Origin of the sequence: Bilophila sp. 4_1_30 (assembly GCF_000224655.1) — a bacterium.
Classification (GTDB): Bacteria; Desulfobacterota; Desulfovibrionia; order Desulfovibrionales; family Desulfovibrionaceae; genus Bilophila; species Bilophila wadsworthia.
The window spans coordinates 798,292-838,669 of record NZ_JH114231.1 but is presented as its reverse complement, the minus strand read 5'-3'; the positions used below and the strand labels follow the sequence as shown (position 1 = coordinate 838,669).

General features: G+C 60.5%; 35 protein-coding genes. 13 read left to right on the top strand and 22 right to left on the bottom strand.

Annotated elements, in window-relative coordinates; all coding sequences use genetic code 11:
- The 3 genes from HMPREF0178_RS03860 to HMPREF0178_RS03850 form a co-directional block, all read left to right on the top strand.
- The coding region (locus HMPREF0178_RS03860; protein ID WP_009379214.1) for a thiamine pyrophosphate-dependent enzyme at positions 1–1,582 on the top strand (1,582 nt) is incomplete at its 5' end.
- A gap of 13 nt (positions 1,583–1,595) precedes the next feature.
- Positions 1,596–2,198: an indolepyruvate oxidoreductase subunit beta gene (locus tag HMPREF0178_RS03855; RefSeq protein WP_009379211.1), complete on the top strand. Its 603-nt coding sequence runs from the start codon at positions 1,596–1,598 to the stop codon at positions 2,196–2,198.
- 284 nt (positions 2,199–2,482) lie between these two features.
- A complete protein-coding gene (locus HMPREF0178_RS03850) occupies positions 2,483–3,109 on the top strand; it encodes a LysE family translocator (RefSeq protein WP_009379208.1) in 627 nt (208 codons plus the stop codon).
- Between the two features lie 281 nt (positions 3,110–3,390).
- Here HMPREF0178_RS03850 and HMPREF0178_RS03845 read toward each other — a convergent pair whose 3' ends face one another.
- The 6 genes from HMPREF0178_RS03845 to HMPREF0178_RS03820 all read right to left on the bottom strand — a co-directional run bounded on the left by HMPREF0178_RS03845 (position 3,391) and on the right by HMPREF0178_RS03820 (position 8,715).
- Complete coding sequence (locus HMPREF0178_RS03845; RefSeq protein ID WP_009379206.1) at positions 3,391–5,013, bottom strand: RNA repair transcriptional activator RtcR family protein; 1,623 nt, start codon at positions 5,011–5,013, stop codon at positions 3,391–3,393.
- Between the two features lie 245 nt (positions 5,014–5,258).
- Positions 5,259–5,618 (bottom strand): hypothetical protein, encoded by a 360-nt coding sequence (locus HMPREF0178_RS03840; protein WP_009379204.1) that lies wholly within the window; start codon positions 5,616–5,618, stop codon positions 5,259–5,261.
- Positions 5,619–5,821: 203 nt separating this feature from the next.
- Positions 5,822–6,202, bottom strand: coding sequence for a NifB/NifX family molybdenum-iron cluster-binding protein (locus HMPREF0178_RS03835; RefSeq protein WP_009379202.1), 381 nt, complete (start codon positions 6,200–6,202; stop codon positions 5,822–5,824).
- 54 nt (positions 6,203–6,256) lie between these two features.
- On the bottom strand, positions 6,257–7,141 hold the full coding sequence (locus HMPREF0178_RS03830; protein ID WP_009379200.1) for an ATP-binding protein: 885 nt from the start codon (positions 7,139–7,141) through the stop codon (positions 6,257–6,259).
- Entirely contained in the window at positions 7,134–8,021 is an 888-nt protein-coding gene (locus HMPREF0178_RS03825; RefSeq protein ID WP_009379188.1) for a 4Fe-4S binding protein, read from the bottom strand. The genes HMPREF0178_RS03830 and HMPREF0178_RS03825 overlap by 8 nt, the downstream gene beginning before the upstream one ends.
- 7 nt (positions 8,022–8,028) lie before the next feature.
- The gene (locus HMPREF0178_RS03820; protein WP_009379186.1) at positions 8,029–8,715 is read right to left on the bottom strand and encodes a DUF134 domain-containing protein; all 687 of its coding nucleotides are present in this window, start codon (positions 8,713–8,715) and stop codon (positions 8,029–8,031) included.
- 246 nt (positions 8,716–8,961) lie between these two features.
- On the opposite strand from HMPREF0178_RS03820, the gene HMPREF0178_RS03815 reads away from it, so the two are divergent.
- On the top strand, positions 8,962–9,462 hold the full coding sequence (locus tag HMPREF0178_RS03815; RefSeq protein WP_009379184.1) for a hypothetical protein: 501 nt from the start codon (positions 8,962–8,964) through the stop codon (positions 9,460–9,462).
- Positions 9,463–9,827: 365 nt separating this feature from the next.
- Here HMPREF0178_RS03815 and HMPREF0178_RS03810 read toward each other — a convergent pair whose 3' ends face one another.
- Positions 9,828–10,346 (bottom strand): rhodanese family protein, encoded by a 519-nt coding sequence (locus HMPREF0178_RS03810; RefSeq protein WP_009379182.1) that lies wholly within the window; start codon positions 10,344–10,346, stop codon positions 9,828–9,830.
- Between the two features lie 268 nt (positions 10,347–10,614).
- Between HMPREF0178_RS03810 and HMPREF0178_RS03805 the strand changes: the two genes are divergently transcribed.
- The 3 genes from HMPREF0178_RS03805 (at position 10,615) to HMPREF0178_RS03795 (ending at position 13,449) form a co-directional block, all read left to right on the top strand.
- Positions 10,615–11,967 carry a sodium-dependent transporter gene (locus HMPREF0178_RS03805; protein WP_005026201.1) on the top strand — a complete coding sequence of 451 codons (1,353 nt, stop codon included), beginning with the start codon at positions 10,615–10,617 and terminating at the stop codon, positions 11,965–11,967.
- 308 nt (positions 11,968–12,275) lie between these two features.
- Positions 12,276–12,803: a macro domain-containing protein gene (locus HMPREF0178_RS03800; protein ID WP_009379180.1), complete on the top strand. Its 528-nt coding sequence runs from the start codon at positions 12,276–12,278 to the stop codon at positions 12,801–12,803.
- 82 nt (positions 12,804–12,885) lie between these two features.
- Positions 12,886–13,449 (top strand): flavodoxin family protein, encoded by a 564-nt coding sequence (locus HMPREF0178_RS03795; RefSeq protein ID WP_009379178.1) that lies wholly within the window; start codon positions 12,886–12,888, stop codon positions 13,447–13,449.
- 171 nt (positions 13,450–13,620) lie between these two features.
- On the opposite strand, the gene HMPREF0178_RS03790 is transcribed toward HMPREF0178_RS03795, so the two are convergent.
- The gene (locus HMPREF0178_RS03790) at positions 13,621–18,000 is read right to left on the bottom strand and encodes a PAS domain-containing protein (protein WP_009379176.1); all 4,380 of its coding nucleotides are present in this window, start codon (positions 17,998–18,000) and stop codon (positions 13,621–13,623) included.
- A gap of 344 nt (positions 18,001–18,344) precedes the next feature.
- Between HMPREF0178_RS03790 and HMPREF0178_RS22905 the strand changes: the two genes are divergently transcribed.
- The 3 genes from HMPREF0178_RS22905 to HMPREF0178_RS03770 all read left to right on the top strand — a co-directional run bounded on the left by HMPREF0178_RS22905 (position 18,345) and on the right by HMPREF0178_RS03770 (position 22,552).
- A complete protein-coding gene (locus tag HMPREF0178_RS22905) occupies positions 18,345–18,827 on the top strand; it encodes a type IV pilin protein (protein ID WP_009379174.1) in 483 nt (160 codons plus the stop codon).
- Positions 18,828–19,116: 289 nt separating this feature from the next.
- Positions 19,117–21,210, top strand: a complete 2,094-nt coding sequence (locus tag HMPREF0178_RS03780; protein WP_009379173.1) for a diguanylate cyclase domain-containing protein — start codon at positions 19,117–19,119, stop codon at positions 21,208–21,210.
- 277 nt (positions 21,211–21,487) lie between these two features.
- Entirely contained in the window at positions 21,488–22,552 is a 1,065-nt protein-coding gene (locus HMPREF0178_RS03770; protein ID WP_009379172.1) for a nucleoside hydrolase, read from the top strand.
- 297 nt (positions 22,553–22,849) lie between these two features.
- Here HMPREF0178_RS03770 and HMPREF0178_RS03765 read toward each other — a convergent pair whose 3' ends face one another.
- From HMPREF0178_RS03765 to tmcD, 12 genes are all read right to left on the bottom strand, one after another.
- Positions 22,850–23,260, bottom strand: a complete 411-nt coding sequence (locus HMPREF0178_RS03765; protein ID WP_009379171.1) for a cytochrome c3 family protein — start codon at positions 23,258–23,260, stop codon at positions 22,850–22,852.
- Positions 23,261–23,323: 63 nt separating this feature from the next.
- Positions 23,324–25,237, bottom strand: coding sequence for a response regulator (locus HMPREF0178_RS03760; protein WP_009379170.1), 1,914 nt, complete (start codon positions 25,235–25,237; stop codon positions 23,324–23,326).
- The gene (locus HMPREF0178_RS03755; protein ID WP_009379169.1) at positions 25,234–26,415 is read right to left on the bottom strand and encodes a hybrid sensor histidine kinase/response regulator; all 1,182 of its coding nucleotides are present in this window, start codon (positions 26,413–26,415) and stop codon (positions 25,234–25,236) included. Before HMPREF0178_RS03755 ends, HMPREF0178_RS03760 begins: the two co-directional genes overlap by 4 nt.
- Positions 26,416–26,429: 14 nt before the next feature.
- Positions 26,430–28,292 (bottom strand): ATP-binding protein, encoded by a 1,863-nt coding sequence (locus HMPREF0178_RS03750; RefSeq protein ID WP_232281182.1) that lies wholly within the window; start codon positions 28,290–28,292, stop codon positions 26,430–26,432.
- Positions 28,293–28,344: 52 nt separating this feature from the next.
- Positions 28,345–28,734 (bottom strand): DVU0259 family response regulator domain-containing protein, encoded by a 390-nt coding sequence (gene divK, locus HMPREF0178_RS03745; protein WP_005026224.1) that lies wholly within the window; start codon positions 28,732–28,734, stop codon positions 28,345–28,347.
- A gap of 22 nt (positions 28,735–28,756) precedes the next feature.
- Positions 28,757–29,164 (bottom strand): response regulator, encoded by a 408-nt coding sequence (locus tag HMPREF0178_RS03740; protein WP_005026226.1) that lies wholly within the window; start codon positions 29,162–29,164, stop codon positions 28,757–28,759.
- Between the two features lies 1 nt (position 29,165).
- Positions 29,166–30,083, bottom strand: coding sequence for a universal stress protein (locus tag HMPREF0178_RS03735; RefSeq protein WP_009379163.1), 918 nt, complete (start codon positions 30,081–30,083; stop codon positions 29,166–29,168).
- A gap of 4 nt (positions 30,084–30,087) precedes the next feature.
- Positions 30,088–30,606, bottom strand: coding sequence for a hypothetical protein (locus HMPREF0178_RS03730; RefSeq protein ID WP_009379161.1), 519 nt, complete (start codon positions 30,604–30,606; stop codon positions 30,088–30,090).
- A gap of 9 nt (positions 30,607–30,615) precedes the next feature.
- Entirely contained in the window at positions 30,616–30,984 is a 369-nt protein-coding gene (gene tmcA, locus HMPREF0178_RS03725) for an acidic tetraheme cytochrome c3 TmcA (protein ID WP_009379158.1), read from the bottom strand.
- A 108-nt stretch (positions 30,985–31,092) separates the two neighbouring features.
- Entirely contained in the window at positions 31,093–32,409 is a 1,317-nt protein-coding gene (gene tmcB / locus HMPREF0178_RS03720; RefSeq protein ID WP_009379157.1) for an electron transfer complex ferredoxin TmcB, read from the bottom strand.
- Positions 32,410–32,424: 15 nt separating this feature from the next.
- Positions 32,425–33,084, bottom strand: coding sequence for a TmcC family electron transfer complex membrane anchor subunit (gene tmcC / locus HMPREF0178_RS03715; protein ID WP_005026235.1), 660 nt, complete (start codon positions 33,082–33,084; stop codon positions 32,425–32,427).
- A gap of 27 nt (positions 33,085–33,111) precedes the next feature.
- A complete protein-coding gene (gene tmcD / locus HMPREF0178_RS03710) occupies positions 33,112–34,356 on the bottom strand; it encodes an electron transfer complex subunit TmcD (RefSeq protein WP_009379154.1) in 1,245 nt (414 codons plus the stop codon).
- A gap of 1,048 nt (positions 34,357–35,404) precedes the next feature.
- On the opposite strand from tmcD, the gene HMPREF0178_RS03705 reads away from it, so the two are divergent.
- The 3 genes from HMPREF0178_RS03705 to HMPREF0178_RS03695 all read left to right on the top strand — a co-directional run bounded on the left by HMPREF0178_RS03705 (position 35,405) and on the right by HMPREF0178_RS03695 (position 38,504).
- Positions 35,405–36,379 carry a substrate-binding domain-containing protein gene (locus tag HMPREF0178_RS03705; RefSeq protein WP_009379153.1) on the top strand — a complete coding sequence of 325 codons (975 nt, stop codon included), beginning with the start codon at positions 35,405–35,407 and terminating at the stop codon, positions 36,377–36,379.
- Between the two features lie 359 nt (positions 36,380–36,738).
- A complete protein-coding gene (locus tag HMPREF0178_RS03700) occupies positions 36,739–37,497 on the top strand; it encodes an ATP-binding cassette domain-containing protein (RefSeq protein ID WP_009379151.1) in 759 nt (252 codons plus the stop codon).
- Entirely contained in the window at positions 37,497–38,504 is a 1,008-nt protein-coding gene (locus tag HMPREF0178_RS03695; protein WP_009379149.1) for an ABC transporter permease, read from the top strand. Before HMPREF0178_RS03700 ends, HMPREF0178_RS03695 begins: the two co-directional genes overlap by 1 nt.
- 163 nt (positions 38,505–38,667) lie before the next feature.
- On the opposite strand, the gene ispG is transcribed toward HMPREF0178_RS03695, so the two are convergent.
- On the bottom strand, positions 38,668–39,747 hold the full coding sequence (gene ispG, locus HMPREF0178_RS03690) for a flavodoxin-dependent (E)-4-hydroxy-3-methylbut-2-enyl-diphosphate synthase (protein ID WP_009379147.1): 1,080 nt from the start codon (positions 39,745–39,747) through the stop codon (positions 38,668–38,670).
- 373 nt (positions 39,748–40,120) lie between these two features.
- On the bottom strand, positions 40,121–40,378 hold a 258-nt coding region (locus HMPREF0178_RS21905; protein ID WP_009379145.1), incomplete at its 5' end, for a hypothetical protein.

The following is a 40,378-nucleotide window of genomic DNA, read 5'->3' as shown; positions in this document are numbered from 1 at the left end:
TCCGCTCGGTACGCTGACGTATCTCGGCGTCCGCGGGAGCCTCGTGGTGTACAGCGCCGACGACCCGAGCATGTTCTCCAGCCAGAACGAGCAGGACAACCGGCAGTATGCCCGCCTGTTCGGGCTTCCCTGCTTTGAACCCGCCACCGCGCAGGAAATGAAGGATATGACCGTGGCGGCGTTCGCACTTTCGGCGCAAATGGGGATGCCTGTGATGGTTCGGGCGACCACCCGCGTGGCGCACAGCCGCGGCGTGGTGGAGCTCGGCGACATCCGCCCCAAGGCCGGGCCGCGCCGCTATGAAAAGGATTACGCGTTCGTGCCGCTGCCGGGCAATGCCGTGCGCCATCACAAGCGTCTGGTCGAGCGTATGCGCAGCCTGGTTCCGGTGAGCGACGCCAGCCCGTTCAACCGTGTGGAAGGCCCGGCGGATGCGCGCTTCGGCGTGGTCGCCAGCAGTGCCGCGGTCAACTATGTGCTTGATGCCGTGAAGGAATGCGGCCTTTCGGATACCGTGGGCGTGTTCCGCCTCGGCATGACGTGGCCTCTGCCTGAAAACGCCCTGCTGAAATTCCTGCGCGGCAAGGATACGGTGCTTGTGCTTGAGGAGCTGGAGCCGCTGGTTGAGGAAGCCCTCCGCGCGATGGCGCAGAAGAACGGCCTTACCCTGACCATCCTCGGCAAGGGAACCGCCGACCTTTCCACGCTGTACGAATATACCCCGGCCCGTGTGAGCGCCGCCGTAGCCGAAGCCTTCGGCGTCGCTGACGTGACCCCCGCGCCGCTGGATCTCACGGATGCCCCGCAGCTGGTCAACCGTCCTCCGTCCCTGTGCGCGGGCTGCCCGCACCGCATGTCCTACTATGGCGTGAAACTCGGCTGCGAAGGCCGCGACGTCATCTTCGCCACGGACATCGGATGCTACTCCCTCGGATTCATGCCGCCTCTGCGCATGGCCGACATCGGCGTGTGCATGGGCGCGGCGGCCTCCATGCCCGCCGGTCTGGAACTGGCGGTCGGGCCGGAACAGCGCATCGTCGGCTTCATCGGCGACAGCACGCTGTTCCACTCCGGTTTGACCGGGATCGCCAACGCCGTCTACAACCACCACCGTTTCGTGCTGGTCGTCCTCGACAACATGGTTACGGCCATGACCGGACATCAGCCTTCACCGGGCCGTGACGCGTCCCTGCCGCAGGCTCCGGGTACGCCTCCGCTGACCAGCATCGACATGGAAGCCGTCATCAGGGCGCTCGGCGTGGAGCACATCCAGACCGTCCGGCCCACCAACCTTAAGAAGGTGGCGGAAGCGACCCGCGCCGCGCTGGATCACGACGGCGTTTCCGTGATCATCTGCCGCGAACCCTGCCCGCTGCACATGCGCCGCCTGTCCAAGGCCAAGAAACCCGTGTTCGGCATCAACGAGGAACGCTGCGTCAACTGCCATACCTGTGTGGACACGTTCGGCTGTCCGGCCTTCCAGCTTCGGGACGGCAAGGTGTCCATCGATCCCGTCCAGTGCATCGGCTGCGCCGTATGTGCCCAAGTTTGCCCGAACAATGCGATCCGTCCCCAAAAATAAGTAAGGAGCCGTCATGAATACCTTGAGAATCTATATTGCGGGCGTGGGAGGGCAAGGCAACGTGCTGGCCTCCAAAATGATTGGCGAGGCCGCTCTGAGCATGGGCGTGCCCGTCCTCATGAGCGAAACCCACGGCATGGCCCAGCGCGGCGGCGTGGTGGAATCCACGGTCGTGCTCGGCGGCGCGCAGAGCCCCACCATTTCCGACAACTGCGCGGACATCCTGCTGGCCTTCGAGCCGATGGAAGCCGTGCGCGCCCTGAGCAAGGCCAATGCCGACACCATCGTGATCACCAACACCGCGCCTGTGGTGCCGTTCATTCCCGGCGGTTCGGCGGCATATCCCCCCGTCGATGACCTGCTTGCCTGCCTGCGTGCCAAAGTGGGCCGCGTGATTGCGTTCGACGCCCGCAAGGAATCGCTGGAAGCGGGCAACCCGCTCGGCCTGAACATGGTCATGCTCGGTGCGCTGTACGGGGCCGCGGACATGCCGCTTACGAAGGAGAGCCAGATGGAGGCGATCCGCAAGAACGGCAAGCCCGCCTTTGTGGAAAGCAACCTGAACTGTTTCGAGCGCGGGTTCAAGGCCGCTTCCGAGGAAACGGCGAAGGGCTGATCCGCTCTGTAAAATCAGCCGGGGGGAGGCTCTCCTCCCGGCCTTCACGAGATGTGTTGCGGGTGTTCTTTGATCGTCCAGCTGCATTTTCCGCCTGAAGGTTCGTTATCCGGCATTACACGGGGCGATCGGCACAAACTGGGAAACTTTCGGCTTTATGGGGCGGCATCCTTGATGCGGATATTGGGCGGTCGGCATGGGCCGGAAAACCCCAGTCCCCGCAACACCTCGTCTGAAGAGAAGAGGGCGGAACTTTTCCCGCCTGAGCAAGTAAAGGAAACATTATGTTGCCCGTTGAAACGCTAGGGGCTTTTTTTGCCGCATCGGTGGTCATGGGGCTTGCCCCCGGCCCGGACATCCTTTTTGTGCTGACGCAATCGGCTCTGTACGGTGCGCGTGCGGGGTTCGCCACGACCTGCGGGCTGATCACCGGCCTGTTTGTACATATCACCGCCGTATCGCTCGGGGTCGCGGCGCTGTTCCAGAGTTCGGAAACGGCGTTCAATGTGCTGAAATTCGCGGGGGCCGCCTATCTGCTGTATCTGGCGTGGCTCTCCTTCCACAGCGGAACCTCAAAGGCTTCGCTCCAGAAGGCGCAATTCCCCGGATACGGCACACTATACAGGAGAGGGGTGATTATGAACATCACCAACCCCAAGGTGACGCTGTTCTTCCTTGCTTTCCTGCCTCAGTTCGCCGATCCCGCGCAGGGCTGCCTTACGGCGCAGATCGTCGTCCTTGGCGCGCTGTTCCAGCTTGCCACGCTGCTGGTCTTCGGTTGCGTGTCGCTGCTTGCGGGACGGGTCGCCGGGCGTTTCAACAGTTCCGTCAAGGGGCAGTTGTTCCTGAACCGCGCCGCAGGTTGCGTTTTTACCGGGCTGGCGGTCATGCTGCTTGTCTCTTCCCGTTGATCGCTCCCCCGATACTTCCCCCCTATACCCCGACGGCCTTCCGTAAAGAAAGATACCCCTTCCGCTACAAAGAGCCCTTTCACGGAGGGCCGCCGGGCAGCCCCCCGTTCCAGCCAAAAGGCGGGAAGCAACCTCCTGTAGAGGAGATTGCTTCCCGTCCTTTTCCCCTGAGTGCCTTGCTGCTCGTGTCATGGAAGTATCCCCGCATCACGGAAGCGGTTCCCGCTCCTTGCCGCAACTTTTTTAGGCGTCGGGAACAATGCCCGTGCAGGCCGTCCGCGTTAGCGGTACCGCAGCGACTGGATCTGCTCCCATGTGACGCCTTGCGATTTGAGATACTTGTTGAGCCGTGTCGTATCGTCGGCGTGTTTTTTCCGGCCACGCGAAACGCCGAACAGTTTACGCCCTGCCTCCGTGCGCGTGGAGCAGTCGCAGCATACCCTGATGACGTTTTCCAGCTGTATCTTGTCGAACAGATCCATCTGATCAAGCTGGGAGGGGGTGAACAGCCTTGACAGCAGCGGGGCCCCCTGTTTCGGGGCGGGAAGCTCGGCGAGGGCCGGGCTATGCCATATCGCACGCAGCCGGACAATCTCCTCCTCCACAAGCTCCTCGTTGATGATGCCGCCGAGGGCGTAGCTCTGCATCCGTTCGATGGACGAGGACAAGTCGCGGAAGTTCCCCGGCCAGATGGCTTCGGGCGACATGGCGAAGTTCAGATAGCGTTCCCGCGCTTCGGGCAGGAAGTCCGCCTTGAAGCCTTTCAGCCGCGTGTGGCGGTCAAGTTCGTAGTTGATGTTCGGCTCGATGTCCTCCAAGCGTTCCCTGAGTGGGGGAAGCCGGAAATGCCACATGTTGATGCGTGACAACAAGTCGAGGCGGAAGCGCCCCTGCCGGACTTCTTCGGCAAGATCCCGGTTCGTGCCGCAGATAAGCTGAAAGTCGCTGTGTACCGGCGTATCCGATCCGAAGGGGTAGAATTTTTTCTCTTCGATGGCCTTGAGGAGGATCACCTGTATCTGGAGCGGAATCTCCGCGATTTCGTCAAGGAAGAGGATGCCTTCATGCGCTGTCTTGAGCAGCCCCTGACGCACCGCCGTCGCGCCGGTAAAGGAGCCGCGCACATGGCCGAACAGGTTGGAAAGCACGCTTTCGCCCTGTAGGGTCGCGCAGTTCACTTCGACGAAGGAACCTGGGACTAGTCCTTTATTGTAGCGGAGTTCGTAAATTTTTCTGGCAAGATGGGATTTCCCGGAACCGGTGGGGCCGGAAAGCAGGACGGGCGCGGTGGAGTGGGTGGCCACATGCTCCATCTCTTCGATCAGCTTGTTGAATACGGGGTTTCGGGTTTCGATGCACGACTTGAGGAATGTCTGGGCCGCGACATTGCGTTTTTCCGAATCCGCGATGCTGGCGATCCACTTGCGGATATCCCCCTCGTAGATCTCCATGATGATGTCGCCCGGCTTTTCCGGGTTGGGGGCCAGACGGAGCATCTGGAAGGGCAGGCGCTTGAAGTGGAACAGCATGATCAGCATGAGCGCATGTTGGAACAGGTTGCCCGGCCCCAGATGAAAAAAATACCGTTCGTTGCTCAGATCGAAGCGGTATTGTTCAAAGTAGGCGCTGAATACCTTGTAGGCCGGGGCGATGTCCTCGTAGGTGAGCACGCCGTTGAGGTTGGTGATCACGGGGACAATCTCGGTTTCCGGGCAGACGTTGTTCATGTCCTTGACCAGCGTGGGGACGATGTGCCGGTACAGGTGGCTGATGAAGAAATACAGCCTGTCCACCTTGAAGTCGTGAATGCGCAACAGCTCCAGCAGAGGGCGCCAGCGGTCTTTCCGGTCTTCGCCGGTGTACATATCTAGATGGGAAACCGTGCTGAATACGATGGAACGCATGTGCCCTCCCGCCCGGATACGGAGTTTCCCCTTTGGTTACCAGCACGCGGGCGTGCTGTCCATCCCTTTGGTATTCAAGGCGGATATGAATCGGGTTCAAAGATGTCCCGTCTGGTCGGAGCGGAGACGGCAATGCGCTGACGTCCGTCCGTTCCCCAAACGGAGAAGCGCCCTCCGCCCCAACGGGACCGAAGGCGCATGTTCCTCATAAGGCGTTTCGCCGTAGGCTGCGCGGTGCGGCAATCCTACATGACCCCGGCAAGGGCCTTGAGGAGGCGTTCGGTATCGTCGGCCTTGGGGGAAGTGGGCAGGGGCATGAGGATGCCGAGCCCTTCCGTGGCTTCGTGGAATTCGTCGGGGTCCATGTCGCTGACGACGGCGGTATGGACGCTGGCGTTGATCATCATGATGTCGATGACGGCCTGACGGAGAGCCTTTCCTTCAATCCCCAGATCGAGGATGGCGAGAACGGGCGGCGTGTCGCGGATGATCGGCGCGGCGTCTTCCAGTGATGCGGCCTGTTGGAGCGTGTTGCCCCCGCGCTGAAACACCGGCAGGCATTCATTCCAGGCTTCGGGGCGAGGCGTGACGAGCAGCAGTTCCATAATGGTTCCTCATGCAATGCAATAAAATGGTAAAGGGGGCCTTTCCTTCTTCGATTCTCAAGAAAACTGCAAACAGGGATTCGATAAGCGCGAAAGTCTTTGGAGAGGGTGGAGGAGGAGCGAGCCGCTCTGGCAGTTTGGAGGGGGGCGGGAGAATCTTTCCCCAGAAAGGTTCTCCCGCCCCCCCTCCAATTCCCAATGCCTTAGTGATGCCCACCGCCGCAGGTGAATTCGGTGGAGAAGGCGGGGAGCTTGCCTTCGAGGAACGCCTGCACCGCCAAGCCGACGGTGGGATAATTGCCCGCATAGTAGACGGAAACGCCAGCCTGCTGGAAGCCCATGAGCGGACGCATGCCCATGCCGCCGGCGAGGAGCGCGGTTACGCCGTGGGAGGCGAGATGCTGCACGGGGGCGAGGCAGCCGCCCTGCTGGTGGGGCACGTTGGGCAGGGTGCCCACGGATTTGATCGCGCCGTCTTCGATCTGCACGATGGTATAGATGTCGCAGTGGCCGAAATGCATACCCATACCGGCTTCAAGGCCACCGGGAAGTGCGGAAGGGATAGCGAGAGTAGACGTGCTCATTGGATTGACTCCTGTTGGTTAAAGTATTGGCAAACGCCGCTGCCGCAGGGCGGATCAGCCGCGCTTTCGAGGTGCGTAAGCCAGTTCGCGGATACGGCCCCAGATGGCGGAGAGCGTGGACGCGAGCGGCGAATCCGTCTCGGTCAGCGCCTTGCGCCGGATCATGGCTCCCGTTACCGCCGGATCAAAGGGCAGGGCCCCCACGACGGTGTAGCCCCTGTCGTCGGCAAGCCGGGTGATGGCCTGCACTTCCTCATGGTTGAGATCCGCTTTGTTGATGAGGACCGCGACCGGGATGCGGAAGTGGTCGCACAGGGCCGCGATGCGCTCGAAGTCGTGACGGCCCGAAGGCGTGGGCTCCACCACAGCCACGGCGAGGTTCGCCCCGGAGAGCGAGCTGATGACCGGGCATCCCACGCCCGGCGAGCCGTCGCAAATGACGAGATCAAGCCCTTGCCGTTTGGCGAGCTCACGGGCCTGCTGTTTGAGCAGGGTCACGAGCCGCCCGGAATTTTCCTGCCCTGGGTAGAGCTGCGCGTGGACGAACGGGCCGAAGCGCGTGTCGCTGAGATACCACTCGCCGCACTCCTTTTCGGGGAAGGCGATGGCCTTGGCCGGGCACAGCGCCACACACACGCCGCACCCCTCACAGCGCAGGGGATCGATGCCGTAGACATCGCCGTCCTTTTTCACCGCATCAAAACGGCAGTGCTCGAAACAGATCCCGCAACGGCGGCAGGCATCCCTGTCGATGACGGCTTCGTTGCCGGAGATGAACGCTTCGCGGGTGTGGACCTGCGGATCAAGCAGGATGTGCATGTCGGGAGCGTCCACGTCGAGATCGCAGACGACCTTGTTTTGGGACAGATGGGCAAGGCTTGCGCAGACGGACGTTTTGCCCGTGCCGCCCTTGCCGCTGATGACGACGATCTCACGCATGACAGGCTCCTTCGGCGAACGTCAGCACGGCATCGCGCAGGGATTCGAACCGCGCCCGCCATTCCGGAGAGGCTGCCGCGATGAGGCGTCCCTTTGCGTATGTTTCGGCGGCGGCGCGATCAAAGGGCAGCTCGCCGAGCAAGGGAAGGCCCTGTTCCGCGCAATACGCGCGCAGTGCGCCGTCTCCCTCGGCATTGCCCGGCATGGCGGCCCGGTTCATGATCACGGCCACAGGCTTTCCGATCTGCCGGAAAGCCTGATGCGCCAGCCGAAAATCGTGGAATCCGAACGGCGTCGGCTCGGCCACCAGCAGGACGGCGTCGGCGTCGAGCCCAACAGTCATGGTGGGACAGCTTATGCCGGGGGGCGAATCGATGAGCGCGTCGGCGGGGATCGCCGTGAGCATCAGATCCAGTTTTTTGCGCAGGGCGCGCAGGAGCGGCGGGGTCATGGCTTCCCCGATGCGGGAGCGCCCCATGAGGAAGCGGCCCCGGCCTTCCAGCACGGTCCCCTGATCCAGCACGCCGAGTTCGCGGCTGCCGGGCGTAAGGGCCTGGGAGGGGCAAACGGCGAAACAGCCGCCGCAGCCGTGGCACATGTCCGTAAAGATCGTGAGGCGCGAAGCGAACTGGGCGATGGCCTTGTAGCGGCAGATGGCGCGGCAGGCTCCGCACAGGGTGCAGCGCTCGGGATCGAGGATGGGGACTTCCAGTCCAACGGTTTCCGAGGCTTCCACGGCGGGGGGCAGGAACAGGTGCAGGTTCGGGGCCTCCACGTCCGTGTCGACGGCGATGAAGGGGCGGTCCCAGACCGACGCGAGCGACACCGTAACCGTGGTCTTGCCCGCGCCGCCCTTGCCGCTGGCGATGGCGATACGCATGATGGGCCTACTTGTTGGGCGCGTCGGCGAAGGGCGCGTCCCCGTTTTTGTATTTTTCCACGGCCTCACGGACGGTCATGCCGTCCAGATCCTGACAGACCTTGATCCCGGCGGCCTTGAGCGCCTCAAACGCCTTGGGGCCGACGTAGCCGCTGAGGACCACGGTCACGCCCGCGGCGGACATGCGCTCGGCGGTTTCAATGCCCGCGCCCTGCGCCATGGTCTGGGAGGCCCCGTTGTCGAGGTAAGAGGTTTCCATCGTTTCGGGATTCACGATGACGAAACCGCCCGCCCGCCCGAAGCGCGGGTCCACCACATCGTCGAGCGAAGGGCCTTCGCTGGAAACGGCAACTTTCTGCATGTGAAACTCCTTGTGAGGCTTGTCCGCCTCGGGTTGGGGCGGCAGGACGGCGTACGTCCCGCCTTCGATGCACAGTGCCCGCCCGTTGACGAGCGCATCGGCCACGGCTCGCCGGGCTTCGGCCAGCGTACGGCCGAAGGTGTGGCGCGAAACGCGCATCCGTTCGGCGCCTTCCCCTGTGGTGAGCCCTTCCAAATCGGCAAGGCGCAAGGCTTCCAGACCTTCCACGGTCAACAGCGTTTCCGTGAGTTCGGTCATGGGGATCCCGCGTGGCTTAAAATACGTCACGTGGGGCTTGCGTTCGACGTAGCGACAATTTCTGGGCCTTGCCATGTGCATCTCCGAATAATGTTCAAATGAGCATAACTCAGAAAAAGGCCGTGTCAAGAAAAAGCCGCAGGGAAATCCCAAAAAAAGGGGCCTCCCTGCTCATCCCGACGAAACGGAACCCGGACGGCAGGCCGTCGAAAAACGGCTTTTCAAGGGAGGATCGAGGTTTTTTATGCCGCAACTCTTGGCAATGGGTGGCTGGACTGCTACAAGAAACGATGCCCGGCGGAGATTCGGGTGAGGTCTGATATGGAAAGAGAGAACATCAGCGTGGACATTATCACCGTACACGGACATGAACATGTAGTCGTGATCAACGGCATGGCTTTCGAACTGGATCCCGGTATGTTCGATCCGACTATCCACAAGATCGAATGGGTGGCTGGACAAGGGGTCATTTATTGGGAAGATGGTCGGGAAAACACGCTGTTCGGGAAAGATGGCTATGATGTTCATATCGCCCCGCTGGTTAGGGCGTTCGGTGAGGAGCAGAGACGGGTCGAGGACAATGTGATCATCCTTGACGCTGAACGCCGCCAGAGAACCTATGCCACGGCTAAGCAGCGGGCCAACTTATTAAGCCAGATCTGCGAAGTCGAGGAGAAAATGGCCCGTTCCACGCAGGCAATCCTTGCGGCGCAGCTCGCCGGAAAAGTTCCCGAGGGTGAAGACGTGCACCATTTCCTTTCCAACTATACCAGAAAACTGGAACTCAGGGCGCAGCTCGCTACGCTGGATGCGGATATGTAACCGCCTCGCCCCCGCACGGTGATAGCCTTGTACCTATCATAGAATGACCAAGCCGTCCGTACCCCCTCAGACAACAGGGTATGGACGGCTTGATGCGTTTAGGCCAAATCCCGGGGAACAGCGGCATGGGGCGGGGAACCGGATGGGCTGCGGGCTTGGGCCGCTCCCTTTTGTCCCGTCCGTCAGCCGTTTGAGATTGCGTGCGCCGTGTCGAAAGCTTCTCCCGGAGAAAAGAAGCCCCGGTCAGAAGGCGCGGAGGCTGAAAGAGCCTATCCCGCTGAAACGGTTCGCCCCCACAGGCAAGAGGCCGCACAGGGTATCGCTGCCTTGGGGTACCGCTGTCTTTTATTTTCCGTATAATCGGTTCAACGCCGGTTCCACGGCATGTGCGAAAGCAGCACGCCGAGGCCGCAGAACCCGGAAATCCCGGCGAAGACGAGCCCTGCGCCGGCAAAGGCGGACAGCCAGAAAAACGGATGCCAGAAGGCGCTGCCGATGACGCCGATGAGCACCAGGGAACCGGCCGCGATCTGAATCTGGCGGAACAGCGGGATGGTAGAGGAAATATGCTCCACGGGAAGCCCCGCCTTCTCCCAGCCGGAGATGCCGCCGTCAAGACGATAGGCCTGCACGTCGCCGGCGAGGCGCTCCAGCAGATCGGAAGCGTTGGCGGTCCGGTTGCCCGAATGGCAGAAGAAGACGATGGGCTTGTCCGGGGCGTCGGCGTCCTTCAGAGGGTGCTTGGCGATGATCGAGAGCGGGATCAGCCGGGAACCCGGCACGAACTCTTGGGTGTACTCGTCGGTTTCGCGGATGTCGACAAGCCTGGCTTCGCCTTTGGAAAAACGCTCGAAAGCTTCTTGAGGGGATATGACTGGAAGCATGGGGACTCCTTTGCCGCGTCTGCATAAGGCGGCTGGTCTTGGGTGGGGTGTTTTTTCCGTAGCATAATACACTGTAAAAGCGTACGGCACTAGAGAGGCTGGAGCGCGGCGAATCCGTTGTGCCGGCCTCGCGAATAACAGGCCTGTTGGTCTGGAAATGGGATGAAATGGCACTGTTTCTTGCCTCAATCCCGTCGGCGTGATATTCACGGGCCTTCTTTTCACGGCTGCCTTTCTAGGACACGCCCTTATTTTATCGGAGCTGATTATGGCGGAAACCTCTCGCGATCTGTTTGCTTCACGCCTTGGTATGCTGGCGGCCACGCTCGGATCGTCAGTCGGATTGGGCAATATCTGGAAATTCCCCGCCTTGACGGGCGAGCACGGCGGCGCTTCGTTCCTCCTCGTGTATATCCTGTCCACGCTGGTTGTGGGGCTTCCGCTCATGATCGCGGAACTGCTCATCGGCCGCTCGACGCGCTCCAATGCGTATCAGGCTTTCAAGACACTGTCCTCGAACCGGTTTTGGTGGATTATCGGCGGGTTGGGCATCGCCGGCGCGGTGACGATCCTGAGTTTTTATTCGGATGTGGCGGGCTGGGTGTTCGCCTATATCCCCAAGGCCCTTACCGGAAGCGTGCACACGCAGGATCCCGCCGTGGCCAAGGAAGCTTTTTCATCCCTGCTCGCGTGCCCGTGGAAGTCGTTGTTCTGGCAATGGCTGGTGCTCGGGCTGACGGCTTCGGTTATCCTGCGGGGGGCGTCCGGCGGCATTGAAAAAGCCACCCGCATCCTGATCCCGCTTTTGTTCATCCTGCTTGTAGTGGTCTGTATACGCAGCCTGACCTTGCCCAACGCGATGGAAGGCCTGAAATTCCTGTTCATGCCCGATTTCTCGCGTATCGACGGCTCGGTGGTGCTCATGGCGATGGGGCTGGCTTTCTTCAAAATGTCCATCGGGTTCGGCTGCATGATCACATACGGGAGCTATTTCCGGTCGGATACGCATGTGCCGTTCCTTGCCGTCCGCGTGATGGTCTGCGATCTGCTGGTATCCATTCTGGCGGGCATTGCCGTGTTCCCCGCCGTGTTCAGCTTCGGTTTTGAACCCACGGCCGGGACAAGCCTGCTGTTCCTGACCATCCCCGCCGTGTTCGCGTCCATGCCCGGGGGGCAGCTTTTCACCACGTTGTTTTTTGTCCTGTCCGCCGTAGCTTCAATGGGCGCGATGCTGTCCCTGCTTGAAGTGCCGGTGGCGTGGCTTTCCGAAACCTTCCGCATTTCCCGCCCCCGCGCGACCGTGCTCATGACCCTTGCGCTGATCCTGCTCGGCGCTCCAGCGACCTTGTCCACCAGCGTGTTATCTGATGTTACCGTATTCGGGCTGTCCCTGTTCGACCTGTACGATTTCCTGTCTTCCAACCTGATGCTGCCGTTGGACGGCCTGCTCCTGAGCCTGTTCGTCGGGTACGTCTGGAGCCGCAGCGACGCGCTGGACGCCCTGACCAACGGCGGGACGCTGCACAACCTCGCCTGCGCCAAGGCTATCTTGTTCCTGTGCCGCTACGTCACTCCTATTCTTATCGTTATTATCCTGTTGAACGGATTGAAGGTGTTCTAGAGCGGATACGCTTTGAGGCTATGGGTAGTGTGGAAGGAGGTTTGCCGAGTAGGGAGATGGTGCGGGAAGGGCACATTTCATTGTTGATTGCGTAAGATTGGTATACGGTTGCAACGGGGTCGGAACTTCGGTTGCAGCCGTTTCCTGTTTTTGGGCAATATGTTGAAGGTGGACTTCAACGGCATATCGGGAAAGTGCCAGTTTTTTCATGAGGAGGCAACAAGCGCCTGTTTCCGGAAGCGTATTGGGGGCCGTGCGCGTGAAAAAAGGGCGGCAGGTCATCGTTCCCCTCAGATAAGGAGAAAGGTATGAAATGTCTGTTATGCGACATCAACCCTGCTATGCGTGAAGCGTGGGAAAAAGAGCTGGAGCGGCGGCCCAGGCTGGCGGCGCTGTGTTCGGTCGTGGCGGGAGGCATTACGGACTTGCGGGTGGATGCGGTCGTGTCCCCGGCGAATTCGTTCGGTTTTATGCGCGGCGGAGTGGACGGCGTCTATACCCGCGTTTTCGGGGAAGGCGTGGAAAGTCGGTTGCAGGCAATTATCCGTACGCTTCCCGCGAAGGAACTGCCGGTCGGGGAAGCTCTCATCGTGCCTACCGGATATGCGGGCATCCCGTGGCTGATCTCCGCGCCGACCATGCACAGGCCTTCCGTGCTTCATGACGGCGATCCCGTGAGGCGTTCGGCGCGGGCCGCCATGCGGGCGGGGCTTGAACAATCATTTGCGTCCATAGCTTTTCCGGGCATGGGTACGGGAACGGGCCGCCTGCCGTTCGATGCGGCTGCGAAGGCCATGTTTGATGGCATGGAAGAGGCACTTTTCTCTCCACGCTGAGAACGGCGCTAAAAGGAGTTGCCTTCTGGAACAAGCGGGCCGCAATGCCTGTTTGGTGAAATGGACAGCAAAGGAGCGTGTTATGGGAAAGAATATCCTGTGTATTCTGAGCAGCCCGCGGCAAAACAGCAATTCGGGGCTACTGGCCGAGGCCGTGCTTGAAGGTGCCGCCGAACACGGCGGCAAGGCCGAAGTCATCCGGCTTGTGGAGCGGAACATCAATCCCTGTCACGGCTGTTTCGCCTGCACCCGTTCCGACAGGGGATGCGTGCAGCACGACGGTATGACGGATCTGTATCCTTTGATCGCTTCCGCCGATGCGCTGGTGATGGCTACCCCCATCTATTATTTCAACATGTCCGGTCAGCTCAAGACGTTTATCGACCGTTGCATCGCCGTGGACGTCGGGGGCGGCAAACGCGGCCTGCGCGGCAAGAAGCTGGCGGTGACGATGGCCTATGAAGGGGATGATCCCTTCGATTCCGGCTGTATCAACGCTATCCGCTGTTTTCAGGATATCTGCCGCTATACGGGCATGGAGCTGAAAGGGCAGGCGTACGGGACCGCCCTTGAGCCCGGTGCGATCCTCGCCAACAAGAAGCTTCTCGATGAGGCCCGCGAGTTGGGACGTATCCTTTTATCCTGACACCCAAGCCCTCTTGTCCGAACAAAAAGCGGCCTCGACGCAATACCGCCGCATTCCCGTAACAGGGAACGCGGCGGAGAGGGGTTCGATAAGGCCGAAAGCCTCGGGACGGGAGGGGCCGGGGGAGAAACCTTTCTCCAAGAGAGGCCTCTCCCCCGGTGCCTTTCTCCCTTACCGGAAATACGATGCCAGCCGGGCGTACAGCGTCTCCGGTTCGATAGGCTTGGCCAGATGTTCGTTCATGCCCGCCTTGCGCGACTGCTCAATGTCCTCGGCAAAGGCGTTGGCGGTCATGGCGAGGATGGGGACAGTCGCGGCGTCGGCCCGGTTCAGGCCCCGGATGGCCTGAGTGGCCGCGATGCCGTCCATGACGGGCATACGCACATCCATGAGCACGGCGTCGTAATGGTTTGGGGGTGAGGAGCGGAACATCTCCACGGCCTGCTGCCCGTTACAAGCCCCGTCCACGGACGCGTTGCGGAACTCCAGCAGCGTGCGGGCGATTTCCATATTGATTTCATTGTCTTCCACAAGCAGGATGCGTCGCCCCGCGAAATCCTCTTTCTGCACGGGAAGCGTGGCGGCGGATTGTCTGCGGCGCGTGGCCTTGAGCAGTACGTCTTGCACGACGGATTGGAATATGGGTTTGGAGATGAAGAAGTCCACCCCCGCCTCACGTGCCCTGGCCTCGATTTCCGTCCAGTCATAAGCCGACATGATGATCACCAGCGTGTCGGGCCCCACGATGCGACGGATGGAGCGGGCCGTTTCCACACCGTCCATGTCCGGCATTTTCCAGTCCACAAGCGCGATGTTGTAGCAGGTGTGCCGTTGCAGGGCCGATTTGACGCGGGTGACGGCCGCCTTCCCGGATGTGACGTACTCGGCGTCCACGCCGATCCTGTTCAGGATCAGGGTGGTGTGCTCACACGTGACAAGATCGTCGTCCACAACCAGTACCCGGATGTCTTCGAGGGAAACGTCCTGTTTCGGCGTATTGTCCGGAACGGTGAGCAGGGGGAGTTCCACCACGAACTCCGAGCCGACGCCGGGGGTCGAGCTCACGGAGATGTGGCCGTTCATCAGTGATACGAGGTTGCTGCTGATGGCGAGCCCGAGCCCAGAACCTCCATAGCTGTGGGAAATGGAAGCCCCGCCTTGCTCGAAGGGTTCGAAAATCCGTGTCAGCAAGCCCTTTTCCATACCGATGCCGGTATCGCGCACGATGAATTGGAGATAGGCGCGATCGCGCACCCTCCGGGTTTCCCTGATGCTGAGGTGCACACTGTGCCATTCCGGGGTAAATTTCAACGCATTGGACAGAATGTTGATAAGCACTTGATTGAGGCGCAGGGGATCGCCCCTGTAGCGCTCGTCCACCACGCCTTCGATGTTCAGGTCGAAGACAATATTCTTGTTTTTCGCCTGCGGATAGATGAGTGAACTGATGCCCTCCACGAAAGACCGAAAATCGAATTCTTCATTAATGATGGATACTTTTCCGCTCTCAATGCGCGACATGTCCAGAATGTCGTTGATCAGCGAGAGGAGGTAACGGGACGAAAGCCCGATCTTGCCGAGGCAGTCGGTCAGCTTGTCCCTGTTGTCCAGCGAGGCGGCGGCGATGGTGGTCATGCCGATGACCGCGTTCATGGGCGTGCGGATCTCGTGGCTCATCCGTGAAAGGAAGTCGGATTTGGCACGGCTGGCCTGTTCCGCCGCGGTCAGGGCGTCCTTGATGATTTGCCGGTTCCGTTCCGCCTCGCGCTCCTTTTCCTGCTGCTCCAGCACCAGTTTGGTGATGTCGAGGATATAGGAAAGCATGTATTCGCGGTTGTCATCATAACGGTACAGGGACATGTTCCATGTCTTGTAGGCCGGGGAGCCGTTGGTATTCACCGTGTACTTGATGGAGTATGAGCCGCCTTCCCTGCGCATACGGTTCAGCGCTTCCGGGAGTGAGACCGCCCGCAGGAAGGCCTCCCGATCTTCGGGGGCGACATAGCGTTCGGAGTAGCGGGCGATCAGCGAGCCGTAGTCGGAGCAGTCTGCGAGGGGATAGCGGTTGATCAGGGTCGGCAGGTGGAGGGTATAACTCTTTGTCTCCACATCCGTTTCTATGATGTATTCGCATGTTTCGCGCAGGATGGCCCGGAAGCGGTTTTCTTCCTGCTGCTGTGCGATGCGGATGTCGTGGACGTCCCGCACATTGAGCAGGATGGAACCGTCGTCGCCGAAGTAGGTATAGCGGGCGCATTTCCACCGCAGGCTCCCGTCCGGGGTCAGCACACGGTAGTAGCAGGTGCCCTCCTTTTCTTCCTCAAGCGTTTTGAGCATGTTGCCGATGCTCATGGTTTTGAGGCATGTTTCCCGGTCCTCGCTGCATACGATGCGGGAGATGGCGTGCGCCAGTTCTTCGGAAAAAATGCCTGATGTCGGTATATCGTAATAGGACGCGTTTGAAGGCGTGCACATGACGTATCTGCCTGTGGAGGGATTGATCTGGCAGATACTTTCATAGTCGCGGCGCAGTTCGAGATCGAAAATCCGCTGGAGGCGCTCCTTCTCCTGGCTGATGCGTTTATTCTCCGTGATGTCGCGGATGATGCCGACCACGCGGGCAAGCGCGCCGTTCTCATAGACGGGTTGGCCTTGCAGGAGGCACCAGACATAGTCTCTATTGATCTTGAGGTTGCGGAGCCGGACTTCCGCGGAGCCGCCCTGAGTGCCCGAGAATACCCGCATGGCCGTTTCCGCATCTTCGGGATGGGCAATTTTCTGATCGTAAAGTTTCTTGCTGAAGTTGGGGGATACGTGTTTGGCAATCTCGGTTTCGTCCCCCCGGCGGATCGTCTCATAGAAGACGACCGTATCCGTTTTGCGATCATACTCATAGATCACGTCCGCGGAGTTTTCCATAATGATGCGGTAACGGTCGCGTTCCCGATAGAGCTGGATCTGTGCCGTCTTCTGCTTGGTGATGTCAATGAAGACGCATTGGTAGACTTTTGCGCCGTGCGCGTTTTCCACGAACCGGGCGATGAGGTGGATCCAGATGGTCTGCTCGTTATCGAAGCGGCGGCAGCGGTATTCGATGTCTACCGGCGCATCCGTTTCGGCGGCTTCCATGAACGCGGTTACGATTGCGCCGCGATCCGCCGGGGCGACGGCACTGAGCGTCCCTTTGTATGCGGTTCGGTCCGTGCCGAGCATCTGGAAGAAATTGTCGTTGGCCTCAAGCAGGGAAAGCTGTGTCCCGATAAGGACTTTGGCGACGCCGCCGGGAATGCTGTCATAGGTGGAGTCGCGTTCCCGCTCGACGCGCTGAAGCTCCGTGACGTCTGAATAGGCGGCTTGGATGACGGGTACTCCGTCCATATTGTTGATGATGTTGGCGCTGGCGCAAACCCAGCGGACAGCCCCGTCCCGCCGGATGATACGGCAGTTATAGACGGTGGGGCGGCGATCCGCGATGAGGCGCTCGATGTGTTCCCGCACAGTGTCCACATCGCAGGGGTGGACGATGCTCATGAGCGATCCGCCGGTTTCCGTGCGGAACTGCTCTTCGGTGTAGCCGATGACATCGAAGGTGAAGGCGTTCGCGTTGAGGAAGGTTCCGTTGAGATCATATTGGACCAGCGCGCACAGCGTGGTGTCATAAAGGGATTGGAAAAACGCTTTCTGCCGCCGGATGGTATCGTTGGTGTGGCGCCGTTCCGTGATATCCACAATGACGCTGTTGATGACGGTCTTGCCTTCCTCGTTTTTGCTTTTGCTGCCCGTGTCCCAAACCCATATGAGTTTCCCGTCTTTCCGCTGCATACGGTATTCGGTGGAGTAGGTCAGGGAATTGGCGAAGCAGCGCTCGCAATCCGCCAGGGCCTGCGGCAAGTCCGGCGGATAGACGAGTTCGGTCATCCTGCCGCGGCATTTGGCCATGAGCTCCTCTTCGGTATACCCGAGCATCCGGCACAGGCCCTCGTTCACGTAGAACAGCGAATAGTATTCGTCATCCCAGTTGGCCTTGAGGCCGGAGGAGACGGTGCTGTTCAGGAGGGCTATCTGGCGGCTCTTCTCCACAAGGAGGCGCTGGAGGTATTCGTAGCTCTGCCTGCCGATCTGTGCAGGGAAGTCTTCCCCTTCCCGCATGTCAGCATAAGGATTGGAGATATGGATGAGCGTTATTTTCAGCTCTCCATCCACGAGCTTATAGGAGAAGGTCACGCGTTGATGGGCGCGGAGGACATAGCCTGTTTCGGGCTTGGTGGCGATCCAGCAGCGTCCGGCGACGAGGCATGAATGCTCATCCCACGAAACAAGGCGGTAGTCCTCATCGGTGATGATGCAGTCGGGCACGGCCTTTTCCGCATAGGTACGGAGAAAAAAGTCCTTTATCGTCTCGTAGTCGTAGCAGATCTGATCTTCGCCCGCCCCGATCCACGTGAGGGTTTCGTGAAATAAAGGAAGGATTTTGTCGAGGTCATGTTCGCAATAGTGGGCGCGCATGATTTCGGCGGTCAGTTGGGGAGCCTTCAGAAACAACGTGTTCATTCTTGATCCTGCGGTTGCGGAGAAAAGCCGGATGAGCGGCGGTGGAAGCGGAAGGAACGGACGGACGCCGCATGGGGACGGCGGAGAACGCCCGGAGAGGAGAGTGGGGCACGGATACTGACGGTGACATCCCTCTGCCGCTTTCCCGGATGGCTCAAGGTGTCGTGGGGCGCCTCCGGCATTTCAGGCGGACACCCGTTGAGACTCCCGTTTTTTCCTTGAACTAGCTCAAAAAAAAGGAAGGGGCAAGGTGAAGGGGAATTCTTCAAGCCGTGTACGCTGGACAATCAATACGCCGGGCAGTATTTTTCACAAAGGGGCTCTGCAATGCCCAAGGGGGTGCCATGTACCAGAAGGAAAAAGGGTTCACACTGATCGAGATCATTTCCGTACTCGTGGTTCTGGGCATTCTCGCCGCCGTGGCCCTCCCGAAATACTATGACCTGCAGGAAGAAGCCCGCATCAAGGCCGCCACCGCCGCGGTATCCGAAGCGCAGGCCCGCATCAACCTGGCTTTTGCGCAGTATTTATTGAATCATGGAGAATGTAAGGATATAGCCGCGCTTCTGATGACCCCGTTGGGAGATGAAAAGGGTGACGGTTCATTGTATATAGGGGATGACGATGCCCATTTCGAAGATAAGACTGCGGGCAAGGTCGGGGGGTGGATATTTTGGGTCGATGAGTCGAAGAAGCTTGAAACGGTCAATGAGGACACTCGGGTAGGGCTCCTCGAGGACCCGGATGGGAACAAGATCGATATGAGCGAAACCGGCCTGTACCTTCGTATACCCCAGTGTAATTCCTCAAACAAAGATGAAAAATGACCAGAACCGATGGCCCCTTTCGTTCTCTGATCCGGGAACGCCATTCCTGAGTCCGAAAATCTATAATGCATGTTCAATGTATGTTTTCCCTATACGGGAGGGGGCTGCTTGCGCCGTTTCGGCGCGATTGCGGAATGCCTTTGCGAATGTTATTGAGAGCACTATTGTATAGCCGTGTTCAGGTGTAGCATAAAAGAGTGAATAAGGACAGGGAAGGGCGTTCCTCACGGGGCGCTGTTTTGGTGCGTCTGCGGGAACCGGATACGTCCTCCGGCGATGGGAAGGCATGATGGGAACGGAAAAAAGGCAGATCCTCGTCGTCGACGATGTGGAGCTGAACCGGGCGATCCTCGCCGAACTTTTTCAGGATTCATACGAAGTCCTTGAAGCTGAAAACGGCTGTCAGGCGCTGGAACTGCTGGAAGCGCACCATGATGCTATCCTGATCGTGCTTCTGGATATCATCATGCCGGTTATGGACGGCTTCGAGATGCTTCAGAACATGGCCCACCGCACGTGGAAGGAAGAAATCCCCGTCGTACTCATCACCTCCGAAAATTCCGACAACGCCCTTTTAAAGGGCTACGAACTCGGCGTTTCGGACATCATCAACAAGCCGTTCAATCCGAATATCGTCAAGCGCCGCGTCGACAACACCATCGAACTCTACCTGCACAAGCGCCATCTTGAGGCGCTCGTCCGGCAGCAGGTGGAAACCCTTGAAAAGCAGACGCTGAAGCTTAACCGTTTCAACGAGTTCATTATCGATACCCTGAGCACCGTCGTTGAGTTCCGGAGCTGCGAATCCGGGACGCATATCAGGCGGGTCCGCGAAATCACCCGGCTTTTGCTGGAATCCCTGTCTTTCAGATATCCTGAATACGACCTTCCGCACGGCGCCATCGACAAGATGGTCAGTGCCGCCTCCATGCATGATATCGGCAAGATCGCCATCCCCGACGCGGTGCTCAACAAACCGGGCAGGCTCACGGCGGAAGAATTCGAGATCATGAAGACGCACTCCCTCAAGGGATGCGAACTGCTGCAAAGCATCAACGAAGGGCAGGACGAAGAGTACTACCGCTTTTGCTACGACATCTGCCGGTCCCACCATGAGCGCTGGGACGGGAGCGGGTATCCGGACGGCCTTGCGGGCAATAACATCCCGATCTGGGCACAGGTCGTTTCATTGGCGGACGTGTACGATGCGTTGACCAGCGAGCGCGTGTACAAGGCCGCGTATACGCACGCGCAGGCCGTTTCGATGATTCTGAACGGCGAATGCGGCGTCTTCAATCCCCGGTTGCTGAACAGCTTCCTGAGCGTCGCCTCGCGGCTGGAAAACGGGGAGATCGGGCCCATGTTCAGGGAACGGGCGGCCGCACCCGCGAAGCCTTCGCACAAAAAACACTCACTTTCGGCCCGGACCTTGTGGCTGCTAGAGCGTGAACGCGAAAAATACCGCGTCCTTTCCGAGCTTTCGGGGGATATCGTCTTCAATTACGACGTGAAGCGGGACATGTTGGAGTGTTCCGAGAAGTGGTATGAGGTGTTCGGCTGGGACATCACCGTGCCCAACGCCCGGAAAACCCTCCTGCGCTCCTCGTTCATCCATGAGGATGACAGGGCGATTGTCTTGAAGGGGCTTTCCGGAATCACGCCGAAGCACCCCCGCTGCCGTATGGAGATCCGGCTTATGACCTCCGGGGGCGGTTACGAATGGTTCGACGTGTATGCGAACGCCTTGTGGGATGCTGATTCCGGCAGCAGGCTAGGCTATCTCGGCAAGCTGACCAACATCAACGAACGGAAGAGCGAAGTAAACCGTTGGCGGGAACAGGCGAATACCGATCCGTTGACCGGGCTGTCCAACCGCAAGCGCATAGAGGAGCAGATTGCCCAGGCGCTTGAGGATGACAAAGAGAACGGGGCGGCGTTCCTGTTCATTGATGTGGACAATTTCAAGGCCGTCAATGACACGCTCGGCCATATGTTCGGCGATGAGGTGCTCCGGCATGTTGCCAGTGAAATCCGGCGCACGGTCCGCACGTCGGATATTGTAGGGCGCGTGGGCGGGGATGAATTCATCGTGTTTCTGCGCAATATCCGTTCACTGGATGCCATTTCCAAAAAAGCCGGAGAGATTTGCGCGGCTTTCAAATCAAAGTACAGTGAAGCCATTCCGCATGGCGGCATATCGTGCAGCGTGGGCATAGCGCTGTATCCCGGAGACGGGGCGTGCTACGAAGATCTGATGCATAAGGCCGATCAGGCCCTGTACGCCGCCAAGGAAAAAGGGAAAAACTGTTTCGCGTTCTATGACGTCACATTCCGCAACAGGGCGTTCCCGTCCGTGCTCTCCGAAGTCGAAAGCGGGGCATAGCCAGTGGTATTCTCGCATTTCAAGCCGCGTGGGGCTCTCTCCGTCCGCCGCCGGTTTCCCAATGGGCCTGTGCACCGTATGAAACGCTCTTCCCTAGGGCCGTTCATCCGCCATACGGCTTGCGCGAGGAGCCGCCAGCGCATCGGCAGGAAAAAACACGGGCACGAAAACGTTTTCCCGCACATTGGAACCACGGCGTCCGAAACGGCGTCTTGTCCCATCCTGATCGGAAAAGCGGGTAACTCTTTTTTCACCTTCAAGCGAAAGGAAGGACGGCATGAGACGATGGAACCGGCTGTGGGACGTTGTTTTGGGGGTGATAGTGTCCCTGTTGTGCGCCTTCCCCGTATCCGCCCGAGAAAAAGTGATTTTAGACAGCGACATGGTGGAAGGCTTCGATGACGGGGTCGCCATGCTGGCGCTGGCGCAATCCCCCGGCATCGAGCTGATAGGGGTGACCATCGTGGCCGGCAACACATGGGTTTCCGACGGCGTGGCCTATGCGTTGCGCCAGCTCGAAATCGCGGGCCAGAACATCCCCGTGGCTGCGGGCGTGGATCGTCCGTTCAGGCCGCAGCGGTACGAATTGTTCGGGCTGGAGCGGCAGCTGTTCGGCATGGGTCATGATGCGTGGGTCGGCGCGTTCGGATACCCAAAACCGGAATCATGGCAAAAGGTTTATCGGGAGCGCTACGGCAAAGAGCCTCAGTCGCGCCCCGATCCCCGTCATGCGGTGGATTTCATCATTGAAGAGGTGCGGAAACACCCCGGAGAGCTTACCATTGTGGAGATCGGCCCGTGCAGCAACCTGGCGCTGGCCGTGCTCAAGGCCCCTGACATCGTGCCGCTGATCAAGCGGGTGATCTTTATGGGCGGCTCGTTTTTCAAGCCCGGCAATGTGACCCCGACCGCCGAGTTCAACTGGTGGTTCGATCCCGAAGCGGCGCGCATCGTTGTGCGGACGCCGTTCCGCGAGCAAATCATGGTCGGGCTCGACGTCTGCGAGAAAATGCCCTTTTCCTTTGATCGCTATCAGGCTTTCCTTGCCGGACAACGCCCGGAGATGAAAAAGCTTTTGGAATCCACGTATGCGGGGCAGCAGTTCGCCAAGGACAAGGCCTTCAGCCAGTACGTCTGGGATGTGCTGGCAGCCGCGATTCTGATCGATCCGAGCCTGATCACCGAGGAACGTACATGCGCCGTGGACGTGAACGCGGAATTCGGGCCATCTTACGGGCAGGCGCTGGCCTATCCCGACAACGGGCCGCAGGGAAGCCAAAAAGCCCGGATCGTCATGACGATCGATCAGGAACGCTTTTGGAACATGCTGACGGCACGCTGAACCGTTCAACCGGCAGGAGGAAGCTGATGGCTTTAAGTCCGTTGATTCAGAGATGAGCCGCTCCATCTAGGCAAAACGCCGGGGAGTTTTTCCCGGCGTTCTGTTTTTCCCCTGACATGTTCCGTCTCCCCAAAACAGGCATCCCGATACAACGGAATTCCTTTTATGCCATCTCGTTCCCCGTCCAAAACTTTGGGGAAGAGGGGGATTGGTGGAGGAAGGAGGGCAAACCCTTCTTCAGGAGAGTGTCCTCATTCCTCCACCACTGATTTCTCCTATCCTTCCTCCCTCACGCCGTTAGCTGTTCTTCGCGTGGCAGGGGTTGCAGCCCTTGAACTTTTCCTTCAGATCGGGATTTTCCGCCACAGCCTTCTGATGGCAGCCCATGCAGGACTTTTCGGACTTCTTGTTGTGCATGGTGAAGTAGTAGCCGTGCTCGCTCTTGTCCTTCTTGTCCATGTTGTCGTGGCAGCCCTTGGTGGCGCAGCCGACATAGATGTTGCCTTCCACGGCCTTGTGGTGACAGAACGCGCAGTCCGTCTTGGCGTGGGCGCTGTGGGTGAAGATAACCTGTTTCTTCTCGTTGCCCGTGTTGTTCATGGTCATGGGCTTTTCGATCTGAGCCTTTTGTTCGGGCGTGGGATCGGTGGCCAAGGCCGGGATGCAGAGGCCAGCAACGGCCAGCGCACAGAGAATGAGTCTTTTCACGGTATCCTCCAATGGGGTTTCAGACGATCCGGCGATGCCGGCGCGTCCGTTTGGGAACATGGGTTACTTCGCCAGAATGCGCGGCATGGTGACGGTGAAGGTACTGCCTTCGCCCTTGACGGAAGCCACCTCGATCCTGCCGCCGTGCTGCATGACCACCTGGCGGGCGACGTACAGGCCGATGCCCGTACCGCCCTTGCCCTTTGAGGAGAAGAACAGGGTGAACAGCTTGGTACGGGTTTCCTCGGTCATGCCGATGCCGTTGTCCTCGATGCGCACCTCCACGGCGTCGGAAAGCCCCTTGACGCTCACCCGTACGTAGTGCTCCTTCTTGGAGCCGTCGGCGCGGCAGGCGTCCACGGCGTTCTCAAGCAGGTTGACCAGCGCGGCGCTGAGGGCGGAGGCGTCGGCCTCGAAGGTGCCGGGATCGCCGTCGGCCTCCAGCGTCATGGCGATGCCCGCTTCGGCGGCCTTGTCCGAAACCGTGGAAACAACGGAACGCATGAACTCCTCCGCGACCAGAATGTTCCAGTCGAGCTTGCGTTCCTTGGCGAAATACAGGATGTCGAGCACCATCTTGCGCAGGCGGGCCACAAGCTGGCGCATGTCCTTGAGGGAATCACGGGTCCGTGCCTCGTCGCCCTTGTCGATGCCGGAACCGAGGCGGTAGACGCTGCCGTCCAGCGCGGTGAGCATACCCTTGATGCCGTGGGCGGTGGAGCCCATGAGCAGGCCGAGGGAGGCGAGCCGATCCTGCAGCTGGCGCAGCTCCGTAATGTCCGTGGCCATTTCGATGCATTCGGTGATGTTGCCCGAAGTGTCGCGCAAAGGCGCGGTCCAGACGAGCACGTTGACCGGCCGGCCTTCGTGGTCGATGACCACTTTTTCCGTATGGCAGGGCTTGCCGTCCTGAAAGGAGCGCTGCACCGGGCACTCGTCGCAGGGCGCGGACGAACCGGCGAACAGCTCGTAACAGCGCTTGCCGCTCTGCATACCGAACGTGTGGCGGAAGGCGCGGTTGGCTTCAAGCACCTGCAAATCACGGCCCACCACGGAGACGTAACAGGGGCTCTCTTCAAACAGCTGGCGGAAGCGTTCGCGGGTGACGCGCAGTTCCTCGCGCAGGCGGCGGCTTTCCTGCTCGTCCACGCTCAGTTCGAGCACCAGCTCCACTTCGCCTTCGTTATTGAGGATCGGCGCCGTATGCACCAGCACGGGGATTTCCTTGCCGTTCTTGTCACGCAGGATCTGCTCGCTGCGCGCGCCGCGGCCCTCCACAATGGCCCGCTCCACGGGGAACATGGCCTCGTTGCTGTGCAGGACATAGGGCTCCCAGCTCGGGTGCCCCACGAGGTTGCCGAGGCGTTCGCGGTAGAGATCGTTGACGGCAAGGACTTCCATAAACCTGTCGTGCATGGCGATGAAACAGGGCAGCTCGTTGAAGGCCTGCTGCTCTCCGCTCATGGACGAGCCGAGGGTGTGCAGCCCGAAGGCAAAGCCGTCCACGACCTGCCGGGCGGCGAGCTGGCGCTCCGCCTCCACGAGCTGCGCGGACTTCTCATTGATCATTTTTTCGAGATTCGACGTGTATTCTTTGAGCTTGTTGCGCATGGCGATGCGCTCAAGGGCGCGTTTCAGGGAAATGTGCAGCAGATCGTCGTCGATGGGTTTGGTGATGAAATCGGACGCTTCCAGCTTGAGCCCCTGAATCGCCATTTCCAGATCCGCATGTCCGGAAATGAGGATGACTTCGGTTTCCGGCGCGAGGATCTTGATGTGCTTCAGGAGATCCAGCCCGTTCATGCCGGGCATCCTGATGTCGGTGATCACGATGGGGATGGGCCGTTCCGCGAAAAGCTGCAGGGCTTCCTCCCCCGAGGCCACGGTGATGACGTTGTACCCGGCGTCGCGGAGCGAAAGACCCATGACGGTACGGATGCCCTGTTCGTCGTCGACGAGGAGAATGGTTTCTTTCATGAGTCCTCCCTGAGGTGGTTCGCCTCGGCGGCAGCGGGGGTGCGCTCCACGCGCAGCGGCAACACGATGCGGAACAGCGCTCCGCTGTCGGGCAGGTTCTCCCACAGGAGCCGGCCGCCCATTTCCAAAAGCGCTTTGCGCGTTCCGAGCAGTCCGAACCCTGTACCATCTTTTTTGGTCGTAAACAAACCGTCCCGGAGCCGTTCGGCGGCTTCCGCGCTCAGCCCCGTGCCGTTGTCCCGCACGTCGTAAATGAGGGCGTCGGGCGTGCGTGCGATCTCGACCCGGACTTCGGCGGGACGGGCGCGCAGCCCCGGCGCGGGGAAGGCCTCCAGCGCGTTGCCCACCAGATTGAGCAGGCAGCCTTCGAGGCGTTCGGCATCCAGAGGGATGGGGTCTGAATCGGCGGCATCCTGAAACTGGAGCGCTATGCTCAGGCTGGCGGCCCGGCCTTCCAGACGCTTGACCACATGGCGGACGGGCTGCGCCGGGTCCACAAGGCATTCGCGCAGTTCCGTCTGCTGCCCGATATGCAGCAGGTGCAAGAGCTTGTCGCGCACCCGCGAAATGTCTTCTTCGAGCATGGCCCAGCCGTCGTCGAGATACTCCCGGTTCCCGGACTCCATCCCCTGCTTGAGGACAAAGAGGCTCCCTTCGAGCGCCGCCGCGAGGTTTTTGATGGTGTGGGCCATGCAGGCCACGGTTTCACCCACGACGGCGACCCGGTGGGCTTCCAGCAGTTCCCGCGTGCGCGAGGCGACGAGCTCCTCCATATGTTCGGTGTGGCGGCGGATCTGTTCGCGCAGGGAGTATTGTTCGGCGGCACGTTTCAGCGAGTGCTCCAGCAGGTCGTCGTTGACGGGCTTGGCAATGAAGTCCGCCGCGCCGAGGCGCAGGCATTCGACGGCGTTGTCCATGTCGCCGTGCCCGGTGATCATGACGACCTGCGTGTCGGGATTCTGATTGCGCACCCGTTCGAGCAGGGCCAGGCCGTCCATGCCCGGCATACGGATGTCGGTGACCACGATGGGGAAGGGATTGGCGGTGAACGCCTCCAGCGCTTCGCGGGCGCTCTCGGCGGTGTGGACGTCATAGCCGAAATCCCTGATCAGGGCCCCGAGGACATGGCGGATGCCGGGTTCATCATCAACGAGCAAAACGCGAACGGAAGTGTCCATGCAGTATCCTTGCTTCAAGAAATCTGTTCCGGTTGCGGGCCGGAAACGCCTCCGGCCCTGTTCCCGTCGGCGGGCGCGTTCGGGGCGAGATCCCCGCGCCGGGTGATGGGGAGCCGGATTTCGAAGAGCGCCCCGCCTTCATCGCGGTTCCGGGCGGAGATGGAGCCGCCGAAATCCTTGACCAGCCCGTAAATGATGGAAAGGCCGAGGCCGGTCCCCTTGCCGACGGGCTTGGTGGTGAAGAACGGCTCGAAGATTTTATTCAACAGGTGGGCGGGAATGCCGGTCCCGGTATCCCAGACGGACAGCAGCACCGTGTTACCGTCCATAGCCGTGGAGACCCCGATGACGGCGGGCGGTTCGGGCGCGCTTTTGACGCGTTCCTCCACGGCGTCCCGGGCGTTGAGGATGAGGTTGACGATCACCTGTTCCAGACGGTTGGGGATGGCGAGGACGGGCGGCAGGGCCGGGGCGAGGGAGGTTTCCAGCGTGATGCCGTGCACCACAAGCTGGCGGCCGAACAGATCGCAGGCCTGCGCCACGACGCCGTTGATGTCCGTATCCAGCAGCGCAAGATCGGATTTGCGGCCGAAGGCGCGCATGTGGTTGATGATGTCGCTGGCGCGGTCGACCTGCCCGCTGATTTCCACGGACAGCTCGGAGAGCGTCTCCGGCGCGATGGGTTCGCTGCGGCGGGTCTTGCGCAGAAAATAGCTTGCCGCGCCCTTGATGACGGTAAGCGGCTGGTTCAGCTCATGGGCCACCCCGGTCGCCATTTCGCCGAGCGTCGCCATCTTTCCGGCCTGAATGAATTTCTGTTCCATCTCGATGCGTTCGGTGACGTCGGTGGCACAGAGGATGCGGACGCGGCGGTTTTGGATCATGGCCGAGGCGGAACGGATGTCCACGCGCAGGGGCGTGCCGTCGGCCTTGATGTTCGTCACGCCGGAAAAGACGGTGAAGGCCCGCAGCTGGGAAGCGTACTGCTCGCGCTCCTCGGGCAGGAACAGATCGAGGATGCCGCGCCCGATCAGTTCGTTTTCCCGCTGGCGCCCGTACATTTTGACGGAAGCGGGGTTGCAGTCGAGGATGGTGAGCTCGGCGGCGTCCAGCAGGAAGACGGCATTGGGGATGCTGTCGAAAATGGCCTTGTGGGTGCGCTCGGACGCCTGCAGCTGGTGCTGGAGGGTATGGATGAGCGTCATGTCGATGCTCATTTCCATAACCGAGGACACGTTGCCGTCCTTGTCGAACAGGGGCACGGTCTGCACGAACCAATAGTCCCGCGTCCCGTCGGGGTTGACGCGGCTTTCCTGGTTGCACTGGACGGCCCCTTCCTCCCATGTGCGCTGGACCGAGCATTCGGGGCAGGGGGTGGTCCGGCCTTTGTAGACCTCGTAGCAGGTATTGCCCGGCTGCGGATCGTACCGGACGGCGAAGCTGTGGTTCCAGCGCAGGAGGCGGTATTCGCGGTCCTGCACGGAAATGCCGCAGGGGACCATGTCGAAGAGCCGCTGGAAGTCGTCCTTCCGGCGGCGCATTTCTTCGAGGTGGTGCTGATTGCGGATGCTGAATTCAACGATGGCCCGCGCGAGCTGGCCGAATTCGTCGTCGCGGCGGGCGTCGTCGAGGGTGACGGCCTGCCCTTCGCGCATGGCTTGCATACTGGCGATCATGCGGCCGATGGGCAGACGCACTTCATACCAATAAAGGGCCACCGAGACGGCGCAGAGGAGCAGGGTAACGGCGGGCAGGACAATCCAGAGCCATTCGTAGGGCATCAGCCACAGAACGGCCCCCACCCCGGCGAGAAACAGCAGCGCCGTCATGGTGATGGTCTTGACCATGAGGCGGTAGGCTCCGAATCGGCTATGCATCGTCAACCCCGGTTTCCGGCGGTCCGCAGGGGAACCGCCGGAACGGAAACGGTTATTCCCCGTCCATGGCCTTGCGGGCGGCGTCCTTGGACTCAAGCACCCGGTTGACGATGGAGAGCAGCTCTTCGGGATCGAAGGGCTTCTGGAGGGTGGCCACGGCGTTGCGGATGGCGAGGTGGATGCCCTGGAGACCGCTGATCACGATGACGGGCGTGTCCTTGAATGCGGGGTTCATGGACATCTTGCGGTAAAAGCGCGGACCCCATTCGTCGGGCATTTCCATGTCCAGCGTGACGAGATCGGGCCTTTCCGCTTCGAGGACGGAAAGGGCTTCCTCGACGCTGGATGCGGAACAGGTCGCGTAGCCGTTGTCGGAGAGAACTTCGGTGATGTACTTGACGATATACGGGTCGTCGTCGATGGTCAGGATCTTCTTGGGCATGGGGCTTCTCCTTGCGTTCGGATCAGGCGGTGGTTGGTTCGGGAACGAGCCGGTTGACGACCTCAAGCAGGGCTTCCGGCGTACACGGTTTTTCAAGGCAGGCCGCGGGGGCGGGAAGCGGGCCCTGCGTCAGGCCGATCGTGGCGAACGCATGTTCCCGGACGGAGATCGGCACGGCGGACAGCATGACCACGGGAATGCGTTTCCAGTCCTCGTCGCGGCAGACGGCCCCGTAAAAGGTCAGGCCGCTTTGCTCCGGCATCATGACGTCCAGCGTGATGACGTCCGGCCTCCACGAGCGGAGCACGTCCAGCGCTTCGATCCCGTTGCGGGCCATCTTCACGGCGAACCCGGCCTTTTCGAGGAGCACTCTGAGAAAGTACCGGAAATGGACCTCGTCATCAATGACGAGAGCACGCCTTCCGTCCATGTCACCGGGCCTCGGGCCGGGTCACGCTGGCGACGGGACAAGCGGAACGCAGCACAACCTGTTCCACCGTAGAGCCGATGTCCGCGTCGTCATCGGACAGATCCGAGGAATGGTGGGCCATGACGATGAGATCCGCCTCATTCTCGCGGGCGACCTTGAGGATTTCGACATAGGGAATGCCTTCGCGCACAATGACCTCGACGTTGGCGAAACCGTCGAGCCTGGACAGGTACAGCTTGTCGATCTTTTCGCGCATCTGTTCGGCATGGCGCTCGATCTCGGACTGGTCCATCGTCATGCCCTGAATGGACGTGATGTCGACGGCGTGCGTGATGTACAGTTTGGCGTTCAGCTGGCGGGCCGTATTCAGGGCGAAACGGAACGCATGGTTGGCGGCTTCGCTGAAGTCGGTACAGAAGACGATGTTTGAGAACAGGTGCCAGCAGGTGGTGCAGGGGCGGTTGACGATGAGCACCGGGCAGGGGGCCTTCTTCGCCACGGCGCGCACCGTGTTGCCCACGATGGAGCGCATACGGGCGGCATTGGGATCGCTGGCGGCGCTGCTCGCGCCCATGACGATGAGATCGGGCTTGATCTGACGGGAGTAGCGCAAAATTTCGGTGGAGGGCATACCCACGCTCAGTTCCATGCGGAAGGGGCGGGTACAGGCTTCGATCTGATAGGCATAGGCCGTATTGAGTTCTTCGCGCACCATCTCCTGATACGCCTCATCAGGCTGCTCGAGGCTGCCGCTGCGGGTATCGGTAACGTTGGTGGCGAACCCCCGGGAGGGGACGCCGCAGCAATGGTAGAGCGTCAGTTCCGCCTGCTGCTTTTCCGCCAACCCAAAAGCCAGTTTCGCGGCGTTGTCGCTGCCGGCCGTTCCCGAACTCGCAAACAGGATGTTCTTGAACAACATCTCGCTACTCCTTGAGATTACAGGTGAGTGAGCCGCCTTGGAACCCGAGTTCCCAGCCCATGCCTTCCAACAGATCAAACACTGTGAAGCTGGTTTCCGCGTCCAACGCGGTCGCTGTCTCGCCGAGCAGGACATGCCGGGCCGTCCCCGTTTGCAACGGGGTGTCCAGCATGTCCCGCAGGCGGAAAAAACGCAGTTCCGGCAGTTCGTCGCCGACGCCTTCGACGGCAAGGTAGACGTCCACGCGGGGCGTGCCGGGAAATCCCGTCAACTCCACGCGTTTGCCGAGGCGCAGGGCTTCGAGGCCGGGATAGCGGCAGCCGGAGGCGGGGCAGGCTTCGGCTTCGACGAGGGCGTCGCCAAGGCCGGGGACCAGTTCCCGCGCCAGCGGATTCCGCTTGAGCAGCCTGAAGAACGAGCGCAGCGTAACGTCTCCGTCGAGTTCGAGCCTCATCCGGAGAAGCCCCGCGAATGGGGCTTCGGACGAAAGCGTCCCGTCAGAATGCAGCCGGATGGCGTCCATGATCCTGTCCTACTTGTGGCAAGCGCCGCAAGTGGTCGGGCCCTTGTTCTGGGCCGTATGGCATTCGATGCAGTTCTTGTGGTAGGCACGCATGAGCGGCGTGCGTCCGCTGGGCATGTTGGCCTTGTGGCATTCGGAACAGGGCTGATCTTCCGAGCTCACCTCGGGGTCGATAACGCCGTTTTCGCCGCCGTGGTGGCAGACGATACAGTCTTCGATCTTGGCGCGTTCGTTATGGTTGTCGTGATCGAAGGTGACGGCGGGGCGGCGGTGAGTCTTGAACTCTTCGGATTTCAGGGGCAGCGCATGGGCCGTCCCGACGAGGCCAAGCAGCAGCGTGACGGCGAGACCGGCGCGGGCAAGGGCGTGCAGGGGCATAGTTCACTCCAGTGATTCACGGAGGCGGCGCCTCCAAAAGCGGTGTACGGGGTCCGGAGCGCTGCGGGGAGCCCTCCCGGTGCCGGGAAGGCCTCCCTCGCGGGCTGACTATACTTCGGGCTTTTCCATCAGTTCATAGATGAGGTCGCCGATGAACTTGGTGTGCATGCCGAGCTTGTAATGCTTGATGATGTCTTCCAGGCCGCCGTGGCAGTTGTGGCACGGGGCGACCACGGTGTGGACTCCGGTGTTGCGGAGCTGATCGGCCTTCACCCGGTTGCCTTCCATGCGCACGCTCTTGAAGGGCGGGCCGCAGTTGATGATCCCGCCGCCCGCGCTGCAGCAGAAGTTGTGTTCGCGGTTGGGGGTCATTTCGACCACGTTGGCGCAGAGGAAGTGCACCACGTCGCGCAGCTTGTCGGCAAGACCGCGGCCGCGGATAGTGTTGCAGGGGTCATGGATGGTGACCGGATCTTCGAACTGGTGCGTGATCTTGATCTTGCCTTCGTTGATGAGCTCCCAATAGAACTCGATGGCATGGACCACCGGGACCGGGGAATCCTTCCAGCCGACCCAGCGGTTGCCCTGATCGTACACGGAGCGGAAGGCGTGGCCGCATTCGCCCATGACGATGCGCTTGACGCGCAGCTTCTGTGCCAGCTCGAAGTGGGCGCGCTTGATGCGGCCCATCATTTCGTAGTCGCCCGTGAACATGCACATGTCGCTGTTGTCCCAGCCGGGGCGGGAGGGCATGGTCCAGTCGCTGCCCGCCTGATGGAAGATCGCGGCGGCCTGATAGATGAGCTGCGTGCGGAACTTCGGCTCGGGCGCGATGACCGAGTACATGAAGTCCGCGCCTTCCTTGTCGAGCGGGATGCGGATGCCGGGGAATTCCTCGCGGGCTTCCTCTTCCTGCCAGACGAGGCTGTCGATCCATTCGTCTTCGCGCACCCACATCTGGTTGAACGTGGCGGAATGGCTGTTGGCGGTGTCCTGAATGAAGGTCGGGGTGATGCCGAGCTTGTTGCAGATGCGCCGCACGAGGCTCATCAGGTAGGCGATGTCCACGCCCACGGGACAGTAATGGATGCAGCGGCGGCACATGTTGCATTCGGTGTGCGCGATCTGAGCGATGCCCCGCATCTGTTCGGCGTTGAGCTTCCCGCTCTCGCGGACCATCTTGAAGATGGTCTTGTCGAGCTTGGCGACGGGCGTATAGGACGCGTCGTCCGGGTGGGAAAGGCTGAAGTGGCAGGCCTTGGCGCAGGCGCCGCAGCGCATACAGGTCTGTTCGTATACCTTGACTCGCGCGCCTACCTCGCCCTTCAGGACGTCGCGGATCACTTTGGTGATGCGCTCCGGCGTGGCAAGCTGCATGCCGCGCGTCAGGTTGGCGTCTTCGATTAAGCGTTTTTCAATACCCATCGTGTGCCTCCAAAATTACCAGTCGCAGGTACGACGGACGCCGATGGATTCGGAACCCATGTAGGCGCGGGTGAAGGGAATCAGAATGGCGTGGCTCAGGCGCGTGAAGGGCAGGCAGATGAGGATCGCCTCGCCGAACAGCACGTGGAGCAGAGCCATGAAGCTTTCGCTTCCGAACCCATGCGCGGAGGCAAAGCCGGTCACCATGACGCCGGTGACGAGCAGCAGGGAGAACCAATCGGCCTGTCGGGTCACGTAGCTTGACGCCGGGACTGCCAGTCGGCGCCAGCCGAGGACCAGACAGGCCAGAATGGTAGCTAGGGTGACGGCGTCCATAAAGCCGTCGGGCAGGGAAGGAAGGGAAAAACCGAAGTTGTAGTCCCACATGACGTTGTGGGCCGAGTAGAACAGCACGGCGAGCAGGATGCCGATGTGCAGCACGAAGTTCGCCACGGTCAGCAGCGGGTTCTCGCGCCAGCCGCAGGTGGAGAAGGGCAGCGTCCAGCGGATGATCGACGTCAGCGAGTCTTTCCAGTTCATGTAGGCGAGGGCCGAGGCGTCGCGCTGGCGGGCGAGGCGTCCGAGCGACCACAGCCGCCAGATCATACCGCCGATGCACACCGTGAAGGCGATCCATGCCAGCGGGCCTACCGCAAAATTGTACAGGGCATTCATGATGAGTTCCTTGTTGCAGTTGGATGCCTAGAGCCGCACGGTGTGGCGGGAGAACACGCCGTCCTTGAGGGAACAGAACAGCAGGACTGTGCCGTCCGGGCTGAACGTGGGGTTCCACACGCCGTCGAGGTTTTCGATCACGGCGTTGCCGTCGACGTACAGGGCGAACTTGCCGTCGCGGCGGACCTTGGCGGCGGCGCGGTCCCCGGCGGGCGAGAACACGACGGGCCACGCCATATCAAAGGCATCGTCCCACACTTTGCCGTCCACGGCGATCTGGAACCGGCTGTTGTTCTGGCTGCCGAGGGCGGCGGCATGCTTGCCGTCCGAGGACAGGACGAGATCCGTCACGGACGGGAAACGGCAGTTCCACGGGGTGGCGTTGCAGGCCACGGTGAAGGCGCCGTAGGAAGGCGCGGCGACGGCCCAGATGTATTCGCCGTCGGTGGCGGCGGCCTGAGGCGCCCAGCACTGCGCGAACATGGGCTTCCAGAAGAGGGAGCCGTTGCGGGCGAGGCCCCATTTGCCTTCCTTGCGGATAGGCGCGATGACGTCGCCGGATTTGGGCTCGAAGATGGGTTCCCACGCACAGGGGTAGGTTTCGCTCCAGCGCTGGCCGTTGATGGAAATGGTATATTCGTACGGCGTGACGCGCACGGTGCTGGCGACCCGGTGGCCTTCCCTGTCGAAGCAGGGCGACCACGCGTTCAGGTAGCACTCTTCCCATGCCTCGCCGTCGACGGCGATGGTATAGATGCCCTTGCTGAAGCCTTCCAGATCGGCCTGGCCAAGCCCGGCGGTCTGGACCACGGCGGCGGTTTTGCCGGTTTCCGAAAGGACGAAATCGGTGGCGGCGGTGTAGAGCCGTTCCCACGGCGCGCCGTCGACCAACATCCCGTATTCCATGCCGGTCTGCATGGGCACGGCGATGGTCCCGGCCTTGTTGAACCGGGTTCCCCACAAATAGTCGGCGTGTTCTTCGCTTTCCGCGTCGTCGACCACAATGGCCCACTCGCCGTCGCTCTGAGACAGGGCCGTCAGCCGCCCGTCGGGGGCGAACTGGCAGTTATACATCTTGTCGGTGCGTGTTTCCCACAGCGCATCGTTCAAGCGTACGGTAAAAGTGCCGTCTTCGAGGGCAGAAACCGCCGCGAACGATTCGCAGTCCGGAGAAATCTGCCATTCCTCCTGCCATGCCGTTTCGGGCAACATCTCCGTTTCCCCGAGCTTTCTGACAGAAGGTTCCCAATCATACCGTTTCTGATCTTCCATACAGTCCCCCACTGGGTGTGAAGCTACTTTTGGGCAGGAGCATACCGCGAAATCACGTTCTGTAAAGGCGCTCCGCCTGGAACGGGTATTACCCCGTTCTCAGACTGGGTATTGTCCTAAAAGGAACAGCACGATTTTTCCGGCATCAAAGGAAAAACGTGAAGAACGGGAAAAATACCGTGTTAGAGGGATATGGGATATCACCCCTTCTTGTTTCCCATACCAAAAGTGCGACTAATAACTTGAAAGAACACTCGTTCTTTTTTGGGTAATCGAGCCCCGAAACGGCGGATATTTTGTGAAAAGGCAGGATTGAAGTTACGTATCGGCAACACGAAAAAAGGGTCAAAAAAATTGTATTCAGAAGAAAGGGAGGAAAACACTTTTGAAAACACAAGGTTGCCTCAAGAAAGCGCGTAATATGAGGAAAAATCAAAAAAAGTTTTTGCTCAGAGAGTGTATTCTTGTTCCATAAAAAGAGAGCAGTCTTTTGTGGCGGATACTGAATCTTCTTTATTAAGAATGATTTCTAAGAACTAGCCTGACGGAAACGGATGGTTTTGACGTCCGGTAGGGAAGGGATGTTCCCCCTTCGGATGAGCTCATGTGGAGAGGGGGCGGAGCAGGCCCGCTTGAAAGTTCGACGGGCGTTTGCCATAGTTCCGCCAGCGTTTTGCCCCTCATACTTTGGACCCCAAGCAAACCGAAGGGACACCGGCAAGTTGGATGTCGTGCCCGTTTGGGGCTTGCGGAGAAGGCCATTCGCCCGTAGCGTGCCCGGTTGCCGGTCTGTTCTTGAAGACAGGTCCGGCAGGGCTAGGGCTGTTTTTTTCGGAATGCCGCACAAAAGGAAGGCCCTTTTGGGGCGTACCGCGGCAGCCGCGTAAAAGAGGCCTTTGTATAGTTACGGGATTTACCCGGCCGCCCGTGTCGGTGGCGTCGTTGTTGCTGGAAAATCATAGATTCGCTTGGGGCGACGGTGTTTGCTTTGAGAGCTGGCCGCGCCTTTGGAAGCGGTACGGAAGAGAATCGGAAAAAGGAGTTGCTCATGAAACGTATTCTGATGTTGGGCCTGTTGGCCCTGAGCCTGCTGTGCGGCACGGCGTTCGCCAAAACGGGCGAAGGCATGACGATCTGGTTTGATACGGGCGGTTCCGTAGGGGATGGTTACGGCACCATCGTTCAGAACGGGGCCAAGGCCGCTGCCGCCGATATGGGGTGCGAGCTGCGTTTGCTGTATTCCGACTGGAACCCTGAAACCATGATCACGCATTTCCGCAATGCCGTGGCCGCGCGTCCGGACGGTATCGTCGTCATGGGGCACCCCGGCGACGCCGCATTCGGCCCGCTGGTCGATGCCGCGTTCAAGCAGGGGATCGTCGTGACCTCGATCGATACGGCCTTGCCGGAAACGCAGGCTCGGCATCGCGCCAAGGGCTTCGGCTACGTGGGGACGGACAATTACACGCAGGGCAAGGCTCTCGCTGAGGAAGTGCTGCGCCGCACAAACTTGAAGAAAGGCGACCGCGCCTTTGTCTGGGGACTGAAGCGCATCCCCGATCGCGGACGGCGCGCGCAGGCTATCGTCGAAATGCTGGAACAGGCGGGCGTGACCGTGGATTATCAGGAAATTACCCCAGAAATCGACAAGGACCCCGTGCTCGGTGCCCCGGTCGTGGCGGGGCAGCTCGGGCGTCACCCCGACACCAAGGTCATCATCGTGGATCACGGCTCCCTGACCGCGCAGATGGGCAATCACCTCAAGAACGCGGGCATCAAGCCGAATACGGTATACGTGGCGGGATTCTCGCTGTCTCCGGCGACGGCGGCGGCCATTGAAAACGGCTATGTCCAGCTTGTTTCCGAAGCGCAGCCGTATGTGATGGGCTACTTCGGCGTCGTACAGACCGTGTTGAGCAAGAAGTACGGCTTTACCGGATTCAGCATCGATACGGGCGGCGGCATCGTGGATGCCACCAACATCGGCGCGGTGTCCGCCTTTGCCAAGCAGGGCTTGCGGTAGAGGAAACGCCCCCAAAAGGGAGAAGGGAGCTTCTGAAGAAGGATCCCCTTTTCTTTTTTCCGGACAGGCAGGCTAGCGCTTTTTTACTTTTGAAAGAATAGAAAGGCATTGGGGAAAGGAAGCGTTTTCCTTGAGGAACGCTTCCCTTCCCCAAAACCGCCGGTGCTGAACCTCTCTCCTTTCAAAGACGTTTGTGCCTATCAAATCCTTGTCCACAGTCTCTTCCGGCACAGATTGTCTTTGAAAGAATACGGTTCAAAGTGGAAAGCTTGTCTCATGGCGGTCGAGAGATGTTTTTCCAGCGGCTGCGCGGCGGAACTCCCGCTGATGCGGGGCGTCAAAGTGATATGGATACGTTAATGGGAATGCTGCTCAGTGTAAGAGGGATACGAAAATCGTTCGGCGCGGTGGCGGCGTTGCGGCACGCCGATCTGGACATGGCGGAAGGAGAGGTCGTGGCTCTGCTTGGCGATAACGGCGCGGGCAAGTCCACGTTCGTCCGCCTGCTCTCCGGGGCCGGGCGTCCCGACGGCGGCACGTTCCGGTTTGGGGGGAATCCCGTTGATCTGGCGAAATACAGCGTCCGCAAGGCCCGGGATATGGGCATCGAGACGGTGCATCAGGATCGCTGCCTGTGCGAGGGGCAGTCGCTCTGGAGGAATATGTTTGTGGGGCGCCATGTGAGGACGCGCTGGGGATTCATCGACATTGCCGCCGAACGCGAGGCAACCCGGGTGATGCTGGGGGAGTGGCTCGGGCTCGGCGGGGCGGGGCTGGACCCCGATGCCGACGTACGGGTGTTGTCCGGCGGCGAGCGGCAGGCGCTGGCGATCGGGCGGGCCATGTATTTCGGGGCGCGGCTGGTCATCTTGGACGAACCCACCACCGCCCTCTCGTTAAAAGAGGTGAACCGTGTTCTGGAGTTCATCCAGGCCCTGCGGGACAAGGGGCGTTCCGTGCTGCTGGTGTCCCACCATGTGCATCAGGCGTATGATGTGGCGGATCGGTTTCTGTTCATGGATAAGGGCAGGACGGTCGGTGAAGTGCGGCGCGAGGGGACGTCCCCGGCGGATCTGACGGAACGGCTGCTATCCCTCGCTGAAAGGAGGGGGGCGTGATGGGCGGGCGCATCCGGCGGGCGTTGCCCGCGAGCACACGCAACCAGCTGTGGCTGACGGGGTTGTTTCTGGCGTTGCTTGCGCTGTTCATGATGACGGGCGCACGGGCGTTTCTGGCGTGGCCCATGTACGAGAGCCTGCTTTCAACCTTGCCCCTGTATGGTTTTCTGGCGCTCGGGCTCACGCTGGTGGTCGCGGCGGGGGAGATGGATTTATGTTTCCCCTCGACGCTGGCGGTAGCCGGATTCGGCTTTGCGCTCACGGCGATACACACGGGGCAGGTCTGGCTCGGCGTCATCGTCGCCATCCTGATCGGCTTGGGGATCGGTCTCTGCAACGGCTTTCTGGTCGCGTATGTCGGCGTGCCGTCCATCATAGCGACCATCGGGACGCAGTTTTTCTGGCGCGGCGCTGTCATGCTGCTGAGCCAGGGGCTCGCACTCGGGCTGGCGGATCTGGGGGAAAGCCCCACGCATACCGTGCTGGCAGGGAGGCTTGGCGGCTTCCTGCCCATGCAATCGTTCTGGCTGATTGTAATGGCGCTTGCCCTTTGGCTTCTCCTGAACCGCCACCCGCTCGGCGACGCCATCCGGTTTACGGGCGAGCAAGCGGACATCGCATCCCGGCTCGGCATCAACGTCCCGGCGGCCCGTCTTGGCGTACACACGCTCATGGGCGGCATAGCGGGCTTTGCCGGGGCCATCGGATGCATGGAAATGGGGTCGTGGTGGCCCACACAGGGAGACGGGTACATGCTGTTGGTGTTCGCCGCCGTGTTCATCGGTGGGACCAGCGTATTCGGAGGCTCCGGGAGGCTGTACGGCACGTTGATCGGCATTGCCATCGTCGGGATGATCGAGGCGGGCATCGTCAGTTCCGGCCTGTCGGGATTCTGGACCCGCGCCGTGCACGGCATGGTCATCGTTGTCGCGGTATCGAGTTACGCGATTCTCTCAGGGAATGCCGACGAGCGTATTTTGCGCCTGGTACGCTGGAGAAAAAGGTAGAGCCTCTTCAAAGCCACTGGTTCGAGAAAAGCGGCAAGTGGTGAGCGGCGCGCATTGCCTGATCGGTACAACACAGGGAAAAGCGTTTCCTGACCTCAGTTCCGGATGGTGGAAAGAGCAACAAAAGGGAGGCTTCAACCTCCCTTTTGTTATCGCCGGACAGCTACAAGCCTCGACGCTCGACAAGCAGTTTATCCAGTTCTTCCATGAATGCGGCAAGCAGGGCTTCCTGTCCACGCACGGAGCGGATGACTTCGCCTTTACGGAAGATGATGCCCTTGTCGCGGCCTCCCGCCATGCCGAGATCGGCTTCCCGCGCCTCGCCGGGTCCGTTCACCACACAGCCCATGACCGCGACCTTGATGGGCGCGGTTTCCGTGCGCAGGCGACGCTCCACTTCCTGAGCGAGCCCGATAAGATCGATTTCCGTGCGTCCGCAGGTGGGGCAGGAGATGATTTCCGGCCCGCGCTGGCGCAATCCGAGGGCACGGAGCAGTTCCCACGCCACGGTCATCTCTTCTTCCGGGGCAGCCGTCAAAGAGACGCGCAGGGTGTCGCCGATGCCCTCGCTGAGGAGGACGCCCATGCCGACCGAGGATTTGATGGCTCCGCGCAGCACGCCGCCCGCCTCGGTGACGCCAAGGTGCAGCGGGTAATCGCAGCGTTGTGATAATAGCCGGTAACATTCAATGGTATTGAGGACCGAAGACGACTTGATGGAAATTTTCGTATCGTAAAAGCCGTGTTCCTCAAGGATACGCACATGCCCGAGTGCGCTTTCGACCATCGCCTGCGGGGTAGGGCCTCCGTACTGATCCAGCAGCCGTTTTTCCACAGAACCGCTGTTGACGCCCACGCGGATCACCGCACCCCGCGCTTTGGCGGCATCAACCACCATTTCGACGTTTTTGCGTTCGCCGATGTTGCCGGGGTTGATGCGTAAGCCTTCCAATCCCGCTTCCAGTGCCATGAGGGCCAGACGGTAGTCAAAATGAATGTCCGCGATGACCGGGATGGGGCTGACGTCATGAATGGCGCGCAGGGCCTTGGCTGCCGTCTCGTCTGGTACGGCGACGCGCACGATTTCGCAGCCCGCGTCGTGCAATCGTTTGATTTGGCCGAGGGTGGCCTCCACGTCCCGCGTGTCGGTATTCGTCATGCTCTGGACGACGATGGGCGCACCGCCGCCGATACGGACGGAGCCGAGTTTCAATTGTCGAGTCTGTTTGCGGGGGAGTTCCATATACTATCCTTTTGGGGAGGAATCTGTGGGAGGGCGCTTTTTATAAAAAGCGCCCTCCCACAGACCCCCACCCGCAAAAATGTTGACTGGTGGGGAGGCTGCGCGACAGGAGTTCGTTTCAGCCGGAGAGGGAATACAGAGAAGAGGCTATGTCCTGTCGGGATAAGATAGCTGGCTGTTGTTTTTAACAATATCGTTTCAACAAAAAACGTCGGGGGATGATCCGTCTGAGGAGCATCCCCCGACGGTCGTTTTTCCGAAACTGCCGGGGTCCGGGGGGAGGCTCTCCCCCCGGGCAGGTCCGGGCGGCAGCCCGGCGGAGTCTGAGGCAGAGCCTCAGCAGGTGCAGGGCAGCACCCTGCGTGTATTTACGTTACGCCAGCTTCTTGCGTTGTTCGGCCAGAGCCGCAGCCTGTTCCTCAAAGGTGGCGAAACCGGCCTGATGCAGGGCGTCCTCGACGGTCTCGTTCCAGTTCCACGCGGCATAGATGACCGGCTTGTGGAACGTGGCGCGGAAGGTCTTAAGAGCCTTGCGGGCAGTGTTTTCGCGGCTTCCGCCGAGGCTGTCACGGAGTTCGCCGTGCAGACGGGCGGTTTCCGCATCGTACCAGGCGCGGATCTTGGCCGGATC

Bases quoted from the DNA above. Each gene is read 5' to 3' on its own strand.
- HMPREF0178_RS03855 (WP_009379211.1), top strand. From the start codon at position 1,596: ATGAATACCTTGAGAATCTATATTGCGGGCGTGGGAGGGCAAGGCAAC.
- HMPREF0178_RS03850 (WP_009379208.1), top strand. From the start codon at position 2,483: ATGTTGCCCGTTGAAACGCTAGGGGCTTTTTTTGCCGCATCGGTGGTC.
- HMPREF0178_RS03845 (WP_009379206.1), bottom strand. From the start codon at position 5,013: ATGCGTTCCATCGTATTCAGCACGGTTTCCCATCTAGATATGTACACC.
- HMPREF0178_RS03840 (WP_009379204.1), bottom strand. From the start codon at position 5,618: ATGGAACTGCTGCTCGTCACGCCTCGCCCCGAAGCCTGGAATGAATGC.
- HMPREF0178_RS03835 (WP_009379202.1), bottom strand. From the start codon at position 6,202: ATGAGCACGTCTACTCTCGCTATCCCTTCCGCACTTCCCGGTGGCCTT.
- HMPREF0178_RS03830 (WP_009379200.1), bottom strand. From the start codon at position 7,141: ATGCGTGAGATCGTCGTCATCAGCGGCAAGGGCGGCACGGGCAAAACG.
- HMPREF0178_RS03825 (WP_009379188.1), bottom strand. From the start codon at position 8,021: ATGCGTATCGCCATCGCCAGCGGCAAGGGCGGCGCGGGCAAGACCACG.
- HMPREF0178_RS03820 (WP_009379186.1), bottom strand. From the start codon at position 8,715: ATGGCAAGGCCCAGAAATTGTCGCTACGTCGAACGCAAGCCCCACGTG.
- HMPREF0178_RS03815 (WP_009379184.1), top strand. From the start codon at position 8,962: ATGGAAAGAGAGAACATCAGCGTGGACATTATCACCGTACACGGACAT.
- HMPREF0178_RS03810 (WP_009379182.1), bottom strand. From the start codon at position 10,346: ATGCTTCCAGTCATATCCCCTCAAGAAGCTTTCGAGCGTTTTTCCAAA.
- HMPREF0178_RS03805 (WP_005026201.1), top strand. From the start codon at position 10,615: ATGGCGGAAACCTCTCGCGATCTGTTTGCTTCACGCCTTGGTATGCTG.
- HMPREF0178_RS03800 (WP_009379180.1), top strand. From the start codon at position 12,276: ATGAAATGTCTGTTATGCGACATCAACCCTGCTATGCGTGAAGCGTGG.
- HMPREF0178_RS03795 (WP_009379178.1), top strand. From the start codon at position 12,886: ATGGGAAAGAATATCCTGTGTATTCTGAGCAGCCCGCGGCAAAACAGC.
- HMPREF0178_RS03790 (WP_009379176.1), bottom strand. From the start codon at position 18,000: ATGAACACGTTGTTTCTGAAGGCTCCCCAACTGACCGCCGAAATCATG.
- HMPREF0178_RS22905 (WP_009379174.1), top strand. From the start codon at position 18,345: ATGTACCAGAAGGAAAAAGGGTTCACACTGATCGAGATCATTTCCGTA.
- HMPREF0178_RS03780 (WP_009379173.1), top strand. From the start codon at position 19,117: ATGGGAACGGAAAAAAGGCAGATCCTCGTCGTCGACGATGTGGAGCTG.
- HMPREF0178_RS03770 (WP_009379172.1), top strand. From the start codon at position 21,488: ATGAGACGATGGAACCGGCTGTGGGACGTTGTTTTGGGGGTGATAGTG.
- HMPREF0178_RS03760 (WP_009379170.1), bottom strand. From the start codon at position 25,237: ATGAAAGAAACCATTCTCCTCGTCGACGACGAACAGGGCATCCGTACC.
- HMPREF0178_RS03755 (WP_009379169.1), bottom strand. From the start codon at position 26,415: ATGGACACTTCCGTTCGCGTTTTGCTCGTTGATGATGAACCCGGCATC.
- HMPREF0178_RS03750 (WP_232281182.1), bottom strand. From the start codon at position 28,292: ATGCATAGCCGATTCGGAGCCTACCGCCTCATGGTCAAGACCATCACC.
- divK (WP_005026224.1), bottom strand. From the start codon at position 28,734: ATGCCCAAGAAGATCCTGACCATCGACGACGACCCGTATATCGTCAAG.
- HMPREF0178_RS03740 (WP_005026226.1), bottom strand. From the start codon at position 29,164: ATGGACGGAAGGCGTGCTCTCGTCATTGATGACGAGGTCCATTTCCGG.
- HMPREF0178_RS03735 (WP_009379163.1), bottom strand. From the start codon at position 30,083: ATGTTGTTCAAGAACATCCTGTTTGCGAGTTCGGGAACGGCCGGCAGC.
- HMPREF0178_RS03730 (WP_009379161.1), bottom strand. From the start codon at position 30,606: ATGGACGCCATCCGGCTGCATTCTGACGGGACGCTTTCGTCCGAAGCC.
- tmcA (WP_009379158.1), bottom strand. From the start codon at position 30,984: ATGCCCCTGCACGCCCTTGCCCGCGCCGGTCTCGCCGTCACGCTGCTG.
- tmcB (WP_009379157.1), bottom strand. From the start codon at position 32,409: ATGGGTATTGAAAAACGCTTAATCGAAGACGCCAACCTGACGCGCGGC.
- tmcC (WP_005026235.1), bottom strand. From the start codon at position 33,084: ATGAATGCCCTGTACAATTTTGCGGTAGGCCCGCTGGCATGGATCGCC.
- tmcD (WP_009379154.1), bottom strand. From the start codon at position 34,356: ATGGAAGATCAGAAACGGTATGATTGGGAACCTTCTGTCAGAAAGCTC.
- HMPREF0178_RS03705 (WP_009379153.1), top strand. From the start codon at position 35,405: ATGAAACGTATTCTGATGTTGGGCCTGTTGGCCCTGAGCCTGCTGTGC.
- HMPREF0178_RS03700 (WP_009379151.1), top strand. From the start codon at position 36,739: ATGGGAATGCTGCTCAGTGTAAGAGGGATACGAAAATCGTTCGGCGCG.
- HMPREF0178_RS03695 (WP_009379149.1), top strand. From the start codon at position 37,497: ATGGGCGGGCGCATCCGGCGGGCGTTGCCCGCGAGCACACGCAACCAG.
- ispG (WP_009379147.1), bottom strand. From the start codon at position 39,747: ATGGAACTCCCCCGCAAACAGACTCGACAATTGAAACTCGGCTCCGTC.